Consider the following 50,692-nt stretch of genomic DNA (forward strand, 5'->3'; position numbering starts at 1 on the left):
CCCGTGGAGGGAGCTCCACGGGCGGCGGCGTCGGTCGTGCGGGGGCGTCAGGACTGCTGGGCGGTGGCCAGGCCGGCCGGGCGGAGGTCCGTCCAGTGCTGCTCGACGTACGCGAGGCACGCGTCGCGGGTGTCCTCGCCGAAGACGGTTCGCCAGCCGGCGGGGACCTCGGCGAACGAGGGCCAGATCGAGTGCTGGTTCTCGTCGTTGACCAGGACCAGGAAGCTGCCCTGCGGGTCCTCGAACGGGTTGGTGCTCATGCGGTCTCACTCCTTGTGGACATGGCGGTGAACAGCTCCGAGAGCGGCTGTTCCGGGTCGGCGGCCACGGTACGCAGCAGCCTCTGGAGTTCGTCGGCGAGCCGCCGCGCCTTGGCGGTGCCGAACAGGTCGGTGGCGTGGATCAGGCCGCAGTGGACCGGGCCGTCGCCCTGCGGCTCGTAGAAGCTGAGGCTCAGCTGTGCCCGGGTCGAGCCGGTCGGTACGGCGTCGAGGGAGCCGATGCCGCCCTCCAACTGCTCCAGGTCCGCCTGCTCATGGTGGATCACCATGACCTGCGGGCCTTCCTCGGGCAGCCCGGTCGCCCGGACGACCTCCTCGAACGGGACGTCCTGCCGGTCGAGGGCGCCGAGCGTGGTCTCCCGTACGCGGGCCAGGAGCTGCGCGAACGTCGGGTCGCCACCGGTGTCGGTGCGCAGCACGACCGTGTTGAAGAAGCAGCCCACCAGGTCGGCAAGTTGATCGTCGGTACGGCCCGCGACCATCGTTCCGATGGGCAGGTCCGTGCCCGCGCCGTGGGCGGTGAGCAGCGCCGCCAGGGCGGAGTGCAGCACCATGAACATGCTCGTGCCGGTCGCCCGGGCCAGCTCGTCCACGGCCGCGTGCAAGTCCTCGTCCAGGACGAAGCCCACGTGGTCCGCGCCGGGCGAGGACGAGCAGCTGCCGTCCGCCGGGAGGGCCAGCCGGTTCGGGGCGCCCTTCAGGGTCTCCTGCCAGTAGGCGAGTTGACGTCCGCCGGGGCTGTCCGGGTCGCTCAGGTCGCCCAGGACCTCGCGGGCCCACGTGGCGTAGTCCGCGTAACCGACCGGCAGCGGGGCCCAGCCGGGCTCGCCGCTCGCCTTCCGGGCCGCGTACGCCGTCGTCAGGTCGCGGAAGAGCGGGACGACCGACCATTCGTCCACCGCCAGGTAGTGCATGGCCAGGAGCAGTGCCTGCTCCCCCGAGGCCGCCGTCAGCAGGTGGGCGACGAGCGGGGCCTTGCGGTCCGGCTCCGGTGATCCGGCGGCCAGTTCGGTGAGGCGCGCCTCCAGGTCGTCGCACTCCTCCAGGGTGAGGACCGGGGGCTCGACGGCCCGGTGGTGCAGGGCGCCGTCGCGTTCCGAGAACGCCGTGCGCAGCGGCTCGTGGCGGTCGGCCACGTCGGCGAGGGCCGCGGACAGCGCGTCCGCGTCCAGGCCGCCGGGCGAGCGCAGGACGAGCGCGTGGTCGAAGCCCCCGTGCCGCTGGTGGGCGTCCCACTGCCAGCGCTGGACGGGTGCGGCCAGGAACGGTTCCTGACGGTCCTCCACCGGGCGCAGAGCCGGGCGGGCCGTGGCGGCGCCCTTGAGCTTGCCCTCGATGCCGGCGACGGTCAGCGCGTCGAAGACGTCGCGGATGGACAGCTCGACGCCGAACTCGGCGCGGATACGCCCGAGGAGCCGCATCGAGGCCATGGAGTGCCCGCCGAGCGCGAAGAAGTTGTCGTGGACGCCGACCTTCTCCAGCTTGAGGATCTCGCCGAACAGCGCGGCCAGCCGTTCCTGCGTCTCGTTGGCCGGCTGTGCGTCGCCGGTCATCGCCGCCCAGTCCGGTACGGGCAACGCCTTGCGGTCCAGCTTGCCGTTGGGGGTCAGCGGCAGCGGTCCGTCGAGGGCGACGACGAGCGCCGGGACCATGTACTCGGGCAGCAGCCCGGCCACATGGGCACGCAGCTCCTGCGGGTCGAGGTCCGCCTCCAGGGACTCCCCCGCCTCGGGGACGGCGTAGCCGACGAGGCGGACGATGTCGCCGTCGCGGTCGGGGACCACGGCGGCCTGGGCGACGGACGGGTGCCCGGCGAGCGCGGCCTCGATCTCGCCCAGTTCGATGCGGAAGCCGCGGACCTTCACCTGGGTGTCGACGCGCCCGAGGAAGTCCAGGTTGCCGTCGGCGCGCCAGCGGGCGCGGTCGCCGGTGCGGTACATCCGGCTGCCGGGCGCGCCGAACGGGTCGGCGACGAACCGCTCGGAGGTGAGCGGGGCCTTGCCGAGGTAGCCGCGGGCGAGGCCGCGGCCGGCCACGTACAGCTCGCCGACGACGCCGGGCGGGACGGGCCGCAGGTGGTCGTCCAGGACGTAGGCGCGGGTGTTGGGGTCGGGCCGGCCGATGGGCACCCGGCCGGAGGGGCGGCCTCCGTGCTCGCGCGAGGGCCAGAGCGTGGAGTTGACGGTGGCCTCGGTGAGTCCGTAGGCGCAGATCAGGTGGGCCGTGGCGCCGAACCTCTCGAAGACGTCCGGCGGCACCGTCTCCGTACCGACGAGGACGGTCGATCCCTCGGGCAGTGCGCAGCCGGGCGGCAGGGCGGAGACGAGCGACGGCGGCAGGATCATGTGCGTGATCCGCTGCTCGGCGAGGAAGTCGGTGAGTGCCGGGCCCGCGACCCGTGCCTCGTCGGTGATGAGAACGAGGCGGCCGCCGTGGCAGAGCGCCATGGACAGTTCGAACGCGAAGACGTCGAAGCCGATCGAGGCGAACTGCAGGACGTGACTGTCGTGTTCCAGCCCCATGCGGTCGACCGCCGTGGCGACGAGGCTGGAAATGCCCTCGTGCGGGACGACGACACCCTTGGGGCGGCCGGTCGAACCGGAGGTGTAGATGACGTACGCGGCCTGGTCCATCAGGACCGGCTGCGCCTCGATCGCGCTCTCGGGCAGGGCCGCCAGTTCGGCGGCGACCGTCGGCTCGTCGAGCAGCACCACCGGTACGCCCGCGACCTGCGGGATCTTGCCCGCGACCGGCTCGGTCCCGACGACGAGCGCCGCCCGCGAGTCCTCGATCATGTAGGCGAGCCGGTCGGCCGGGTGGACCAGGTCCAGCGGCAGGAACGCGGCGCCCAGCTTCAGCGTGGCGAGCACCGTGGCGACCATGTCGACCGAGCGGGGCACGGCCACGCCGACGACGCTCTCGGCACCGACGCCACGCGTCGCGAGCAGCCGGGCGAGGCGGTTGGCGCGGGCGTCGAGCTCCGCGTACGTGACGGCCCGGACGCGGTCGACCACGGCGACCGCGTCGGGGCGCTCGGCGAGCCGGGCCGCGAACAGGGCCGGGAAGGTTTCCTCGTCGACCTCGCGGGCGGTGCCGTTGAAGCCCTCCAGGACCAGGTGCCGTTCGTCGTCGGCGAGGATCTCCGCCCGCGACACGGGCTGTTCGGGCGCGGCGACGAGGGCCGCGACCAGTGCGCGCAGGCGCTCGCCGAGACGCTCGGCGGTCGCGTGGTCGAACAGCTCGGTGGCGAACTCCAGGCGGCAGGCCAGGGAGCCGGCGGAGCCGTCGGCCGGTGTGTGCTCGGTGAAACTGAACACCAGGTCGAACTTGGCGGAGCGGATGCGGAACGGCACGTAGTCGGCGCTCAGGCCGGGCAGTTCGAGGCTGTCGCCGGTACGGGCGTGGTAGCCGACCATCACCTGGAACAGGGGGTTCCGGGAGAGGGAGCGGGTCGGGTTGAGCTTCTCGACGACCGACTCGAAGGGCACGTCCGCGTGGGAGAAGGCGGCGAGGTCGGTCTCCCTGACCCGGGCGAGGAGCTCGGTGAAGGACGGGTCGCCGCTCAGGTCGGTGCGGAGCACGAGGGTGTTGACGAAGAAGCCGACCAGGTCGTCGAGGGCCTCGTCGCCGCGCCCCGCGATGGGCGAGCCGAGCGGGATGTCCGTCCCGGCGCCCATGCGGTGCAGCAGGGCCGCCACGGCCGCGTGGACGACCATGAACATGCTGGCGCCGGTCTCGCGGGCGATCCGCTTCAGCCCCTCGTGGACGTCGGCGTCGAAGGCGATGTCCAGTTCGGCGCCCGAGAACGCCGGGCGGGCGGGCCGGGGCCGGTCCGTGGGCAGTTCCAGCTCCTCGGGGGCGCCGTCCAGGGTCGTACGCCAGTACTCCAGCTGACGGGCGGCCAGGCTGTCGGCGTCCGCCGGGTCGCCGAGCAGGCGCTGCTGCCAGAGGGCGTAGTCGGCGTACTGGACGGGCAGCGGCTCCCAGCGCGGTGCCGTACCGGCGGTGCGGGCCGCGTAGGCGGCGGCCAGGTCGCGGAGGAAGGGGCGGTCCGACCACTCGTCGGTGGTGATGTGGTGGAGCAGCAGGACGACGACGTGGTCCTCGGGGGCCAGCTCCACGACCGTGGCCCGCAGCGGCAGTTCGGCGGCGAGGTCGAACGGCCGGTTGACGGTGGCCTCGATCAGGTCGGGCACCTGGTCCTCGGTGGCGGACAGGCGCTCGACGACGGGCCTGGCTTCGTGGGCGGGCAGCACCCGCTGGAGGGCCTGGCCGTCACGCTCCACGAAGACCGTGCGCAGCGCTTCGTGCCGTGCGGTGACGTCGGCGAGCGCCGCGCCCCAGGCGTCGACGTCGAGGGCCCCGCGCAACCGCATGACCAGCGGGAAGTTGTACGCGGCCGAGGTGCACTCGATCTGCTGGATCACCCAGAGCCGCTGCTGGGCGTGGGAGAGCGGCAGTTCGTCGGGCCGCTCGGCGGCCGTCAGCGCGGGCCGGGCGGCGCCGCCGGCACGGTCCGCCCTCTCGACGAGCTCCGCGACGGTGGGCGCCTCGAACAGGTCACGGATGGCGAGTTCGGTGTCGAGGGCGGTACGGGCGCGGCTGACGAGCCGGGTGGCGAGCAGCGAGTGGCCGCCGAGCTCGAAGAAGTCGCTGTCGATGCCGACGCTGCCCTCGGGCAGGCCGAGGACCTCCGCGAAGAGGCCGCAGAGCGTCTCCTCGCGCGGGGTGCGCGGGGCGCGGCTCGTGCCCGATCCGGCGAAGTCCGGCGCGGGCAGGGCCCGTACGTCCAGCTTGCCGTTGACGGTGAGCGGCAGGGTGTCCACGGGGACGAGCGCGGAGGGGACCATGTAGTCGGGCAGCCCGGCCTTGAGGTGTTCACGCAGCCGCTGGAGCAGCGCCTCCCCCGGTTGCGTGCCGTCCTCCGGGGCGAAGTAGCCGACGAGCCGCTTGGTGCCGGTGCTCTCGTTGACGACGACCGCCGCGTGGGCGACCTCGGGGTGCGAGGAGAGGGCCGTGGCGATCTCGCCCAGCTCGATCCGGTATCCGCGGATCTTCACCTGGTCGTCGGTGCGGCCCAGGAAGTCGAGCAGCCCGTCGGGCCGCTGCCGCACGAGGTCGCCGGTGCGGTACATCCGCTCCCCCGGCTCGCCGAAGGGGTCCGCGACGAAGCGTTCGGCGGTCAGGCCGGGGCGGTCGTGGTAGCCGCGGGCCAGGCCCGTGCCGGCGATGTACAGCTCGCCGGGGCAGCCCGGCGGGACCGGCCGGAGCATCGTGTCCAGGACGTAGGCGCGCGTGTTGCGGATGGGCATGCCGACCGTGGAGGTGGCGCTGTCCGTGGTCGAGCCGCCGAGGGTGTTGATCGTGTACTCGGTGGGCCCGTACAGGTTGTAGCCGTACGTGCCCTCGGTGCGGCGCAGCGTCGTCCACACCGTGTCGGAGACGGCTTCGCCGCCGAGCAGGACGAGCGCGGGGCGGTGCTTCCCGGCTCCGGAGGTGCCGGGCTCGTCCCGGTCGAGGAGGCCTTCCTCGATGAGGAGTTGGGCGTAGGTGGGGGTCACGTTGACCACGTCGACCCGGTGCAGGTCGCAGTAGGCGACCAGGGCCTCGGCGTCGCGGCGCAGCTCTTCGTCACAGACGTGGACCTCGTGGCCCTCGACGAGCCACAGGAGCTCTTCCCACGACATGTCGAAGGCGAAGGAGACGGTGTGCGCGATGCGCAGGCGCCGCCCGCCGGCCGAGGCGATGGCCGGGTCGAAGATCTCCTTCTGGTGGTTGAGCTGCATGTTCGTCAGGCCCCGGTAAGGGGTGACGACGCCCTTGGGGCGGCCGGTGGAGCCGGAGGTGTAGATGACGTAGGCCGGGTACTCCAGCCGGTCGGCCACGTCGTGGGCGAAGGCGGGCCGCTCGGCGTCCGTGATCTCCCCGCCGGGCAGGGCGGCCAGCTCGGCGGCCACGGTCTTGTCGTCCAGGAGGAGTTCGGGGGCGACGGCGCCGTCGGGTCCGCGCAGGGTCGGGGCGACGGCGGCGGTGGAGACGAGGCACAGGGGGCCGGTGTCCTCGACCATGAGGCGCAGCCGGTCGGCCGGGTGGTCCAGGTCGAGCGGCAGGTACGCGGCGCCGGTCCGCAGGACGGCGAAGAGGGCGGCGACCATGTCGATGGACCGGGGCAGCGCGAGCGCCACGACCTTCTCGGGTCCCGCGCCCCGGGCGAGGAGCAGGCGGGCGATGCGGTTGATGTGCGCGTCGAGTTCGGCGTACGTCAGGGCGCGCTCGCCGAAGACCAGGGCCACCGCGTCGGGGGTGCGGGCGACCTGGGCCGTCAGCATGTCGGCGATGGTCTCGTTCGGGACGGGCTCGCGGCTGCCGGACCACTCGGCGGCCAGTGCGGCGCGCTCCGCCGGCAGCAGCAGGTCCACTCCGACGGTACGGGCGGTGACCGCGTCCGAACCGGCGAGGAGGTCGCCGAGCCGCTCCAGAACGGTCGTGAAGCGGCCGAGGATGGTGGTGGCGGCCTCGGCGTCGAAGAGGTCGGGACGGGCGGCGAGGGTGACCCGCAGCCGCGTCTCGGGGGTGACGATCAGGGTGAGCGGGAAGTGGGTGCCGTCGACGTTCGTAACGTCGGTGATGCCGTGCCGCTGCCGAAGCGCGGCGGCGCGGTCCTCGCCGTCGGCGGAGCGGAGCACGAAGAGGGTGTCGAAGAGGCGGCGGTGGCCGGTCTCCTGCTGGAGCGTGCCGAGGCCCACGTACTCGTACGGCATGACGGCGGCGCGCTCGGACTGCATACGGCGCAACAGGTCGAGCAGCGGCTCGTCGGGGGCGAAGGCGACCCGGGCCGGGATGGTGTTGAGGAACATGCCGATGATGCCGGCGACGTTCGGGACGTCCGCGGGCCGTCCGGCGACCGCGGTGCCGAAGGCGACGTCGCCGCGCCCGGTCATCGCGGAGAGGACCAGGCCCCAGGCGGCGTTGAGGACGGTGTTGAGGGTGAGACCGTGCTGCCGGGCGAGGGTACGCAGCCGGTCGCTGGTCTCCCGGGTCAGGACCGCGTCGTGGTCGACGGGGATGACGGGGCCGGCGTCGCGGCCCGTCGGGGCGACGAGGGTCGGCTCGTCGAAGCCGGCGAGCGCGCCGCGCCAGGCGTCGACGGCCCGGTCGGTGTCCTGCTGGTCCAGCCAGGCCAGGTAGTCGCGGTACGAGCCGGGGGCGGGCAGTCCGGTGGTGTCGCCGGACCGCTCGTAGAGCGTGAACAGCTCCTCCAGGAAGAGCCAGGCGGACCAGCCGTCCCACAGGATGAGGTGGTGGGTGACGACCAGCCGGTCATGGCCGTCGCCGAGCCGGATGAGCTGGAGGCGGCAGAGCGGCGGCGCGGACAGGTCGAAGCGCTGCCGGCGGTCGGCGGCGAGCAGCGCGTCGAGGCGGGCGTTCCGCTCCTCGGCGGGCACCCCGCTGAGGTCGGTCACCGTCAGCGGGATCTCGGCGCCGTCGGCGATGAACTGCACGGGCCGGGGCAGGCCGTCGCTGGTGAACCCGGCGCGCAGGCTCGCGTTGCGCTCCAGGAGCGCCCGGCAGGCGGCGCGCAGCCGGTCGGCGTCCAGGGGGCGGTCGAAGTCCAGGTTCTCCTGCGACAGGTAGACGTCGAGGGCGTCACCGGTGTCGTAGGTGGCGTGGAAGTACATGCCCTCCTGGAGCGGGGAGAGCGGCCAGATGTCGGCGACCGGGAGCCCGGCCGCCGCCTCGACGCGGGCGGTCTCCTCGTCGGTCAGCGCGAGGCCGCCCAGCGGCGCGGGGGCCGTCGGCTCCGCCGGGGCGGCGGCGGTCAGCTGGTCGAGCAGCGCCTTCAGGGCCGGGTCGACGGCCGCGCCGGACTGCGCCTGCGCGGCGAGCATCGCCTGGAGGGCGGCGGCGGCCTGCCCGGCGTCGGTGGCGGACACGGTCACCGCGGCGGGCGCCTCGGGGGCCGGCTCGGTGGCGGGCTCGTCCGGCACCTGCGCGGCCGTCGCGGCGAGCGCGGCGGGGGTGCGGTGCTCGAACACATCGCGCGGGCTGATGGTCAGTCCCCTTTCACGGGCCCGGGTGGCGACGGAGATGGAGCTGAGGCTGTCGCCGCCGAGCATGAAGAAGTCGTCGTCGGCACCGATCCCGGGCAGGCCCAGGACGTCGGTGAAGATCTCGCACAGGGCGCGTTCCCGCTCGTCGCGGGGCGCGCGTCCGCCGGCGCGCGGCGCGACGGTCGGCGAGGGCAGGGCGTTCTGGTCGAGCTTGCCGCTGGGTGAGAGCGGCAGCTCCTTGAGGGTGGTGACGGCCGTCGGCACCATCGCCGCGGGCAGCGCCCCGGCGAGCGCCTCCAGGAGGGCCTCGCCGTCCGGGGCGGCGCCGGGCGCCGGGACCGCGTAGCCGAGGAGGGCTCCGTCGCGGACGATCACGGCGGCGCGGGCGACTCCGGGGAGGGCGGCCAACGCGGCCTCGATCTCGCCCAGTTCGATGCGGTTGCCGCGCACTTTGACCTGGCGGTCGGTCCGGCCGAGGTACTCGACGGCGCCGTCGGCGCGCCGGCTGACCAGGTCGCCGGTGCGGTACATCCGCTCGCCGGGCACGCCGAACGGGTCGGCGACGAACCGCTCGGCGGTCAGGCCGTGCCGGTCGTGGTAGCCACGGGCCAGTTGGACGCCGGCGAGGTACAGCTCGCCGGGCACGCCGTCCGGGACGGGGCGCAGGAAGGAGTCGAGGACGTACAGACGGGTGTTCCAGACGGGACGGCCGATCGGTACGGCGAGTTCGTCGCCGCCCTCGTACGGGAAGTACGTGACGTCGACGGCCGCCTCGGTGGGGCCGTACAGGTTGTGCAGCGGCACGGGGCCGTCGCCGCGCCGGGCGGTCAGCTCCGACCAGCGGCGGGCGTCCGGGCCGGTGAGGGCCTCGCCGCTGCAGAACACCCGGCGCAGGCTCGACGCCCACGCGGGGGTGCCGGGGGCGGCCTCCATGACCTGGACGTACGCGGCCAGCATCGACGGGACGAAGTGCAGCGTCGTGATCCGTTCGGTACGGATCAGCTCGGCCAGGTACGCAGGGTCGCGGTGGCCGTCGGGCCGGGCGAGGACGACGGTGGCGCCCTCGATCAGGGCCCAGAAGAACTCCCAGACGGAGACGTCGAAGCTGGACGGCGTCTTCTGGAGCACCCGGTCGTCCGCGTCGAGCCCGTAGGCGTCCTGCATCCAGGCCAGGCGGTTGACGATCGCCCGGTGGGTGACGGCGACGCCCTTGGGGCGCCCGGTGGAGCCGGAGGTGTAGATCAGGTACGCGGGGTGGTCGGGCCGGGCGGGGACGGCCGGGGTGTCCGGGGCGTCCTCGTCGCGGTCGACCAGGACGTGGGCGAGGTCCGGCACTCCGGGCAGCCGGCCGGCCGCGTCGGCGGTGGTGACGACCGTACGGGCACCGGAGTCGGCGAGCATGAACGCGACCCGGTCGGCGGGGTAGTCGAGGTCGACGGGCAGGTAGGCGGCGCCCGCCTTGTGGACGCCGAGCAGCGCGACCATCAGCTCCGCCGAGCGGGGCACGGCGACGGCGACGAACTCCTCCGGGCCCGCGCCGCGCGCCCGCAGCCGCCGGGCCAGGGACTCGGCACGCCGGTCGAGTTCGGCGTACGACAGGGTGTCGCCCTCGAAGACGAGGGCGGGGGCGTCGGGCGTCCGGGCCACCTGCGCGGCGAACAGGGAGGCGAGGGTGGCGTCGGCGTACGGCAGCGGGTGCGTGGTGTCGTTGAGCGCGGTGAGGCGCTCGGCCTCCCGTTCGGAGAGCAGCCCGACGCGGGCGACCGGGCGGCCGGGGTCGGCCACGAGGGTGCGCAGCAGCGCCTCGAAGCGGTGGGCGATCACGGCCACGGAGAGCTGGTCGAGCCGGGCCGCGTCGTACTTGAAGCGCAGCGCGAGTCCGCCGCCGCCCTGCTCGACGATGAGCGCGAGCGGGTAGTGCACGGCGTCGAAGACCTCGGCGCCGGTGAGGCGCAGCGCCTCCGGGTTGTCCTCGTCGGCGGTCAGGTCGCCGGACGGATAGTTCTCGAACACGACGAGGGTGTCGAAGAGTTCGCCGCCGCCCGCGATCCGCTGGATCTCTGCGAGGCCGAGGTGCTGGTGGTCCAGGAGGGCCGCGTGCTCGTCCTGGACGCGCCGCAGCAGCTCGGCGAGCGACTCGCCGCCGCGCAGGGTGACCCGGGCCGGGACGGTGTTGATGAACAGGCCGACGGCCGCGTCCAGGCCCTCGACCTCGGTGGTGCGGCCGGAGACGGTGGTGCCGAACACGACGTCCTGGCTGCCGGTCAGACCGCCGAGGAGCAGCGCCCAGGCGCCGTTGACGACGGTCGAGAGAGTCAGACCCTGGGTGCGGGCGCGGGCGGTGAGGTCGGCGGTGAGCGACTCGGGGAGGCGCACGTCCACGTGCTCGGGCCGGGCGACCGGTGTGCCGTGGTCGTCGCCGGTGGCGAGGGCGGGCAGCCGGGTCGGGCCGTCGAGGCCGGCCAGGGCGTGTCCCCACGCCTCGCGGGCGGCGTCGAGGTCCCGGCCCGCGAGCCAGGCCAGGTACGGCTGCGGCGCGGGCGGCTCGGGCAGAGCGCCCCCCTTGTAGGCGGCGGTGAGTTCACGGAGCAGGACGGAGACCGACCAGCCGTCGGCGATGATGTGGTGCAGGGTGAGCAGCAGGCGGTGGCGCTGTCCGTCCCGGATGAGGGTGGCCCGCATCAGCGGGGGCCGGGCGAGGTCGAAGCCCTCGGCACGGTCCTGGCGCAGCACCTCCTCCAACGCGGTGCCGGCAGTGTCGGCCTCGCGCCACGGAAGCTCGGCGCGGTCGGCGATGCGCTGGACGACCTCGCCGCCGGGCAGCTGGCGGAAGGCGGCGCGCAGCAACGGGTGCCGGTCGAGGAGCAGCTGGAGCGTGTGCCGGAGCCGCTCGGCGTCGACGGCGCCCGCGAGGTCAAGGAGCTCCTGGACGACGTAGAGGTCGCTCGCGTTCTGGTCGAACTCCGCGTGGAAGAAGAAACCTTCCTGGAGCGGGGAGACGGGCAGGGCGTCCTCGTCGAGCTCGACGGCCCGCACAGCGGCCGGGGAGGCGCCGGCCGTCTCGGCGGTCCGGGCGAGCGCGGCCACCGTCCGCCGGCGGAAGATGTCGCGCGGGGTGATCGCGAGCCCGGCCTCGCGGGCGCGGTTGACCAGCTGGATGGCGACGATGCTGTCGCCGCCCAGCTCGAAGAAGCTGTCGTGGATGCCGACCGACGGCAGGCGCAGCACGTCGGCGAAGAGCGCGGCGAGCGCGGTCTCGGCGGGCGTGGTGGGCGCGTCGCCGCCCGCGTTCGCGGTCCACCGGGGCTCGGGCAGGGCGCGGCTGTCGAGCTTGCCGTTGGGCGTCAGCGGCAGCGGCCCGTCGAGGCGTACGACGGCGGAGGGGACCATGTGGTCGGGCAGCGCCTCGGCGATCCGGGTCCGCGCGGCGGCGACGGCGGCCTCCGGGTCCGTACCGGCGTCGGCCACGAGGTAGGCGACGAGCCGCTTGGCGCTGCGGTGGTCCTCGCGGACGAGGACGGCGGCCTGGGCTATGCCCTCGCAGGCCATGAAGGCACTCTCGATCTCGCCGGGCTCGATGCGGTGGCCGCGGATCTTGATCTGGCCGTCGGAGCGGCCCAGGAACTCCAGGTTGCCGTCGGCGCCCCAGCGGACGCGGTCGCCCGTGCGGTACATCCGCGCGCCGGGCTCGTCGGCGTACGGGTCGGCGACGAAGCGCTCGGAGGTGAGGCCCGGCCGGCCGAGGTAGCCGCGGGCGAGGCCCCGCCCGGCGACGTACAGCTCGCCCTCGGCGCCGATCGGCACGAGGCGGAGCGCCGCGTCGAGGACGTAGGCGCGGGTGTTGGGGTCGGGTTCGCCGATGGGCGCGGGGCCCGGCCGGTCGGGGGTGGCGACCCAGAGTGTGGAGTTAACGGTGGCCTCGGTGAGTCCGTAGGCCACGACGACCTGGAGCCGTCCGTTCCAGCGGGCGATCAGCTCGCTGGGCACGGCTTCCGTGCCGACGATCAGGACGGCGCCGTCGGGCAGCTCGCAGTCCTGCGGCAGGGCCGAGACGAGGGACGGCGGGAGGATCATGTGGGTGGCGCGGTGCCGGACGATGTACTCGGTGAGGGCGGGTCCGGCGACGCGGCGCTCGGTGGGGACGACGATGATCCGGCCGCCCACGCAGAGCGACATGATGAGGTCCCAGACGGTCACGTCGAAGCCGACGGACGCGAACTGGACGACCCGGCTCTCGGCGGTGATGCCGATGCGGTCGGTGGCGGTGGCGACGAGGCTGCCGACGCCGTCGTGGGAGACGACGACGCCCTTGGGCCGGCCGGTGGAGCCCGAGGTGTAGATGACGTACGCGGCCCGGTCGAGGGCGATGGGCAGGTCCAGGTCCGAGGGGTCGAGGGCCGCCCGCTCGGAGGTCAGGCCCTGCGCGTCGAGCAGCAGCCGGGCGACGCCGGGGACGTCCGGCAGCGCGGCGGCCAGCTCGCCGGTGGTGAGGACGGTGCGCGCACCGGCGTCGGTGAGCATGTACGCGATCCGGTCCTGCGGGTGGTCGGCGTCCAGCGGCAGGTAGGCCGCACCCGCCTTCATCACCGCGAGCAGGGAGACGACGAGTTCGGGCGAGCGCGGGACGGCCACGGCGACGACGTCCTCGGCACCGACGCCGCCGCCTGCCAGCAGCCGGGCCAGCCGGTTGGCCTGCGCGTTCAGTTCGGCGTACGTCAGTTCCCGGTCCTCGCAGACGAGGGCGACGGCGTCCGGGGTGCGGCGGACCTGGCGCTCGAAGGTGGCGGGCCAGGAGAGGTCGGCCGTCTCGCGCGGGGCGACGCCGAACTCGTCGAGGAGCCGGGTCCGTTCGGCCGGCGTGGTCAGCTCGATGTGGCCGACCGGGCGGTCGAGGTCCTCGGTGAAGGCGTCGAGCACGGCGAGGAAGCGGTCCTCGTGCGCGCGCAGCGTCTCCTCGTCGCAGACGTCGGCGTCGGCATCGAGGTGGACGCGCAGACCGAGCCCGCCCGAGGTCTCGGAGAAGCTCACGGCCAGGTCGCTTACGGGGCCGAGCCAGACCGGTTCGAGCGCGGTGGCGTGGTCGCCGAAGCGCAGGTCCTCGGGGCGGGGCAGGATGTTGACGGTGGGGCCGACGAGTTCGTTCACGCCGTCGCCGAGGCCCAGCTCACGGGCCAGGTCCTCGGCGCGGTAGCGCCCGTGGGCGACCGCCTCGCCGACCGCGTGCCCGGCGGCGGTGAGGAGTTCGGCGCCGGTCGTGCCGGGGCGGACGGCGAGGCGTAGCGGCACGATGTTGGACACCATGCCGGGGACCGCGGCCGACACGGGGTCGAGGCGCGCGGCGACGGGCAGGCCGAGGACGAGGTCCTGTTCGCCGCTGACGCGGTGGAGGTAGGCGGCCACGGCCGCGACCAGCAGCCGGGACGGGCGGCTGCCGGCGCGCTCGGCGGCGGCGTGCAGGCGCCGGGTCAGCTCGGCGGTCAGCTCCGAGGTGCGGCGCAGCCGCCGCCTCATGGGCGCCTGGCCGCGCTCGACCAGGCGTACCGGTTCGGGCCGGTCGGCGAGGCGGTCGAGCCAGTAGGCGCGGTCGTCCTGGTGCGCGGCGGAGGCCCGGTAGGCAAGGTCGGCGTCGACCAGGCGCGAGAGCGCCCAGTTTCCGGGCGCGGGCGCATCGTCGCCGGTGGTGTAGAGCTCGCCGGCCCGGCGGGTGACGAGTGCGACGCCCATGCCGTCGGTGACGATGTGGTGGTAGCGCTGGTACCAGAGGACGTGGTCGTCGGCCAGGCGCAGCAGGGCCTGGGCGAACAGGGGGCCTTGGGCGAGGTCCACCGGACGCTCGCGGTCTTCGGCCGTCCAGTCGGCGGCGGCGCGCGCCGGGTCGGCGGCGCCGCGCAGGTCGACGACGGGGACGTCGAAGGGGGCGCGGGCGAAGGTCTGGCGCGGTACGCCGTCCTCGGCCGCGACCCGTACGTGGAGGTTCTCGGCCTCGCCGACGGCCCGGCGCACGGCGGCGGCGAGACGGTCGAGGTCGATGTCGCCTCGCAGGTCCAGGGCGAACACGATGTTGTAGGCGGAGTTGTCCGGGTCGATCTGCTGGGCCAGCCAGATCCCGGACTGCCCGCCCGTGACGGGTGTGCCGGAAGCGGACGTCCGGTCCGACTCGACGTCAAACATCGTTCGAATGGGCCTTTCCCTGGTGGTACGTCAGTGAGGCCCGCCCGTCCGCGGAAGTCCGCGGACGGGCGGGGTGCCGGTACGACCCGGCTCTTACTTGATGGCCGCGATCAGCGGCTCGACCTCGTCGATGGCGTACGGGATCGACAGGACGGTGTTGAAGGAGAACGCGGCGCCGATGTCGGGGTTCTGGTAGGGCACGAACAGGTCGCGCTTCTCCTGGGTGACCTTGAGCTTCTTGTAGAGCGGTTCGGCCTTGATGCGCTCGTTGGCCTCGGTGCTGGAGGTGACCCAGACGAGGCGGTCGACGTCGAGGACGTTCAGCTTCTCGGCGCTGAGTTCGGCGACGTTCCAGCCGGGCTTGGCCAGGGTGTCGATCTCGGGCTTCAGCTTGAAGCCGAGCTCGGAGAAGAAGATCGCCTTCGGGTCGGTCTTCGTGAAGGCCGAGTACTTGCCGGCCTCGAAGCTGTCGGCGACGGCGATGGTCTTCGTGGCGAACTCGGGGTGCTTGTCACGGACGGCCTTGAAGCGGGCGTCGATGTCGGTGATCAGCTTCTCGGTCTCGGCCGTCTTGCCGAGGGACTTGCCGATCTGCCGCGTCATGACCTGCCAGGAGGCTCCGTAGTCGGGGAGGCCCTTGGGCTGGGCGACGACCTTGGTGAACTTCGAGAGCGTGTCGTACTGCTCCTTCTTCATGCCCGAGTACTGGGCGATGACCAGGTCGGGCTTGAGCGCGGCGATCTTCTCGATGTTGTACTCGTCGCGCTCGCCGACGATCTCCGGCTTCGTGGAGCCCCACTTGTCCTTCGCCCAGGGCCACTTGCCGTACGGCGTCTCCTTGAACCAGTCCACGGCGCCGACCGGCTTGATCCCGAGCGCCAGAACCGCGTCCTGGTCCGACAGGCCCAGGGTGACGACCTTCTTCGGCTCCGCCTCGATGGTCGTGCTGCCGTACTTGTGCTCCACCGTCACGGGGAAGGCGGCGGCCGTGGAGGACTTCGCCTCGCCCGAGGGCTTGGACTCCGCCTTCTCACTGCCGCCCCCACAGGCGGACAGCGCGAGCGCGGCGACGGTGGCGACGGCCACCCGGGGGATGTACCTGACGAACCGCGTCAGATCGGGGCGCGTACCAGTGGACACGGAGGTTCCTTTCACGGGGATGACACTGTGCGTGCCACGCCCAGCGCGTACGACGGCGCGCGGCGGCGGGCGGGGCGAGTGGGGGCGTGGGGGCCGACGAGCGGGCGTCGGCGGACGCGGAGCGTCAGCGGGCCGAGCCGATGCCGTCGGCGACCTGGTGGGGAAGGCCCGGCGCGGGCTGCGGGCTCCGCTCCAGGATCGAGTCGAGGATCTCGCCGACGCGGATCGCGGTGTTGGAGAGCAGCGACGACGTGATGCCGTGGGTGTGCTCCGTGCCGCCCTGCAGGTAGATGCCGCAGCGCAGTTCGGGGTCGGTCGCGATGCGGTAGTCCCGCTCGACCCGGACCCGTCCCTCGTCGTCCAGGTGGCAACTCTTCGCGACGTCACCGAGGACGCCGATGGGGTCCGCCTGGCTGTAGCCGGTGGCGAGGACCACCACGTCGGCGTCCAGCACGTTCTCCTCGCCGGTGACGAGGGAGGTGACGGTGGCGCGGACGGTGTCCCCGGTCTCCTCGACGCCCGTCAGCCGCGAGATGTTGAGGAAGCGCAGCCGCTCGGTGCCGAGCACCTTCTCCTGGTACGCCTGCCGGTACAGGTCGTCGATCAGGTCGATGTCCACCACGGAGTAGTTGGTGTTCCCGTGATAGTCCATCAGCCGCTGCTTGATGTCGTCGGGGGCCGTGTAGTACTCGTCGACGGCGGCGGGGTCGAAGATGCGGTTGGCGAAGCTGCTGTCGTCCGCCGGGCTGTAGCCGTAGCGGGAGAAGACGGCGCAGATCTCGGCCTGGGGGAAGCGGCGGTGCAGGTAGGCCACGTTCTCGGCGGCGCTCTGGCCGGCGCCGACCACGATGAAGCGCTGGGGGTCGGTGCCTTCGAGGCCGTCGACCTTGGCGAGCAGGTCGGAGTTGTGCCAGACGCGGTCGGTCCGCTCGACGCCTTCGGGCATGAGGGGGCGAAGTCCCGTGCCGATGACGAGGTTTCGGGCCCGGTGGACCACCGTCTCCGCGCCGGAGCGGGCCGTGACGTCGAGGTACTCGACCACGCCGTCGCGGACCACGGGCTCGACGGAGATGACCTCGTGGCCGTAGGAGACCATGTCGTCGACCTTCGCCGCGGCCCACTCGAAGTAGTCGTGGAACTCCACGCGGAGCGGGAAGAGGTTCTTGTGGTTGACGAAGTCGATCAGCCGGCCCTTGCTCTGCAGATAGCGCAGGAAGGTGTACTCGCTCGACGGGTTACGGAGCGTCACCAGGTCCTTGAGAAAGGAGACTTGCATCGTGGCGTCGTCGATCAGCATGCCGCGGTGCCATCCGAAGCTCGCCTGGCGCTCGAAGAAGTGAGCGGTGACCGCCTCCTGCCTCCCGACGCGAGCGTTGTGCTCGCTGAGCGCGATCGCCATGGCCACGTTGGACGGCCCGAAGCCGATTCCGATGAGGTCATGGACCAGAGGGGTGTCGCCAGGAAGAACCTGTGACATGTCACTCCCATCGTGCGGGACAGCCGCCTTGTGAGGCGTGGATGAAAAACGGAGGCGCCGACCTCGCCGAGAGCACCGGCCAGCCGAACTTAGGTAAAGCTAACCTGACCTGGCTCGAACTGTCGACAGGGCAAAACGGACAAGCCAGAGATGGCGGCGCTGAACGGGCTTGAAAAGAGGGCCCGTTGCATCCTTAGGTAAGCCTTGCTTTACTGGCGCGGTCATTCGCTCTTCTGAGGAGGAACCCCATGCGGGTCGTCATGTTCGGTTACCAGACCTGGGGGCATCGCACCCTGCAAGCACTCCTGGACTCCGAGCACGACGTCGTGTTGGTCGTGACGCACCCCAAGAGCGAGCACGCCTACGAGAAGATCTGGAGCGACTCGGTCGCCGACCTGGCCGAGGAGCACGGCGTTCCGGTCGTCATCCGCAACAGGCCCGACGACGAGGAGCTGTTCCAGCGCCTCAAGGAGGCCGACGCCGACATCATCGTGGCCAACAACTGGCGCACGTGGATCCCGCCGCGGATCTACACGCTGCCCCGCCACGGCACGCTGAACATCCACGACTCGCTGCTGCCCAAGTACGCGGGCTTCTCCCCCATCATCTGGGCCATGATCAACGGCGAGTCGGAAGTCGGCGTCACCGCGCACATGATGGACGAGGTGCTCGACGCGGGCGACATCGTCGACCAGCGCGCCGTGCCGATCGGACCCACGGACACCGCCACCGACCTGTTCCACAAGACGGTCGACCTCATCGCCCCGGTCACGGTCGGCGCCCTGGCCCGGATCGCCGCCGGGGAGACCGAGTTCACCAAGCAGGACCGCTCGCAGGCAAGCTTCTTCCACAAGCGCGCCGAAGAGGACATCCGGATCAACTGGGACTGGCCCGCCGAGGTCCTGGAGCGTCTCGTCCGCGCCCAGTCCGCCCCGTACCCGGCCGCGTTCACCTTCCACAAGGGCAAGCGCCTCGAAGTCGTCTCGGCCGTGGTCTCCGAGGGCCGTTACGGCGGGACGCCCGGCCGGATCTTCTACCGCGAGGGCGAGGGCGTCGTGATCGTCGCCGGCGCGGACGCGCGCACCGGCCGCAACCACGGCCTGGCGATCACCCGCGTACGGACCGAGGACGGCCGGGAGCTGCCCGCGACGGAGTACTTCACCTCCATGGGCGGCTACCTCACCAGCCGCCCCTGACCACCCGAACTCCGGCGCCCCCAGACGGTCCTGGGGGCGCCGGCCTCATGGGCCGGTCCGCACTCCTCGCCGACCGGCCCTGAACGGGCCGTTCACTGCCAGTCGTCCCAGGGCGGCTCCGCCTCGTCCTCCGGGTCGAGGGGCGGCTCGTCGTCGAACTCCGGGCCGGACGCGCCGGGAGCAGGGACCCCGGGAGCAGGAGACCCGGCAGCGGGAGCCGCAGGGGCGGCCTCGGGGGCGCGGCACTCGGCCAGGGTGTCCAGGACGCCCTGGGCGTACTTGGCGAGCTTGGCCTCGCCCACGCCGCCGACGGTGCCCAACTCCTGGGCCGTCGTGGGGAACAGGGTCGCGATCTCCCGCAGCGTCGCGTCGTGGAAGACGACGTACGCCGGTACGCCCTGCTCGCGCGCAGTCGCGGCCCGCCAGGCGCGGAGCGCCTCGAAGACCGCGACGGCCTCCGCCGGAAGGTCGACCGGCACCCGGGCGCCCTTCCCGGAACGCGCCCCGGGCTCCTTGCGCGCGCTCGTGGCGGCGGCCTTCTCCTTCCGCAGCGGGACCTTGCGGTGGCCGCCCAGCACCTCGCCGCTCGCCTCCGTCAGCACGAGCGTCCCGTAGTCGCCCTCGACGGCGAGGAGCCCCTGCGCCAGCAGCTGGCGTACGACCCCGCGCCACTCCGCCGTGGACAGATCCGCCCCCACGCCGAAGACCGACAGACCGTCGTGGTCGAACTGGATGACCTTGGCCGTCTTCTTGCCCTGCAGGATGTCGATGATCTGGCCGGCGCCGAACTTCTGGCGCCGCTCCTTGGCCAGGCGCCACACCGTGGACAGCAGCTTCTGCGCCGCGACCGTGCCGTCCCAGGACTCGGCCGGGGTCAGGCAGGTGTCGCAGTTGCCGCACGGCTCGCCCTGCTGCCCGAAGTACGCGAGCAGCCGCGCCCGTCGGCAGTCGACCGTCTCGCACAGCGCGAGCATGGCGTCCAGGTGCGCGGCCAGGGACCGGCGGTGCGTCTCGTCGCCCTCCGAGCCCTCGATGAGCTTGCGCTGCTGGACCACGTCCTGCAGTCCGTACGCCAGCCATGCCGTGGCCGGCTCGCCGTCGCGGCCCGCCCGGCCGGTCTCCTGGTAGTAGCCCTCGACCGACTTCGGCAGGTCGAGGTGGGCCACGAACCGCACGTCCGGCTTGTCGATGCCCATGCCGAAGGCGATCGTCGCGACGATCACGACACCGTCCTCCCGCAGGAAGCGGGCCTGGTTCGCCGCGCGCGTGCGGGCGTCCATCCCCGCGTGGTACGGCAGGGCGTCGACGCCGTGCTCCACCAGGAAGGCGGCCGTCTTCTCCACCGAGGCGCGCGAGAGGCAGTAGACGACTCCCGCGTCCCCCTCGTGCTCGGTGCGGATCAGGTCGAGGACCTGCTTGGTCGGGTTGTTCTTGGGGACGATGCGGTACTGGATGTTCGGCCGGTCGAAGCTCGCGACGAAGTGCCGGGCGTCCTGGAGACCGAGCCGCGCGGCGATCTCGGCGTGCGTCGCCTCGGTGGCCGTCGCGGTCAGCGCGATCCTCGGCACCTTCGGCCAGCGCTCGTGCAGCATGGACAGCGCGAGATAGTCGGGCCGGAAGTCGTGACCCCACTGGGCCACGCAGTGCGCCTCGTCGATCGCGAAGAGCGACACCGTGCCCCGGTCGAGCAGCCGCTGCGTCCCCTCCGTACGCAGCCGCTCGGGAGCCAGGTAGAGCAGGTCCAGCTCACCGGCGACGAAGGCCTGCTCGACGGTCTGCCGTTCGTACGGGTCCTGCGTCGAGTTCAGGAATCCGGCCCGCACGCCGAGGGCGGTGAGCGCGTCCACCTGGTCCTGCATCAGCGCGATGAGCGGCGAGATCACGACGCCCGTGCCCTGTCTGACGAGTGCCGGGATCTGGTAGCAGAGCGACTTTCCGCCGCCGGTGGGCATCAGGACGAGGGCGTCGCCGCCCCCGACGACCTGCTCGACGATCTCCTGCTGCGCGCCTCGGAAGGAGCTGTAACCGAAGACGCGGTGCAGCACCTCCGACGCGTCGGAGGTGGTCGCGGGGGAAGCTTCCGGAAGGACCATTCCAGAAGCCTATCCGCGACCGCCGACACTCCTGACCGGTCTCCGTGAACCTGTGGACAACCGCCCGGGCGCACCCGTGGCCGGCCGTTCCCCTGGGGACGACCCGGGCCGGTTTCCCGCCCGAGGGTCAGCCCGCGACCCGGGCCATCCACGCCTCGACCTCGTCGGCGGTGCGCGGAAGTCCCGCCGACAGGTTCTCGTGGCCGTCCTCGGTGACGACGAGGTCGTCCTCGATCCGGACGCCGATGCCGCGCCATTCCTCGGGCACGGTGAGGTCGTCCGGCTGGAAATAGAGGCCGGGCTCGACGGTGAGCACCATGCCGGGCTCCAGGACCCCGTCGACGTACTCCGCGTTCCGGGCCTGCGCGCAGTCGTGGACGTCCAGGCCGAGCATGTGACCGGTGCCGGCCATGGTGAAGCGGCGCTGGAGGCCGAGTGCGTACGCGCGGTCGGCGGGCCCCTGGATGAAGCCCCACTCGACGAGCCGGGCCGCCAGGTGGCGCTGGCACGCCTCGTGGAAGTCGCGGTACGCGGCCCCCGGCTTCACGGCGGCGAAGCCCGCCTCCTGGGCCTCGTACACGGCGTCGTAGACCATGCGCTGCACGGGAGTGAAGGTGCCGCTGATCGGGAGGGTACGGGTGACGTCGGCGGTGTAGAGGGTGCGGGTCTCCACGCCGGCGTCGAACAGGAGCAGCTCCCCCGGGCGCACCGGACCGTCGTTGTCCGTCCAGTGCATGATCGTGGCATGCTCGCCGGCGGCACAGATCGAGCCGTAACCGACGGAGTTGCCCTCCAGCCGCGCGCGGCGGAAGAAGGTGCCCTCGATCCAGCGCTCCGAGGAGGCGACCGCGCGGGACAGCTCGCCGATCGCGTCGGTGAAGCCGCGCACGGTGGAGTCCACGGCCTTGCGCATCTCGGCCAGCTCCCACGCGTCCTTGACGAGCCGGAGGTCGCTGAGCGCCTCCTCCAGTTCCTCGTCACGCTCCTCGTCGGTGGTGACGGCCGCCTCCAGGGCCGGATCGACGCCCCGGACGATCCGGGTGGGCACGGTGGGGGCGACGGCCAGGTCGGAGGCCGCCGTGCGGACGTCACGGCAGGCCAGGCCGAGGACCCGCTCCGACTCGGCCAGGGAGCGGCGCCGCCCCATCCACAGCTCGGCGGTGGCGCCGATCCAGAACTCGTCGTTGTCCCTGCTGTCCCGGGGCAGCTGGTAGCAGTACGCGTCGTGGCCGCCGTCCGCGCGGGGTTCGAGGACGAGCGCGCCGTCCCGTGCCTGGTCCCCGGTCATGTGCACGTAGCCCGAGTACGGGCGGAAGGGGTAGGTGTCGTCGTTCGAGCGGACCTTGAGGTTGCCCGAGGGGATCACGAGGCGCTCGCCGGGGAAGCGCGCGGAGAGCGCGTCGCGTCGGCGGGCCGCGTACGGGGCCTGCTCGTCGAGCTCCAGGTCGTGCCGCTCGGTGTCCGCCCAGCCCGCGCGCATGAGTGCGGAGAGCTCGTCGGAGATCCCCGCGTACAGACCGTTCTTCCGCCCCTTGGCCACGTCGTGTCCCTTCGTCCGCGTCCTCGCCGCCTCGTTCTCGGGCGGCTCCGGTGCAGCGGACAGTAGCCCTTGTCACACGCGTCGGGGGCCGAGGAGTGCCACTGGCACGGATCGGCCACACCGCGGGTCGGCGACGCGTCGATAATGCGGTCCATGACGCACGAGAAACTCGGCGAGGCCCTCCGGCTGCTGGGCGTCGGCGAGGCCGCCGTCCGGGTCTATCTGGCGCTCCTGGACCTGGCGCCGGTCCCCCTGGACGCGATCGGGACGGCGGCCGGTCTGGGCCGCGCGGAGCTCGCGGCCGCCTACGGTGAGCTGGCCGACGCCGGTCTGGCCGGCGCGGCGGACGAGGGCGCGGAGGTGGTGGCTCCGGTGCCGCCGGCCGCCGGTCTGGAGATCCTGGCCCGGCACCGGGCGGCCGAGCTGGAGGAGTCGCGCCTCGCGGTCGGCGGGGCGTTCGAGTCCTTCCGGCGCCGGCGGCTCGCCGCGTACGACGACCGTCTCGTGGAGGTCGTCACGGGGGACGCCGTCGGTCCCCGGATGCGCCAGGCGTGGGCGAGCGCCCGCGAGCAGATCCGGCAGTTCGAGTCCCCTCCCTACTTCCCGCTGCCGGGTGCCACGGACGACGCGCTGGCCACTCTGGCGCGCGGGGTGACGCAACGTGTCGTCTACTCGCGGGAGTCCCTGGAGCATCCGGGCCATCTGCAGGAGGCGATCGAGCCGTGCATCGAGGCGGGCGAGCAGGCCCGGGTGCTGCCGTCGGTGCCGGTCAAGCTCGTGATCATCGACGAGGCGTACGCGCTGGTGTCGCTGTCGATCCAGGAGGCCGACGTGCACCACTCGATGCTGGTGGTGCAGCCGTGCGGGCTCCTCTCGGCGCTCGTGGCCCTGTTCGAGCAGTCCTGGCAGGCCGCCCTGCCGTTCCACGGCCGCACCACCCGCCCGGGCGGCCTGCCGCCCGCCGACCGTCGCCTGCTGCGGCTCCTCGCGGGCGGCGCGAGCGACGAGGTCGTCGCCCGCGAGCTGGGGATCAGCCGCCGCACGCTCTTCCGGCGGCTCCAGATCCTGATGGCCCGCCTCGGCGCGGCGAACCGTTTTCAGCTCGCCCTGCAGGCGCAGCGGTCGGGATGGCTGTGACCGGTGGAGGCGGGTCCCGCGACACGCCGCGTGGCGCGGAGCGCCGCGCCGGGCGGCCCGGTCAAGGACCGGCCGCCCGACGTGGCGCGTCCGTGGGTCAGCGGTTCTCTGCGAGGTCCTGCTCGGCAGGGAGGCCGGTCGCCGCTGCGTCGAGTGCCGCGCGGGAGGACGGCGCCGCGGCCGGCTTCTTGCCGCAGAACGCGGCCTCCAGCGTGCCACCGAGCGCGGTGTTGGCCTCGCCCCGGTTGGACGTGTTCGCCATCGCGGCGAGGCTGCGGCGGCCGTCACGGGTCGCGAAGGCGTACGTGTAGAAGCCCTGCACGGTGCCGGTGTGGCCGTACACCTGTGCCCCGCAGGACAGGTCGTAGCGGCGCAGGCCGAGTCCGTAGAAGCGGGTGTTGGTGGCGTCCGTCGGGGTGACCGTCGTCATCGCGTCGAGCATGCGCGGCGACAGCAGCCGGCCCCGCATCAGCGCGGTGGTGAAGGTGTTCAGGTCCTCCGTGGTGGAGATGACCGCACCGGCCGACTGCGCCCAGGACACGGTCTGTTCGGTCGAGTCCACGAGCGGCGCGCCGGCCTCGTCCGGGTGCAGGTAGCCGCGTACCTGAAGCCCGGCGATGCGGGTGTCGGGGTGGACGTACGAGGTGTTCCGCAGCCCGAGCGGCGTGAAGATGCGGCGCTGGTACTCCTGGGCCACCGGCTGGCCGGTGATCTTCTCGATGAGCATGCCGACGACCACGAAGTTGGCGTTGGAGTACTTGTACGCGACGCCGGGCTGCGTGGTGCGCGGCTCGGCCAGGGAGAGGTTCACCAGCTCCTGGTAGCTGAAGACGCGGTTCCGTACGGCCTCGAAACCGGGCACCGTCTGGTTGAACATGGCGTCGGTGTAGTCCGCCAAGCCGCTGCGGTGCGTGAGCAGATGACGCACCGTGATCTTGTCGTCGGGCAGCAGACCGGGCAGGTAGCGGTTGACCGGCGCGTCGAGCTCCACCTTGCCCTCGTCCACCAGCTGCAGCAGCACGACGGAGGAGAAGGTCTTGCTGACGCTGCCGATCCGGAACCGCGCCTGGGTGTCCATGGGCGCGCCCGAGACGCGGTCGCGGACCCCGAGGGTGCGCGTCTTGACGCCGGTGGGTCCGGTGAAGCGGGCCATGGCGCCCGGCGCGCCCTTGGCCATGGCTGCGTTCAGCGCCCCGGTGACGCCCTCCATGTCGGGGAGTTTGACGCCGGGGCGCACCGCGGTTTCGACCGCCGTGACGGGGTCGGTGGCGGCGGGCGCGGCGAAGGCGCTGGTGGCGGGCGCGACGCCGGCGGCGAGCGCGGCGACCAGGGTGGCGCTGACGGCAAGGCGTCGATGTTGCGACAGGGGCACGTGGATTCCTCGACTCGTTCGACGCGGCACACGACCAGCGGTGTGCCGCGAGGCTCCGGCCGACCCGCGCGGTGCGCGCCGTCTCCGGAACCCATGGGTCATGAGTGCCAACGTCCGCGAACGGTTCCTGACACGGGCCACGGGTTCCGGAGCCTGCCCTTCCGTCCCGCCTGCCGGCGGAGGCCGTCAGGCGCGGCAGCGCAGCATCTCGAGCGGCGGGCTCGCGAAGAGGTCCGCCCAGAAGTCCTCGCCGAACTCACGGATGCCGGCTTCGGAGACCTGGAGCGGAACCCACTCGAGCTCGCTGAACCCGGCCGCCCGCAGACACTTCTCGTACACCTCGCGGCGCGGGGCCGCACCGACGATGCTGATCGGTTGCGGGTCGAGGAGAGCCGTGACCCGCACCCGGGGTCCCGTCTCGGTCTCCCCGCCGGTCGGCTCGCAGCGGAACCCGTACGCCTCCAGGGACGCGCAGTCGAACTGGTAGTCCGGCTTCTGGGCGAACACGAAGAACTCCCCGCCCGGCACCAGGTTCCGGTGGATGTTGCGGCACATCCGCTCCATCGCCGCGATGTCCTCGGCGTAGTTGAGGCACTGCACCGCGAGCGCGATGTCGAAGCGCCGGTCGAGCTGCCCCAGTTCGGCCACGTCACCGACCTCGTAGCGGACACCCAGCGGCTCACGCTGCTCGAACTCCCGGGCGGCGGCGATCATTTCGGTGGAGATGTCGACACCGAAGACGTCCGAGGCGCCGCGCCGCTTGAACTCCCGGCTGTAGAAACCGGTGCCGCACGCCAGGTCGAGCACCGACCTGCCGCTCACGTCGCCGACCATGCCCAGGAAGCTCGGCACCTCCCCGTACCGGATCAACGGCAGGGACTTGAACCCCTCGAACGCCTCGCCGATCTGGTCGTACTGTTGCACGCTCACGTGCTCCCCCTTCTGCGCTTCGTCCTGTACGCGGCCACACCGCTCCTCCGCCCACGAAGGCAGCCCGGCCGTGACCGTGCCGACGAGTCTCCTCCGCCCCCGCCCGGCCGCCGTACTGGCAGATGCCACGAAAAGCGCCCCGCACGACGCACCCATCACCCAACAGGGCGGGCCGGCCCCGGCGGCCCGCGGACACGGCCAGGGCATCGTCGCCGATGAGTTTCGGAGGCGGGCGGAGTCCACCCTTCATCGCCGGCCACCGCCCGTCATGCGCGACCCGCGGGGCGGTGCCAGGCTGGCGGCAAAGGACCTCCGGAAGGAAAAGATCATGATCACCACCGACCCCGTACCCGGCGTCCCGTGCTGGATCGACCTCGGGGCACCCGACGTGCCGGCCGCGGCGGCCTTCTACGGCGCCGTGCTCGGCTGGGACTACGAGCCCATGGAAGGCGGTGAGGACATGGAGGGCGGGATGTTCCGCAAGAACGGCAAGATCGTCGCCGGGCTCGGCAAGCTCACCGAGGCGGGCGCCCGCTCGGCCTGGATGATCTACTACGGCGTCACCGACGCGGACGCCACGACCCGGGCGGTCGAACAGGCCGGCGGCACGGTCCGGGTCGCCCCCATGGACCTCGACGAGTGGGGCCGGATGGCGCAGTACAGCGACCCGCTGGGCGGCCAGTTCGCCGTCTGGCAGCCGGGCACGAACAGCGGGGTGGAGCTCGTGGACGCGCCCGGCTCGCTCTCCTGGACGGAGCTGTACACGAGCGACGCGGAGGCCGCGAAGCGGTTCTACGGCGATGTCTTCGGCTGGTGGTACAGCGACATGGAGCTGCCGGGCGGCGGCGGTACGTACTCGCTGGTCACCCCGGCCGGCCTGCCCGAGGAGCGGATGCAGGGCGGCATCATGGGCATGCCCAAGGAGCACCTCACCCTGACGAACGGACGGCCGTACTGGCACCCCGTCTTCGACGTCGAGGACTGCGACGCGGCGGTCGCCCGCGTGACGGCCAACGGAGGCACCGTGCAGATGGGCCCGGACGACGCGGAGGGAGTGGGCCGGCTCGCGGTCTGCGTCGACGCGTCGAACGCGGACTTCGTCGTGCTCACCCCCGAGAAGTCCTGACGCGCCGACACGGCGGACCGCACGACCGCCCTTTCCCTATGATCAACACGAAGGCAGGCGACACCACCAAGCAGCGGACAGAGGCCCGACGACCATGGCGAACCAGCGCGTGTACCTCGTGACCGGCGGCGGAACGGGCATCGGGGCGGCGACGGCCCGGCTGCTGAGCGGGGCGGGCCACCACGTGGTGATCTCGGGGCGCCGCCCCGAGCCGCTGCGGCTGGTCGCGGAGGAGACCGGGGCGCTGGCCGTCCCGTCCGACATCGGCGACCCCGACGCCGTACGCGCACTCGTCGACGCGGCCGTCACCGCCCACGGTCGCCTCGACGGGGTCGTCCTCAACGCCGGTATCGGGCGGGGCGGTGGCGTGGGCGAGGTGACGCTCGACGACTGGGACGCGGTGATGCGGACGAACCTCACCGGCCCGTTCCACCTTCTGCGCGCCGCGCTCCCGCATCTGCTCGACGCGCGGGGCGCGGTGGTCGCCGTGGCCTCGGTCTCCGCCCTGCGCAACGGCGTGGGCAACGCGGCGTACGCGACCTCCAAGGCCGCGCTCCTGCAGCTCTGCCGCTCGCTCGCGGTGGACTACGGGGGCGCCGGGCTGCGCGCCAACACCGTGTGCCCGAGCTGGGTGCGCACGGACATGGCGGACCGCCGGATGAGCCGGTTCGCCGACGAGGCCGGGCTCGACGGTGTGGACGCGGCGTACGAGGAGGTGACCCGCGTCCTGCCCGCCGGGCGTCCGGGCGAGCCCCGCGAGGTCGCGGAGGCCGTCGCGTGGCTGCTCTCCCCGGCCTCCTCGTTCGTCAACGGAGCGGTCCTGACGGTCGACGGCGGCGCGACGGCCCTCGACCCCGGCACCCTCGGCTTCGGCTTCCACCTCGACCCGCGCGCTCCCCGCGGCTGACGGTACGGACCGGGAAACTTTTTGCTGTCCCCGCAAAACAACTAGGCTCTCGCCGCGCCCTGTTCCGACCATGGATCCGCTCGAACGATCCCGGACGGAAGGCGGCCTCGTGTCCTCGACCTCGCCCCAGCAGAGACCCACGCACCCGGCCCCGGCTGCGGCACCCGCGCTGACGGCACGCCGGCGGTGGACGGTGCTGGCCGTCTGCGCGCTGAGCATGTTCCTCGTCGGCCTGGACACCACCATCGTCAACGTCGGCCTTCCCGAGATCGGGCGCGGCCTGGACGTGGGCACACACGGGCTGGAGTGGGTCGTGGACGCGTACACCGTGGTCCTCGCCAGCCTCCTCATCGCCTCCGGAGCGCTCGCGGACCGCTTCGGACGGCGTCGCGTCTTCCAGTACGGGCTGGTGGTCTTCGGTGCCGCCTCGCTCGCGTGCGCGCTCGCCCCCTCCGTCGAACTCCTCGTCGTGGCACGGGCCGTTCAGGGTGTCGGGGCCTCGATGCTGAGTCCGGTGGCGCTCGCCATCGTGGTGAACGCGATGCCCGACGCGAAGGAGCGGGCCCGCGCGATCGGCGTCTGGGCGGCGGTCTTCGGGCTCAGCATGGCGGCGGGGCCTCTGACCGGCGGGGCGCTCATCGCGGCGTTCGGCTGGCGATCGGTGTTCTGGATCAACGCGCCGGTCATCGTCACCGCCCTCGTCCTGGTGGCGGTGTTCGTGCCGGAGTCGCGCGGAGAGCGCGTCCGGCGGCTCGATCTGCCCGGCCAGGTCCTGCTCGCCCTGGTGCTGTGCGTCTCGGTCGGCGTCCTGATCGAAGGGCCCCGTATCGGCTGGGCCTCCCCCTCGGCCATAACCCTCTACGCCGTGGTCGTGTTGGCGACGGCCGGGTTCGTCCGGGTCGAGCGTCACCGACGTGACCCGCTGATGGACCTCGCGCTCTTCCGGCGACCGCCCTTCGCCACGGCGGTGCTGGGCGCCGTGGCGGTGTTCGCGGCGCTGAACGTGAGCCTGCTGCTCACCACGTTCTCGCTCCAGCACGCCCGGGGATGGACGCCGTTGGCGGCCGGCCTGACAACCTTGCCCATGGCGCTGGGCGCCACCCTGTGCGCGCCGTGGTCCGGCACCTTGGTCGGGCGCATCGGACCTCGGCGTCCCCTTCTCGTCGCGGGCGGGTTCACCGCCGCCGGTGGCCTGTGGATGGTGGGCCTTGGCCAGGACGCGGGCCTCCTGCCGCTCCTGACGGCGTACCTGCTCATCGGCGTCGGCTTCGGCTTCGCCAACGCCCCGCTCACCAACACGGCCGTCGGCGGCCTGCCGCCCTCGCGCGCCGGGGTGGCCGGGGCGATCACGTCCACGGCCCGCCAGGTCGGCGCGGCGGTCGGCATCGCGATCGCGGGCGGGCTGCTCGCGGGCGTCTCCCCCGCCGGCCTCGCCCAGGCGTCCCGCCCCGGCTGGCTACTCGTCACGGCCTGCGGCCTGTTCCTCATCACCGCGGCCCAAGCCTCCCAACCGAAGCCCCCCACCACCTGACCGACCCGCCACCCCCGCGCTCGAGGCAGGGGCACGCCGGGTGACGCGAGGGCCGGGCGCGGGCGGCGGGTTACAGGAAACCCACCGTGCTGGGGGGTGCGTAGATGTGGCGGGCGAGGTGTTCGTTGCCGAAGCGGACCGCGGTCGCTCGGCGGTGGTCGGGTTCCTGCTCGCGGGCGATGCGGCTCTGGTGGTCGGTGCAGGTGTCGCAGTCGTCCTCCCAGTCGGGCAGGAGGTCTGAGTGGTCTTCGGCGAGGTGCTCGCCGAGGGCCATCTGGGTCGTGAGGGTGCTGTCGAAGGGGTCCCAGTCGACGCCTCGCTCACCGGTCAGGCGCAGTTCGGCGATCTCTTCGCCGACCTGGCGCATCGTCCGGTAGAGGGTGACGCATCGCGCGCAGGCCCACATCCACGCAGGCGGAAGCGGCCACTGGTGCTCGGGGTTCGTCTCGTCCGGGCTCATGAACGGCACGGTAGTTCGCCGGACGGGCCCCGTGGGGGCCGGTCGGGTGCATTCACCCGCCCGTGGGCATGTGCGGAACCTGAGGGAGCGTCACCCGACGCGGCGCAGCGCCTCGGGAGTCAGGTCCGCGAGGGTCGGGTACCCGTCGACCGCCATGAGCAGATCCGCCTCCGCGAGCAGGGAACGCAGCACGTGGACCAGTCCGTCGAGGCCTCCGAGGGCGAGGCCGTACGCGTACGGGCGTCCCACGGCCACCGCGGTCGCGCCGAGGGCGAGCGCCTTGACGACGTCCGTACCGCTGCGTACTCCCGAGTCGAAGATCACGGGGAGTCCGCCCGCCGCCTCGACGACCTCCGGCAGCGCGTCGAGTGCGGCGAGGCCGCCGTTGGCCTGTCGGCCGCCGTGGTTGGAGCAGTAGATGCCGTCCACGCCCCCGTCCTTGGCACGGCGTACGTCCTCGGGGTGGCAGAGGCCCTTCACCATCAGCGGGAGCGAGGTCAGTGAACGCAGCCAGGGAAGGTCGTCCCACGTCAACGGGTTGCCGAAGACGCCGGCCCAATGCAGCACCGCCGCGCCCGCGTTCTGCTCCGGGGGCTGGGCGAGGGCCGCGCGGAAGACCGGGTCGCTGGTGTAGTTCGCCAGGCAGTGACCCCTCAGCTGGGGGAAGTTGCTCGTCGACAGGTCCCTCGGGCGCCACCCGGTCACCCAGGTGTCGAGCGTGACGACGATGCCACGGAACCCGGCCTTCTCGGCGCGCCCCACGAGACTCGCGGCCAGGTCCCGGTCCGTGGGCGTGTAGAGCTGGAAGAACCCAGGAGTCGAGCCGAACTCCGCGGCGACCTCCTCCAGCGGGTCCACCGACAGCGTCGAGGCGATCATCGGCACTCCGGTGGCAGCGGCGGCGCGCGCGGCGGCGAGGTCACCGTGCCCGTCCTGCGCGCACATGCCCAGCACGCCTATCGGCGCCATCATCAGCGGCGAGGGCAGGGACAACCCGAACATCGACACCGACAGGTCCCGCTCCTTGGCCCCCACGAACATCCGGGGGATCAGCCCGTGGCGGGCGAACGCGGCCACGTTCGCGCGCTGCGTGTGCTCGTCCCCCGCCCCGCCGGCCACGTACGACCACACCGACGGGGACATCGCCGCGCGCGCCCGCTCCTCCCACCCCTCGAACGTCATCGGAAAACGGGGCATGACCCCGCCCAGCCCGTCGAGGTAGATCTCGTTCTGGTACTCGCCGAACGCGCCCACTCCGCCACTCCCCACTTCCTGAACGTCCTCCCGCTCGAACACGCCGGGCCAGCTTGGCGTGTTTCTCGCCGCAGGTGTAGAGCACGGCGCCGACCGGGGAGGCTCAGCACCAGCGGGTGTGGCGGCAGATGCCGCCGCCGGAACCACCGCTCCCGCCGGAACCGCCCGAGCCGCCCAGGTCGCTCGGGCGCCCGTCCGGGAAGAGCCGGGTGCGGTTGCGGTCGCCCGGGTACGGGTCGAGGTGGTCCGGGTCCCCGTCGCCGTCCCGGTCCGGCAGGTAGGCGTCCCTGCCCCGGTCGGGCGCCGGGCAGCCGATGTCGGGCGAGGACAGTGACAGCGTCACCAACAGGTCCTCGTCCGTGACCGGTTCGCCCTCCGCCGGGTCCTGCACGCAGACGCGCCAGTCGTCGTACTCGCCCTCGGCGGGCAGCGTGTCGTTGAGGTACGCCGCCTCGGCGTGCAGCCGCTTCTCGGGCACGCCCGCCGCCACCACCTTCGGGACGGCCGTACGCCAGGTCATCCACACGACCTCGGGCATCACGGGCCAGGGCACCGCCTCGCCCTCGGTCCGGGGGCACGGTTCCGCCCGCCGTACGACGCCGAATTCGACCGTCGGCTCCTGCGGGGTCCCGCCCGCCTCCTGGAAGCACACCTTCCACAGCGAACGCGCCGTCACCTCCCGCTTCTCGGACGAGGCGTCGTGGTAAGCGACCGTGAAACCCTTCTTCCGTGAGCGGGGGAAGGCCACGTCCAGGGAGTCGCCGGTGAAGTCGGGCAGCGCCGGCATCGTCGCCTCGGGCGTGGTGCGCGCGGCGCGCGGAAAGAGAGTCGGTCGGGTGGTCGACTTGGCGTCCGCCGAGCCCGCCGCCCGCGCCGGAGCGGTGTCCGGCTGTGCCGGGTTGACCGTCCCGAAGAGCGCCATGGCCACGATCGTTGCCACGACCCGGCCGGCCTTGGGCCAGGGACTGCGCCACCACAACAGCACCAGGGCACACAGCAGCATCACGGCGCCCAGCCGGACGTTCAGCAGCCCGAGCAGGGGTACCGCGACGACCGCCCCGACGCGAGCGCGGCCCGTCTGCCACCAGCGGCGCGGCGGTGCGGAGGATGCGGGCGTTGCATGGTTCTGAGGGCCTGACATGGTGGCGCGGGCGCCCTTCCGTTCCTGCGTACGAAGATCGTTCGCGCGCATCGTACGCGGACCCGGACGCCGCCGGCGGCGAGGTCGTCAGGCCGCGCGGCAGAGCGCCGAGGGGTCGCCCGGGGCCGGGCGACAGGGGACGTTCGTCGGCACGGCCGCGGGCACGGACACCGGACAAGCGGTGGCCGCGGACTGCGAGCGGTTCCGTGCGAAGACGACGAGGCGCAGCACGGCGAACCGGGCGACACCGGCGAGGGCGGAGGCGGACAGGTAGACGACCTGTTCGAGCACCGCGCTGGGCGCCGCGACGACCTGCTGCAGCATGACCATCGCCACGCAGGTCACCGCGTACGCGGCCGCCGCGGACCCGGCCGACTGCCCGTGCTGGCGCCATGTCGCGCGCCCGCCCGCGCCGAAGGTGAAGCGGGCGTGCAGTTCGGTGGCGAGCAGGGTGGACACCACGGTGATCAGGGCGTTGGCCAGGACCCAGGGAACCCAGGAGGCGAGCGCCGCCACGGCGAAGCTGGACGCGATCCCCACCCCGCCGCCGCAGAGCACGAAGCGCGCGAAGGCGCTGACGGCGCCGGGTGCCTCCCGCCGCCCACTTCGCACTGCCGCCATGACCCGACCCCCTGAAGGACACCCGCCCCGTGGAGCGCGACCCAGGCCACGAGACCAAGGGGCGCTCCGCCCGTGATGCCATCATGGCACACCTATGGCGCCATCGCGAGCCACCAGTGGCGCCACCCTCTGGAGGGATCGGTAAATATGCTGGTCAAGAGGGTGGCGCCGTGGCGTCACGACCACCAGCCGCAGCTCGAAGTGGCGCCCGCGTCGGCGGACTCCTCCGCGGCTCGGGCGATCCTGCGCGCCATGCCGCCGAACACGACGGCGTGGAAGGGCGCCACGCTCCACCAGTAGAGGTGCCCGGCCAGTCCCCGGGGGTGGAACAGGGCCCGCTGGTGGTACCGCGAGCGCCCGTTCCCGTCGCTCTCCACGCGCATCTCCAGCCAGGCGAGCCCGGGCAGCCGCATCTCCGCCCGGAGCCTGAGCATGCTCCCCCGCTCGATCTCCTCCACGCGCCAGAAGTCCAGGGCGTCGCCGACCCGCAGACGGGCCGCGTCACGGCGGCCTCGACGCAGTCCGACTCCGCCGACGAGGCGGTCGAGCCAGCCGCGCAGGGCCCAGGCAAGCGGGAAGGAGTACCAGCCGTTCTCCCCGCCGATCCCCTCGACGACCCGCCACAGCTCCTGGGTTCCGGCGTCGACGGCCCGTTCCCTCTCGTCGGTGTAGAGGCTGCCGCCCGCCCAGGCCGGGTCCGTGGGCAGCGGGTCGCTCGGCGCTCCCGGCACCGCGGCGGACGACCACCGGGTGACGACCTGGGCGTCCCGGACGCGCCGCAGGGCGAGAGCGAGGGCCTCGTCGAACGGCACGGGCGAACCGGGCGGGTCGGGCACATGGCGGACGATGTCGTGCTCGGTGCACACGACCTCGTACCGCAGGGACTCGGCGAGGGGCCGCGCCAGGGCGGCGGGGACCGGCGTGACCAGTCCGATCCACTGGCTGGAGAGGCCCGGGGTGAGCATGGGGACGGGCAGGATCAGTCTGCGGCGCAGCTGTGCCACCGTGGCGTAGCGCTCCATCATCTGTCGGTACGTCAGGATGTCCGGGCCGCCGATGTCGAAGGTCCGGTTGACGTCCTCGGGCATCCCGGCGCTGCCGACGAGGTAGCGCAGGACGTCCCGGACGGCGACGGGCTGGACGCGGGTGCCGACCCAGCTCGGCGTCACCATGACCGGGAGGCGCTCGGTGAGGTAGCGGAGCATCTCGAACGACGCCGAGCCGGAGCCGATCACGACGGCGGCGCGCAGCACCGTGGTGGGCACGCCGGAGTCGAGCAGGATCCTGCCGACCTCGGCGCGGGAACGCAGGTGCGGGGAGAGGTCCTCGTCGCGCAGGTTGGCGGGGGTGAGCCCCCCGAGGTACACGATGCGGCGGATCCCGGCCGCCCGGGCTTCCGCGGCGAAGGTGCGGGCGGCGCGGCGGTCCTGCTCCTCGAAGTCCCTCCCCGAGGTCATCGAGTGCACCAGGTAGTACGCGACCTGGACGCCGCGCAGTGCGGGGCGCAGGCTTTCGGCGTCGGTGACGTCGCCGCGGACCACCTCGACGCGACCGGCCCACGGATGGTCGCGGAGATGGGCGGGGGTGCGGGCGAGGCAGCGAACCGCGTATCCGGCGTCGAGGAGTTCGGGCACGAGGCGGCCGCCGATGTAGCCACCGGGTCCGGTGACCAGACACAGCTCCCCGGTGGACTCGGTCCGTGCGTGCGTCGTCTCCATGAACGCTCACTCCTCTTCCGGTTCCGGCCGGAGGCCCCGTCGTATCGGATGTGGCGCGCCCCGAAGGGGATCGCGGCCTTCCCGAGGTGGTTCCCACTCGTACGGAGTCACCTCGCAGGGCCGACCGGACGTCCTGCGGGGTGCCGACGTTGCGCGGTGCGCGCAGGGGGAAGGGACCCCTCCATGCGTATCGATCTGACGGGACGTACCGCGCTGGTCACCGGCTCCACCCAGGGCATCGGGGCCGCCATTGCCGGCGGGCTCGCCCGGGCCGGGGCGCGGGTGGGGTCAACGGGCGGACGGAGGAGCGGGTGGACCGGGCCGTCGCGGGGATGCGGCACGAGGTGCCGGACGCGGACCTGGTTCCCGTCGTCGCCGACGTCTCCACAGAGGAGGGGGCGCTCCGGGCCGCCGAGGTGCTGCCGGAGGTGGACGTGCTCGTCAACAACCTCGGCATCTTCGAGTCCGCGGAGCCCCTGGAGATCGACGACGAGGAATGGCGCCGCTACTTCGACGTGAACGTGCTCGCCGGCGTGCGGCTGATCCGCCAGTACCTGCCGGGGATGATGGAGCGCGGCTGGGGGCGGATCCAGAACATCGCCAGCGACTCGGCGGTGGTGACCCCCGCCGAGATGATCCACTACGGCATGTCCAAGACGGCGCTCCTCGCCGTCACGCGCGGTTTCGCCAAGCGGGCCGCCGGCACCGGAGTCACCGTCAACTCGGTGATCGCGGGGCCCACGCACACCGGCGGCGTCGAGGACTTCGTCTACGAGCTGGTCGACCGCTCGCTTCCGTGGGACGAGGCGCAGCGGGCCTTCATGCGGGAGCACCGTCCGCAGTCGTTGCTGCAGCGGCTGATCGAACCGGAGGAGATCGCCGCCATGGTCGTCTACCTCGCCTCCGACCATGCCTCCGCGACCACGGGCGGGGCGCTGCGGGTGGACGGCGGGTACGTGGATTCGATCCTGCCGTAGGCCGGGGCGGGGCGGGGGCACCCTGTAGGTGCCCCCCACCGCCCGCTCGGGCCCCGCCGTCAGCGGGCGCCGAAGACCTGGGTCCAGTAGGGGCCGCCCTGGTCGTGGATGCCGATCCCGATCTCCTTGAAGGCGCAGTTGAGGATGTTCGCGCGGTGGCCGGGGCTGTTCATCCAGGCCTCCATCACCTGCTCCGCGCTGCTCTGCCCCATGGCGATGTTCTCGCCGTACGTCGACCACGGATATCCGGTGGCCGTGACGCGCTCGCCCGGGCCCTTGCCGTCGGGGCTGGTGTGGTCGAAGTAGTCCCGCGCGGCCATGTCGTCGGAGTGTGCCTGTGCCGCCCTGGTCAGTTGCCCGTTCGCCGTCAGGGGGCCGCATCCGGCCTTGGCCCGCTCGGCGTTGACCAGACTGATCACCTGGTCGGCGGTGGAGGAGTCCGCGCCGGATCCCCCCTGCGCGCCCGAGTTCGACCCGGACCCGGACCCGGATCCGGATCCCGAGGTCTCGGTGGGCCTCGGCTTCGTCTTCGGCTTGGCCGCGGGCGAGGAGGTACGGGGGGCGGCCGTCTTCGACGGCGTGGCCTTCGCGGTGCTGCTCGGACGGGTGGACGGGGTCGCCGTGGCACCGGCCGATGCCGACGCCGACGGCGAGGTGCCCTCCAGGAGAGCGGTCGGCTCCTGCGCGAGGGGCAGGTCCGGACCGGGAGCCGCGGCGCGGTTCGCATCCAGCGCCTCTCCGTCCCCGTCCGGTGCGGTGTTCAGGTAGAACGCCCCGCCCGTGACCGCCACGACCGCCATACCGGCGGCGACGACGGCCCTCCGACGACCACGCCGCTGCTCCTGCTCCCGCCGCCGCCGGGCACTGCGCGAACCGCGGCCACCCGCGGGGGCGGGGGTGACGGTGCTCCGGGGTTCGTCCGGCGCGAGGGGTTGTTCGTAGGACGTGAGGGGCTCGTACGGTGCGTACGACGGTTCCTCCGGCTCGTACCCGGCCATCGGCTCGAAGGGCTCGTGGGGCGCGTCCGTCCCGTACGGTGCGGACTCGGGTATGCCGTACGTCCCGGGTATCTCGTACGCACCGTAGGTCTCGTACGCCCCCGGCGTCTCGTACACGCCGTAGGTCTCGTACGTCCCGGGCGTCTCGTACATCCCCTGCGTCTCGTACATCCCCTGCGTCTCGTACGGCGCTCCCGCCCCGTAGGCGGTGTCGGCGCCGTACTGCTGCGCCGGGTACGTCGCCGTCGCCATGCCCGTCCCGGTGAGTCCGTACACCGCTCCGTCCCGCACAGCGGTGAAGAGCAGCGCCGACGGCGGGACCAGGAGGAGTCCGGCCAGCAGGCCCTCCGCGGGGACGAGGTTGCTCCACAGGCCGGCGCAGTGGGCGCAGCCGCGGGCGTGCCGGGCGATGCGCTTGCGCCACAGGGCGGAGGGGCGGCCGTCCCAGGTGCCGAGTTCCGACCGGAGGGTGGGGCACGGCGGGTTCTCCGCCAGCGCCCGGACGACGACGCGGGCGGTGTCGAGCTGCGCCTTCATCCGCTGGACCCGGACCGCGGTGTGCTCCGGGGACAGTTCGAGGGCCGCCGCCACCTCGTAGCGGGTCAGCTCACCGGCGCACTCCAGCCACCACAGGGAAAGCAGCGCGCTGTCGTCCGGCTCCATCCAGCGGGTGGCCTCGGCGGTCTCGCGCCGCTGCCCGGAGAGGTGCAGCCTGACCACGGTCAGATCCACGAAGTCCGCGCCGGGGTGGGCGAGGTGGCGGGCCTCGTCGAGGGCGCCCGTGTGGAGGCCGGTCTGCTGCCTGTGCCAGTGGCTGCGGATCCCGTTCATGGTGATGGCGACGAGCCAGGACCGGAAACTGTCCGGGGCGCGCAGTCCTCCGAGACCGTCGAGCGCCCGCAGCATCGTCTCCTGGACGACGTCGTCGACGTCGTGGTGGCCGTTCAGGGCCCGGCCGACGATGTTGTACACCAGGGGCAGGTAGGCGGCGATGAGCTGGTCCCGCGCCCAGGCGTCCCCGCTCTGCGCCGCCCTCACGAGATCCGTTCCGTGCTGCGTGCCCATGCCCTGATTCACTCTGCTCATCCCGCCTGTTGTCGATGCCCAGCAGTTGGGAGACCGCAGGGCATCGCCCGGATAACAGGAAACGCCGAAACTTTTTCCGTGCGAGGGGTCAGACGCGCAGCCACACCGCCGTGTCCTGGGGCAGCCGCCCCTCGGCGTCGAGCGGTCCGCTGGTGAGAAGGGCCCGCTCGTACGGTGGCAGAGCGGCCGGCGTGGGCGCCAGGTTGACGACGCAGACAAGGCCCTGGGTGCGGGCGAACGCGAGCACTCCTTCCTCGGCGGGCAGCCAGGTCATCGGACCGTCGCCGAAGCCCGGTTCGGTCCGGCGCAGTGCCAGGGCCGTCCGGTACAGCGCGAGCATCGACTCCGGGTCGGCGTCCTGGCGGTCCACCGCGAAGCGCGCCCAGTCCCCGGGCTGGGGCAGCCACGGCTCGGACACCGAACCGAAGCCGTACCAGGGCGCATCGGCGGCCCAGGGCAGCGGGACGCGGCAGCCGTCACGGCCGGGGTCGACGCCCTCGGAACGCGCGTGCATGGGGTCCTGGATGCGGCTCAGCGGGATGTCGGCCTCGGGCAGCCCGAGTTCCTCGCCCTGGTACACGTAGACCGATCCGGGCAGCGCGAGGGTGAGCAGTGCGGCGGCGCGGGCGCGCCGGGTGCCGAGGTCGAGGTCGGTGGGGATGCAGAAGCTCTTCTTCGCGAAGTCGAAGCCGGTGTCCGCGCGGCCGTAACGGGTGGCGGTCCGGGTGACGTCGTGGTTGCAGAGGACCCAGGTCGCGGGGGCGCCGACCGGGGCGTGTTCGGCCAGGGTGTCGTCGATGGTGCGGCGCAGCCGGTCCGCCTCCCAGGGGCAGGAGAGGAAGGTGAAGTTGAAGGCGGTGTGCAGCTCGTCGGGGCGCAGGTAACGGGCGAAGCGCTCGGAGTCCGGCAGCCACACCTCGCCGACGAAGACGCCCTGGTAGGTGTCGGCGATGGCGCGCCAGGACCGGTAGATGTCGTGGAGCTCGTCCTGGTCGATGTACGGGTGGGGGTCGACGCCCTCGACGAAGTCGGCGAGCGCCGGGTCCTTGGCGAGCAGCGCTGCGGAGTCGATCCGTACGCCTGCAACTCCACGTTCGAACCAGAAGCGCAGGATGTCCTCGTGTTCGCGGCGGACCGCCGGGTGGGCCCAGTTGAGGTCCGGCTGCTCGGGGGTGAAGAGGTGGAGGTACCACTCGCCGTCCTCGACGCGGGTCCAGGTGCGTCCGGAGAACTGCGAGGGCCAGTTGTTGGGCGGGAGTTCGCCCTTCTCGCCCCGGCCGGGCCGGAAGTGGAACAGCTCCCGCTCGGGGCTGCCGGGGCCGGCCGCCAGGGCCGCGCGGAACCAGGCGTGCTGGTCGGAGACGTGGTTGGGGACGATGTCGACGATCACGCGGATGCCGAGTTCGCCGGCTTCGGCGATCAGTTTCTCGGCCTCGGCGAGGGTGCCGAAGGCGGGGTCGATGGTGCGGTAGTCGGCGACGTCGTACCCGCCGTCCACCAGCGGGGAGAGGTACCAGGGGGTGAACCAGACGGCGTCGACGCCCAGTTCGGCGAGGTAGGGCAGTCTCGCCCGGACGCCCGCGAGGTCCCCGGTGCCGTCGCCGTCGCCGTCGGCGAAGCTGCGTGGGTACACCTGGTAGATGACGGCGTCGCGCCACCAGTCGTCGGTGCGGTGCGCGTGAGGGGCTGCCACGTGACGGTCCTTTCGGGCAGGTCGGAGTTCTTCGCCGCCGGCCCGGTTGCTGCGGGGCGTGTGGACGGGCCGGCGGCGAAGGTCTTGGGGGCGGAGGTGAGGCGGGCGCGGTCAGCCCTTGAGTCCGCCGGCGGTGAGACCGCTCATGATGTTGCGCTGGAAGAACAGGAAGATGAGCAGAGTCGGCACGGAGGCGATGGTGAGCGCGGCGATCAGCACGTTCACGGGGACGCCGTTGGAGAGCGAGTAGATACCGACGTTGAGCGTCTGCTTCGCGGGGTCGGGGAGGGTGAGCATCGGCCAGAGGAAGTCCTTCCAGACCCCCACGACGGCGAAGATCGACACCACGCCCAGGATCGGCCGCGAGATGGGCAGCACGATCGACCACAGGATCCGGGTCGGGGACGCCCCGTCCATGGAGGCGGCGTCGAGGAGCTCCCTGGGGATCGAGTCGAAGAACCGCTTCAGCAGGAAGATGTTGAAGGCGTTGGTGACGGACGGGAGCCAGATCGCCCAGGGCGTGTTCAGCAGGTTGCGCTCCACGACCGGCACGTCCAGGACCGTGAGGTACTGCGGTACGACGAGGACGGTGGCCGGGATCATCAGGGTCGCCAGCATCAGGCCGAGGATGGCCTTGCCGAGGACGGGCCGCAGCTTGGAGAGCGAGTAGGCGGCCGCCACGTCGAGGACGAGCTGGAAGGCGAGCGCGCCGAAGGCGTAGTAGAGGGTGTTGAAGAGCAGGGTCGCGAGGTCCATGACCTCCCAGGCCCGCGCGTGGTTCTCCGGCGCGAACGATCCGGGCACGAGGGTCGGCGGCGTCCGGATCACCTCCTGGGCGTCCTTGAAGCCGCTCGTCACCAGCCAGTACAGGGGTCCGAGGAACGCCAGGGTGAAGCCGCCGACGACCACCGCGAAGACCGTCCAGTAGAGGACCTTGCCGCGGGGGCGGGCGAGCTGCGCCGGCGAGATGAGTGTGCGTGTCGACATGGTGGTCTCCCCGGTCCTACTCGTCCTCGGCGCGGCTGAGCTTCACGTACGCGGCCGAGAATCCGGCCAGGAGTACGAGCAGGAGCAGGCCGAGCGCGGCCGCGGCACCGTAGTTGTTGAAGTTGAAGGCGTACTGGTAGATGAGGTGGACGACGGTCGTGGTGGAGCCCTCCGGGCCGGCGCCGCCCGTGAGCAGGAAGGGTTCGACGAAGACCTGCATGGTCGCGATGATCTGCATGAGCAGCATCAGCGAGAGGATGAGGCGTGTCTGCGGGATGGTGACGTGCCAGATCTTGCGGAGCAGACCGGCGCCGTCCAGCTCGGCCGCCTCGTACAGCTCGCCGGGGATGGACTGGAGCGCGGCGAGGTAGATGAGGGCCGCGCCGCCCATGTTCATCCAGGTCGAGGCGATGACGACGGAGAGCATCGACAGGTCGGGGTCCTGGAGCCACTGCTGCTCGGGCAGTCCGATCGAGGTGAACAGCTCGTTGAGGAGGCCGTAGCCGGGGTCGTACAGGTACTTGAAGAGCAGGACGGAGGCGACCGGCGGCAGCATCACGGGCAGGTAGACGAGCAGCCGGAGGTAGCCCTGTCCGTGGTGGAACTCGTTGATGACGAGGGCGACGACGAACGGGACGGCGAAGCCGAGGACCAGCGCGAGGACGGTGAACAGAAGCGTGTTGCGCCACGCCTGCCAGAACGCCGGGTCGTTGAAGACGGTGACGAGGTTGTCGAGACCGACCCACGTGGTCCGGCCGCCCTCGGTCTGCTGGAAGGCGAGGAAGAACTCCCTGACCATCGGGTACCAGGAGAAGACCGCGAAGCAGAGGACCGCGCCGACGAGGAAGCCGTGGGCGGTGAGGTTGCGCCGCAGGCTCTTCGCGAACCGCCCGCCGGGGGGTGCGTGGTCCGCCTCGTACGGCGGGGAGGGGCGGGGCGAGCCCGCCTTGCTCGGGGTCAGGCTGGGGGCCGACATCGTCGCTCCTTGATGCTGGTCTGCCGGGGTTGTCGGGGTGTGCGGCGGCCCGGGCGGGGCGGCGGTACGGTCCGCCCCTGCCCGGGATCCGGTCACCCGGTGGCGAGGACCTGGTTGACCTGCGACTCGGCGGTGGCGAGCAGCTTGTCGATGTCGGCGTCCTTGTTGGTGAGGATGCCGGACATCACGGTGTCGAGGACCTTGTAGACCTCCTGGGCCTTGGGCGGCTCCGCCTTGCCCGCGACCGGGTTGTCCATGAAGGTCTTGAAGTTGGCGACCGGCATGGTGGCGTGCTCCACGCGGGCCGCGTCGTCCTTGGTCTTGGCGTCGTTCAGCCAGAAGTTGGGCTGCGGGACGCCGACGGGCAGGCCGTCCTGCTTGGCGCGCGCCCAGTCGAACTGGCCCTTGCCGACGGTGAGGTTCTTGAAGTTCAGCCAGGCGACGGCGGCCTTGATCTTGTCGGAGGAGATCCCCTTCTTGATCATGTAGTTGTTGCCGCCGGCCAGGGTGGCCTTCTCGCCGGGGATCGGCCCCATGCCGAAGTTCTCGTACTTCGCGCCGAGTTGCTGGACCATGTACGCGATGTCGTCGGGCGCGGCGAGGAACATGCCGAGCTTGTCGGTGGCTATCTGCTTCTGCAGGTCGCCCCACTGGAGCAGCTGGGTCTTGCCCATGCTGTTGTCCTCCCAGCGCATGGCGTGGAGGTTCTTCGCGACCTGCTTGCCGAGCTCGTTGTTGAAGGCGGCCTTCTTGCCGCTCGCGTCGACGACGTCGCCGCCCAGGCTGTACATCTGCGCGGTGAAGTGCCAGCCGCCGGTGTTGCCCGCGCTGTACTCGCCGAAGCCCGCGATCCCGTTGCCGAGTCCGGCGATCTTCTTCGCGGCGGCGCGGACCTCGTCCCAGGTGCGCGGCGGGGCGTCGGGGTCGAGGCCGGCCTGCTGGAAGAGCTTGCGGTTGATGAGCAGGCCCATCGTGTAGTTGCTGGTGGGCAGGCCGTACAGCTTGCCGTCCTGCTTGAGGGAGCCGAGGACGTTCGGGTCGATGTCCTTCAGGAGCGGGACGGTCTTGTCGTTGACGTACGCGGTGATGTCGGCGGCGCCGTCGTTGTCGAGGACCTGCGGCAGGTCGGTGAAGTACGTGTAGAAGACGTCCGGTTGCGACTTGGCCTTGAGCATCGCGGTGAAGCGGGGCGGTTCGAGGCACTGGCCGGCGGTGGAGCGGCCCTCGATCGTGACGTTGGGGTAGGTCTTGTTGAAGGCGGCGACGTCCTCCTTCCACTCCTTCAGCTCGGCCGCCTTCGCCGTCGGGGGCATGCAGTCGATGGTGAGGGTCACCTTGGTCTTCGGGTCCAGCGGAGCGGCGGGGTCGGACGAACCGCCGCCCCCGGAACCGCCGTCGGCGCTGTTGTTGCTGCTGCTCGTGCCGCAGGCGGCGAGCGCGGTCAGCGTGAGCGCGGAGACGAGGGTGACCGCGCTGGCGCGGCGCGTACGGCGGAACCGGGCACTTCTCATGGGTGGTCCCCTTCGGGCATGAACGTGGAGGTCACCCCACCGCCGGTGCGTTTGTGGGGTGCGCCACACTCAACCACCATCAACAAGTGAACGCAAGATATCGCGCTGATTTTGTAATTGCCTGACAGGATAGAGAAGGAGCCCGAAGAATCGGGCTCCAGGCGGACTCATCGGCCTCTACGCATGCAAGGTCGACGCAAGCAGCCGCAAGCCGCCTGCGCCGACCTCGCCGGGCCTCACGCCCGCCGTACCCCGTGCCTGCTAAGGGTTGATGTTGATCTTGAAGGTGGACGTGGTGTTACGAATGTCCACCGCGTTGTTGCTCAGTTGCAGGCCGTTGAAGGTCACCTCCCCCACGGCCGGCCCCTGTCCGGACTCGGGCATCTCGTTGGCCCACAGGCCGAAGCCCGACTTGGCGTCGTACGCGTCCCCGCTCTTACGCGCGCCGGTGATGGAGATGTCGGTGAAGACGGTGTCCTTGATGGGGAACTGCGGCTGTCCGCCGACGTAGTTCGTCTGGAACATCACGCCGCTGTACGTCGGGTCCACGATGTCGACATGGTTGACCCTGATTCCTTGGAAGACCTTGGACGCGGAGAACACCCAGATGCCCGGGAAGGTCTGCGAGCCCCAGAAGTGCCCGCCGGCCCGGACGATCGAGATGTTCTCGAAGGTCGTGGGATCGGTGCCGAAGCCGTTCATCGGGTAGCCGAAGTCGAGCGACGAGATGGTGATCCCGGAGTAGACGAGCGTGTCGGCGATGTGGATGTTGCGGAAGGTGTTGTGGTAGCCGCCGTAGACGGCGACACCCGCGGCCCGCCAGGTCAGCGTCGACGTGAGGTTCTCGTAGACGTTGTTCTTCATGTCCGCGCCGCCCGCGTCGATCGCGGAGAAGAGCGCGAAGCTGTCGTCACCGGTGGCCCTCGCGTCGTTGTTGGTCACGAGGTTGTCCGTCGACCCGTTGGTCATGTTGATGCCGTCGGCGAACATGTTCCGGATCCGGGAGTTCTTGATGGTGATCCGGTCGGTGTTGGCGCCCCAGTACAGGCACACCATGTGCTCGTTCCAGATGTCGTCGATCACGATGTCGGTCACACCCGCGAAGTCGAACACCTTGCCCGGGCCGTCGATCCGCGAGGTGTAGTTGCCGAAGTAGGCGAAGCCCTTGAAGAGCGAGCCCTTCGCCGCCGCCTCGGCCCGGAAGCCGACGTCGGTGTTGTCCTGCGTGGAGGGCGCGTGGAACTTCGTGTACCAGGGCCCGGCGCCGACGACCTTCACGGGCTTGCCGTACACCTGGAACTTGCTCGACGTCTGGTAGTCGCCCGGCGGGAGATAGACGCCGACGAGGGTGCCCGTGGTGTCCATCCGTACCTTGTCGAGCGCGTTCTGGACGTCCTGGTGGCCGAAGCCCGCGGGGACGGTGTACGTCGCCGGGTCCGGGTTGGCGACCGGCGCGACCTGCTCCAGGTTGATGAAGTCGACGGCGTACGGCCGGCTGTTCGCCGCGTCCTTCTGCAGCCGGATCCTGCTGCCCGCCCGCACGGTCTCGCCGAGCATCATGTGCGCCTCGTCGTAGATGTGACGCGGTGCGCCGGCCCCCGGGGAGTTGCCGGGCGCGGTCTCGGCGCCGTACAGCCAGGCGTACTTCGACGTCACCGGGAGCGCCTTCTTGAACACCCCGTCGACGTAGACGTTGATCGTGGAGTCGATGCCGCCGCCGCCCGGGGCGTCGGGCAGCGAGACGCGGGCCACCAGGGTGTTCGTGTCGGCGCGGGTGGTGAACTCGACGTACTCGCCCGTCGCGTCCAGGTGCACCGCCTTGCGGCCCGAGGCCTCGCCCGCGATGTCGCCGACGGTCCGGTTCGGGCCGACGACCTGCGCCCCTCCCCCGGCGGTGCCGTCCTCCGCCTCGTACATGTCGTACGGCATGTTGGCGCCGCGGCCGACGAAGAGCGGTTGGGTGGAGGTGTTGTTGGCCCGCTTGACCGGGAGCTCGTTGGCGTCGTCGGCGAGGACGACCTTCACGGTGTACGAGCCGTTGGCGGCGGTCCAGGGACCGAGGCTCACCTCGGCGGTGGCTCCGGCCGCGAGGGCTCCGGTGTGCGCCCCGGTCAGTGTTCTGACGGTGGCGCCGGTGGAGTCGAGCAGGGTGAGCGTGACGCCGTGGCTGCCCGTGGCGCTCGCCACCGTGCCCTGGTTCTTCACGGCCACCTTGAAGGTGACGGGGTCACCTGCCGCCGGGCTTGACGGCGACGTCGTGACGGAGGCCGTGACCAGGTCGGAGCTGGAGACCGGCCTGACGACGAGGGAGGTCGTGCTGGTGAAGGTGTTGTTGGACTCGTTCTGCTCGGTGACCGCGTTCGCCTCGTCGACGACCGCGCTCAGCTGGTACGAACCGGCGTCCCGCGCGCCGATGGAGGCGCCGACCGTCGTCTGGGCGCCGGCGGCCAGGGCGCCGACCTGGGCGGTGGCGACCTTGGTGCCGCCCAGCCGCAGCGCCACGGCGCTCGCCGGTGCGGCGGCCGGACCGCTGTTGCGGACGGTCGCGCTCACCGTGATCGGGTCCGACTCGACCGGGGAGGCGGGCAAGGCGGTCAGGCCGGTGACCTCCAGGTCCGGGTTGGGCGCCGGGACGCCGAGGACCTGGAACTCGGCGAGCTGGCCCGCGGAGGAGCCGGAGTTGGCGGTGAACTTCAGCTGGACGTCGGCGACTCGGGCGGAGAGCGGGATCGTGACGGTGTTGCCGGTCGCCGGATCGAAGGTGTAGCTCTTGGCCGCGACGAGGCCGCCGAAGCCGGACGCGCTCTGCTCGCGGCCGAGGACCTCGATCGTCTGGCCGCGGGTGGCCCAGGCCGCGTCCGGGTTGAGCCTGAGGACCAGCCGGTCGAGGTCGGCGTTGGAGCCGAGCTTCACGGTGAGGGTCTGCGGGTAGCTGCCGCCGGCGCCCTCCCAGTACGTCGCGACGTTGTTGTCGTTGGCGTTCGCGGCCGCGTAGGTGTGCACCGTGGAGGAGGCGGCGATCTCCTTGCCGACCGCCAGGTTGGAGCCCGTGCCGCCGGTACCGTCGCGGGTCACGGCGTTGCTGTTCGCCGACCGGTTGCCCGCCGCGTCCTTGGCGCGGACGTGGTACGTGACGGTTGCGGAGGCCGGCTGGGTGTCGGTGTACGTGGTGACGTTGCCGGCCACGCTGCCCCGGAGGGTGTTGTTGGCGTAGACGTCGTAACCGGTGACGCCCACGTTGTCCGAGGAGGCGTTCCAGGTCAGCTTGATCTGGCCGGCGGCAGGCTCGGTGAGCGCCAGGTCGGCGGGCGCGGTCGGCGCCTGGGTGTCCCCGGTGTCGCCGGTGCGCGTCACGCTGTTGCTGTCGGCCGACTGGTTGCCCGCCGCGTCCCTTGCGCGGACGAGGTAGGTGACCGTCTGGTTCGCGGGCCGGGTGTCGGTGAAGGTGGTGACGCCCGCGCCGACGCCGGTGAGCAGGGAGCCGTTGGCGTAGACGTCGTAGCCCGTCACTCCGACGTTGTCGGTGGCGGCGTTCCAGGTGAGCCTGATCTGGTCGGTGGCGGGCTGGGTGAAGGCGAGGTTCGCGGGCGCGGACGGGGCCTGGGTGTCGCCCGTCTGCGGGCCGTAGACCTCCAGCTCGGAGAGCTGCCCGGCGGGCTGGACGCTGTTCGCCGTGACCAGGACGCGGACGTACCGGGTGGTGGTGGCGTCGAAGGTGAGGGTCGCCGAATGTCCGCCGGCCGCGTCGAAGGTGTAGGCCTGGGAGGCGGTCAGGTCGGTGAAGGCGGTGCCGGTGGTGCTGCCCTGGATCTTCAGGGTCTGGCTGCGGGTCTCCCAGGTGGAGGGCAGGCGCAGGACGACCCGGTCGACGCGGACGGCGGAGCCGAGGTCGGCCTGGATCCACTGCGGGAGGGCGTTGTTGGCGCTCTCCCAGTACGTGGCCCGGTTGCCGTCGTTGGCGTTGCCCGCCGCGTACACCTGGGTGTGGCTGCTCGCGGTGAGGGTGCGGCCGCTCGCGAGATTGGCGGAGGAGCCGTCGGCGGCGTGCACCTCCAGCTCGGAGAGCTGGGCGGCCTGCCAGCCGGTGTTGGCGGTGATGTCGATCCGGACGAACCGGGTCTGGGTGGCGGGGAAGGTCACCGTGACGGTGTTGGCCGCGCCGGGGCTGAAGGTGTAGGTGGCGGAGTTCTTGAGGGTGGCGAAGCTCGTGCCGTCGGCGCTGCCTTGCACGGAGAGCGTCTGTTGACGGCTCTCCCAGCCTGCGGGCAGCTTCAGGACCACCTCGTCCACCCGCGTCGTGCTGCCGAGATCGGCCTGGACCCATTGGGGCATGCCGCTGCCCGCGCTCTGCCAGTACGAGCCCTGGTTGCCGTCGGTGATGTTCCCGGCGCCGTACTCGGCCACCGCGCTGCTGGCCGCCGCCGCGTCGCCGAGGGCGACGTTGGGTCCGCCCGCCGCCTGTGCGGTCATCAGTGGACCGCCCAGTGCCAGGAGGCTGGTCGCGACCACGGCGCTCAGGAACCGTGGTCTCCAGTCGGAGATGCTCATCTGTCCTCTCAGTCCTCGATCTCGGCCCCGCGCCCGACCGGCGACGAGGCACGGCTCAGTGGCGGCGGCCCCGTCGGGACGGGGCCGCCGCATGGGGGTGTGGCGGTGTGGGTCAGTTCCGGTTGACGACGAACTGCGAGCCGGGCTCGATGAGGACGTCACCCTCGGCGGAGTTGGTGATGGTCACGTTCGTCAGCGTCGCGCTGCCGCGCGCCCCGCTCATCGCGAGGACGCCGGAGCCGTTGTTGGACTTGTCGATCCGGACGTTGGTGATCTTCACGTCCGGCATCTCGCCGCCACCCGTCTTGAACTGGATGCCGTCGTACGTCGAGTCGAGGATCTCGGAGTCCCGGATGGTGACGCCCGGGATGGGCTGCCCCTGCGCGAAGAGCGTGATGGCGCCGAACTCCTGGTCCTCGTTCCAGAACGCGCCGCCGGTGCGGTGCAGGGCGTTGTTGGCGATCAGCGTCTGCCCGGAGAAGGGCAGGGGGTCGTGGTCGGTCGCCAACATGATGCCCGGGTAGTTCATCGTGTCCGAGATGATGTTGTTCTCGATGGTGTTCCCGAAGCCGCCGTAGACCGCGATGCCGTTGGCGCGCCAGGGAAGTTGGATGGTGTTGTTGCGGAAGTGGTTGTTGGATCCGATGTCCACCGAGGTGTCCTTGACGTACTTGCTGGCCCAGACGGCCAGCGCGTCGTCACCGGTGTTGCGGAACGACGAGTCGAAGACGGTGGAGTTACGGGTGCCGTTGGCGAAGTTGATGCCGTCGGCGTACGTGTTGCGGATCCGCATACCGGTGAACTCCAGGCCGTCGCCGGGGCCCCAGAGCTCGGGGATGTTGGAGTAGTCGCGGCCCGCCCACACGCCGACGTTGGCGTGTTCGATCCAGACGTTGCTGATCTTGGTGCCCTTGCCGAAGCGCCCGTTGAGGCCGACTCCGCCCTCGGCGTTGCCGTCACCGCCGCGGATCTGGCCCGAGCCGAAGATGGCGATGTCGGAGATCTGCGTGTTGTGGTCGATGTCGAAGCCGAAGTTGCCCTCGTGCGGGTGGTTGATGCCGCCCGCCTGGTGCGGCGGGGTCAGCGTGTAGAGCTGGGAGTGCCACATGCCCGCGCCGCGGATCGTGACGTCGCGGATGCCGACCTGGTTGAACTGGCCGCGGTTGAGCGGGTCGTCGGTCAGGATCTTCTGCTCCTGGCGCCACTGTCCGGCGGGGATCCAGACGCAGGGGATCTGGCCGTTCTGGTCGGCGGTCACGGCCCGCTGGAGGGCGTCGGTGTCGTCGATGCCGTCGTTGGGGACGGCGCCGTACTCGGTGATCGAGGCGCAGTTCGCCGGCTTGGCGGCCGGGGGCGCGACCTGCTCCAGGTCGATCAGGTCGATGACGTAGAAGGCCGCCGAGTCGCCCGCGTCGCGCTGGAGCCGGAACTTGGTGCCCACGGGGTACGTGTGCGTCAGCAGCGCGTGGGACTCGTCGAAGAGCCGTCGCGCGTCACCGCCCGGGCGGTTGGTGAGGCCCTCGGGGTCGTCGGTGGTGCCGTAGAGCCAGCTGTGCTTGGAGGACAGGGGCAGCTTGCGGACGAAGACGCCGTCCGCGTACAGGCTGATCGTGGCCTCGGCCCCGCCACCGGCGGTGGAGTCGGGGACGGAGTTGCGCACCACGATCGAGTTGGAGGGGTTGGTCGAGGTGAACTCGACGTACTGGCCCTGGGAGTTGAGGCGCACCGACTTCCGGCCTGAGGACTCGGTGGCGAAGTTGGTGTGGCCGAAGGTCCGATTCTGGTCGGCGGTGAGCAGGGTGCCCTCGTAGCGGGCGTCCTCCGCCTCGTACTCGGTGTACGGCACGGCCGCGCCGCGTCCGACGACGAGGGAGCGGGTGAAGACGTTGTTGTTCTCGTCGGTCTCGGCGACGGTCCCGGTGGCGTCGGCGGTCGCGGTGAGCGTGGCTCCGCCGCTGGTGGCGGTCCAGGTGCCGGAGATCGCGACGGTCGCCGTCCGACCGGCGGCGATGGCGCCCGTGGTGCCGTTCAGGGTGGTGGATCCGGCTGTCAGCCGGGTGACGGTGCCGGCCGGGGCCCCTGTGGTGCCACGGTTGTCGACCGCGACGGTGAAGGTGACCGAGGAGCCGACGGCGGGGCTTGCCGGGTTGGTGGTGATCCCCGTGACCCGCAGGTCGGGGCCGGGGCTCTGGCCGACGAGGAGTTTCGTCGCCGCCGTACGGCTGTTGTTGGTGTTGTCCTGCTCCGCGACGGTGTCGGTCGGGTCGACAACGGCCGAGACGGTGTACGAGCCCACGGCGCGCTTGCCGACGGTGACCGGGACGGTCGTCGAGGCGCCAGCGGCGAGCGCGCCGACCGGGGCGGAACCCGCCACGGCGCCCTCCAGGCTGACCTGGACGGTGGTGGCGGGCGCGGCGGCCGTACCGGCGTTGCGCACCGTCGCGGCGACCGTCACGGAGTCCGTCTCGGAGGGGGAGGACGGGGTCCAGCTCAGGTCGGTGACGGTGAGGTCGGGGTTGGGCGCGGCCGTGCCCACGACCTGGAACTCCGCGACCTGGCCGCCGGGGGCGCCGGTGTTGGAGGAGAAGGTCAGGCGCAGGTCCGCGTACCGGCCGGTGACGGGGATGGTGACGGTGTTCTGGCCGGAGGAGGGGCTGAAGGCGTAGGCGGCCCGGGCCTTGAGCGAGGTGAAGCCGGAGGCTCCCTGCTCACGTCCGAGTACCTCGATCGACTGGGTCCTGGGGCCCCAGGCCTGGTCGGGGTTGAGCTTGACGACCACCGCCGACACGTCGGCGTCGGCGCCGAGCTTCACCGTCAGGCTGGCGGGGAAGCCGGCGGACTCCCAGTAGGTGGTGGTGCTGTCGTCGTTGGCGTGGGCGGCGACGTACGTCTGTGTGGTCGAGGTCGCCTCGATCGGCTTGTTGCGCGCCAGGTTGGTCCCCTGCGGCGGCGGGTCGACCGGGCCGCCGTCGCCGTAGACCTCCAGCTCGGAGAGCTGGGCGGCGTTCCAGCCGGAGTTCGACGTCACCTGGATCCGGAGGTATCGGGTGGTGACGGAGGTGAGGCCGATCGTCACGGTGTTCGCCTGGGAGGGGCCGAACGCGCGGGGCTGGGCGGCCGCGAGGGTGGTGAACGCGCTGCCGTCGGTGCTGCCGAGCACGGCGAGGGTCTGTGAGCGGGCCTCCCAGGTGGTGGGGAGTTTCAGGACGACGCTGTCGACGCGTGTTCCGGCGCCGAGGTCGACCTGCACCCACTGGGGGAACGACCCGGCCGGGCCCTCCCAGTAGGACTGCTGGCTTCCGTCGGTGACGTTGCCGGCGGGGTACGCGCCGTGGGCGCCGCCGGCCGTGGCCGCTGCGCCGAGGGCCAGGTTTAGCCCGGCGGCTGCTGCCGCGTGGGCGTGGACCGGCAGGAGACCGACGGCGACCAGTGCGGCTATCAGCATGCCGACCGTCAACCGCCAGCTCAGGATTTTGCCTCTCATATGGGCCTCTCCGCCTGCTGGGCCCCGGCGGCCGCGCCGAAACAGTGCCTCTCGCCAGGAACCCAGCGGAACTCTGACAATGAATGACGGCGAGCTACAGACTTATTGAGCTTTTTCGTTAATCTTTTGCACCGTCGGGGTGTCAGGTTTCTATCAGGTCACTGCTTTGTCAACAGCCGTGACAGGACCACCGGTTGGGCCGCCGCATCGACGCAGGTCAGCGTCGAGGCCCCGGCAGTCCCTGGACGACAGAACGGCTCCGGCGCCGGGGAGGCGGGGTGCCTCC

General features: G+C 71.9%; 25 protein-coding genes and 1 pseudogene. 6 read left to right on the forward strand and 20 right to left on the reverse strand.

Annotated features, from left to right (window positions below; translation table 11 throughout):
* Positions 1-47: 47 nt before the first annotated feature.
* From ACWF79_RS27885 to ACWF79_RS27900, 4 genes are all read right to left on the reverse strand, one after another.
* Positions 48-260 (reverse strand): MbtH family protein, encoded by a 213-nt coding sequence (locus tag ACWF79_RS27885; protein ID WP_453730915.1) that lies wholly within the window; start codon positions 258-260, stop codon positions 48-50.
* Entirely contained in the window at positions 257-14,503 is a 14,247-nt protein-coding gene (locus tag ACWF79_RS27890) for an amino acid adenylation domain-containing protein (RefSeq protein WP_453730916.1), read from the reverse strand. Before ACWF79_RS27890 ends, ACWF79_RS27885 begins: the two co-directional genes overlap by 4 nt.
* A 93-nt stretch (positions 14,504-14,596) precedes the next feature.
* Positions 14,597-15,643 (reverse strand): iron-siderophore ABC transporter substrate-binding protein, encoded by a 1,047-nt coding sequence (locus tag ACWF79_RS27895; protein WP_453730917.1) that lies wholly within the window; start codon positions 15,641-15,643, stop codon positions 14,597-14,599.
* 124 nt (positions 15,644-15,767) lie between these two features.
* Complete coding sequence (locus ACWF79_RS27900; protein WP_453730918.1) at positions 15,768-17,120, reverse strand: lysine N(6)-hydroxylase/L-ornithine N(5)-oxygenase family protein; 1,353 nt, start codon at positions 17,118-17,120, stop codon at positions 15,768-15,770.
* Positions 17,121-17,368: 248 nt separating this feature from the next.
* On the opposite strand from ACWF79_RS27900, the gene ACWF79_RS27905 reads away from it, so the two are divergent.
* Positions 17,369-18,316, forward strand: a complete 948-nt coding sequence (locus tag ACWF79_RS27905; RefSeq protein ID WP_453730919.1) for a methionyl-tRNA formyltransferase — start codon at positions 17,369-17,371, stop codon at positions 18,314-18,316.
* A 92-nt stretch (positions 18,317-18,408) separates the two neighbouring features.
* Here ACWF79_RS27905 and recQ read toward each other — a convergent pair whose 3' ends face one another.
* On the reverse strand, positions 18,409-20,409 hold the full coding sequence (gene recQ / locus ACWF79_RS27910) for a DNA helicase RecQ (RefSeq protein WP_453730920.1): 2,001 nt from the start codon (positions 20,407-20,409) through the stop codon (positions 18,409-18,411).
* Positions 20,410-20,536: 127 nt separating this feature from the next.
* Positions 20,537-21,949, reverse strand: a complete 1,413-nt coding sequence (locus tag ACWF79_RS27915) for an aminopeptidase P family protein (RefSeq protein ID WP_453730921.1) — start codon at positions 21,947-21,949, stop codon at positions 20,537-20,539.
* A gap of 153 nt (positions 21,950-22,102) precedes the next feature.
* On the opposite strand from ACWF79_RS27915, the gene ACWF79_RS27920 reads away from it, so the two are divergent.
* Positions 22,103-23,086 (forward strand): LuxR family transcriptional regulator, encoded by a 984-nt coding sequence (locus ACWF79_RS27920; RefSeq protein WP_453730922.1) that lies wholly within the window; start codon positions 22,103-22,105, stop codon positions 23,084-23,086.
* Between the two features lie 97 nt (positions 23,087-23,183).
* Here ACWF79_RS27920 and ACWF79_RS27925 read toward each other — a convergent pair whose 3' ends face one another.
* Positions 23,184-24,458, reverse strand: coding sequence for a serine hydrolase domain-containing protein (locus tag ACWF79_RS27925; RefSeq protein WP_453730923.1), 1,275 nt, complete (start codon positions 24,456-24,458; stop codon positions 23,184-23,186).
* Positions 24,459-24,644: 186 nt separating this feature from the next.
* A complete protein-coding gene (locus tag ACWF79_RS27930) occupies positions 24,645-25,388 on the reverse strand; it encodes a class I SAM-dependent methyltransferase (protein WP_453730924.1) in 744 nt (247 codons plus the stop codon).
* Between the two features lie 328 nt (positions 25,389-25,716).
* On the opposite strand from ACWF79_RS27930, the gene ACWF79_RS27935 reads away from it, so the two are divergent.
* The 3 genes from ACWF79_RS27935 to ACWF79_RS27945 all read left to right on the forward strand — a co-directional run bounded on the left by ACWF79_RS27935 (position 25,717) and on the right by ACWF79_RS27945 (position 28,952).
* Positions 25,717-26,514: a VOC family protein gene (locus tag ACWF79_RS27935; RefSeq protein WP_453730925.1), complete on the forward strand. Its 798-nt coding sequence runs from the start codon at positions 25,717-25,719 to the stop codon at positions 26,512-26,514.
* A gap of 94 nt (positions 26,515-26,608) precedes the next feature.
* A complete protein-coding gene (locus ACWF79_RS27940; RefSeq protein WP_453730926.1) occupies positions 26,609-27,421 on the forward strand; it encodes an SDR family NAD(P)-dependent oxidoreductase in 813 nt (270 codons plus the stop codon).
* 109 nt (positions 27,422-27,530) lie between these two features.
* Positions 27,531-28,952, forward strand: a complete 1,422-nt coding sequence (locus ACWF79_RS27945; RefSeq protein ID WP_453730927.1) for an MFS transporter — start codon at positions 27,531-27,533, stop codon at positions 28,950-28,952.
* A gap of 70 nt (positions 28,953-29,022) precedes the next feature.
* Here the strand turns inward: ACWF79_RS27945 and ACWF79_RS27950 are convergent, their stop codons facing one another.
* The 5 genes from ACWF79_RS27950 to ACWF79_RS27970 form a co-directional block, all read right to left on the reverse strand.
* Positions 29,023-29,412, reverse strand: coding sequence for a hypothetical protein (locus ACWF79_RS27950; protein WP_453730928.1), 390 nt, complete (start codon positions 29,410-29,412; stop codon positions 29,023-29,025).
* A gap of 90 nt (positions 29,413-29,502) precedes the next feature.
* A complete protein-coding gene (locus tag ACWF79_RS27955; protein WP_453730938.1) occupies positions 29,503-30,609 on the reverse strand; it encodes an alpha-hydroxy-acid oxidizing protein in 1,107 nt (368 codons plus the stop codon).
* A 160-nt stretch (positions 30,610-30,769) separates the two neighbouring features.
* Complete coding sequence (locus ACWF79_RS27960; RefSeq protein ID WP_453730929.1) at positions 30,770-31,807, reverse strand: hypothetical protein; 1,038 nt, start codon at positions 31,805-31,807, stop codon at positions 30,770-30,772.
* An 87-nt stretch (positions 31,808-31,894) separates the two neighbouring features.
* Positions 31,895-32,428: a hypothetical protein gene (locus ACWF79_RS27965; protein WP_453730930.1), complete on the reverse strand. Its 534-nt coding sequence runs from the start codon at positions 32,426-32,428 to the stop codon at positions 31,895-31,897.
* Positions 32,429-32,604: 176 nt separating this feature from the next.
* Positions 32,605-34,146 carry an SDR family oxidoreductase gene (locus tag ACWF79_RS27970; protein ID WP_453730931.1) on the reverse strand — a complete coding sequence of 514 codons (1,542 nt, stop codon included), beginning with the start codon at positions 34,144-34,146 and terminating at the stop codon, positions 32,605-32,607.
* A 183-nt stretch (positions 34,147-34,329) separates the two neighbouring features.
* Here ACWF79_RS27970 and ACWF79_RS27975 point away from each other — a divergent pair.
* A pseudogene (locus ACWF79_RS27975) lies at positions 34,330-35,123 on the forward strand (SDR family NAD(P)-dependent oxidoreductase).
* A gap of 59 nt (positions 35,124-35,182) precedes the next feature.
* Here ACWF79_RS27975 and ACWF79_RS27980 read toward each other — a convergent pair.
* The 7 genes from ACWF79_RS27980 to ACWF79_RS28010 form a co-directional block, all read right to left on the reverse strand.
* Complete coding sequence (locus tag ACWF79_RS27980; RefSeq protein WP_453730939.1) at positions 35,183-37,186, reverse strand: sigma-70 family RNA polymerase sigma factor; 2,004 nt, start codon at positions 37,184-37,186, stop codon at positions 35,183-35,185.
* Between the two features lie 109 nt (positions 37,187-37,295).
* A complete protein-coding gene (locus ACWF79_RS27985) occupies positions 37,296-38,900 on the reverse strand; it encodes a glycoside hydrolase family 13 protein (protein ID WP_453730932.1) in 1,605 nt (534 codons plus the stop codon).
* Between the two features lie 111 nt (positions 38,901-39,011).
* Positions 39,012-39,887: a carbohydrate ABC transporter permease gene (locus ACWF79_RS27990; protein ID WP_453730933.1), complete on the reverse strand. Its 876-nt coding sequence runs from the start codon at positions 39,885-39,887 to the stop codon at positions 39,012-39,014.
* Between the two features lie 16 nt (positions 39,888-39,903).
* Positions 39,904-40,863: a carbohydrate ABC transporter permease gene (locus tag ACWF79_RS27995; protein WP_453730934.1), complete on the reverse strand. Its 960-nt coding sequence runs from the start codon at positions 40,861-40,863 to the stop codon at positions 39,904-39,906.
* Positions 40,864-40,955: 92 nt separating this feature from the next.
* Positions 40,956-42,374 carry an extracellular solute-binding protein gene (locus ACWF79_RS28000; RefSeq protein WP_453730935.1) on the reverse strand — a complete coding sequence of 473 codons (1,419 nt, stop codon included), beginning with the start codon at positions 42,372-42,374 and terminating at the stop codon, positions 40,956-40,958.
* Between the two features lie 261 nt (positions 42,375-42,635).
* Positions 42,636-46,922, reverse strand: coding sequence for a discoidin domain-containing protein (locus ACWF79_RS28005; protein ID WP_453730936.1), 4,287 nt, complete (start codon positions 46,920-46,922; stop codon positions 42,636-42,638).
* 112 nt (positions 46,923-47,034) lie between these two features.
* A complete protein-coding gene (locus ACWF79_RS28010) occupies positions 47,035-50,406 on the reverse strand; it encodes a CARDB domain-containing protein (protein ID WP_453730937.1) in 3,372 nt (1,123 codons plus the stop codon).
* Positions 50,407-50,692: the final 286 nt, after the last annotated feature.

Source organism: Streptomyces sp. NPDC054975 (assembly GCF_053609105.1).

Coding starts and splice junctions, on each gene's coding strand:
- ACWF79_RS27995 (WP_453730934.1), bottom strand. CDS start 40,863: ATGTCGGCCCCCAGCCTGACCCCGAGCAAGGCGGGCTCGCCCCGCCCC.
- recQ (WP_453730920.1), bottom strand. CDS start 20,409: ATGGTCCTTCCGGAAGCTTCCCCCGCGACCACCTCCGACGCGTCGGAG.
- ACWF79_RS27900 (WP_453730918.1), bottom strand. CDS start 17,120: ATGTCACAGGTTCTTCCTGGCGACACCCCTCTGGTCCATGACCTCATC.
- ACWF79_RS27890 (WP_453730916.1), bottom strand. CDS start 14,503: ATGTTTGACGTCGAGTCGGACCGGACGTCCGCTTCCGGCACACCCGTC.
- ACWF79_RS27940 (WP_453730926.1), top strand. CDS start 26,609: ATGGCGAACCAGCGCGTGTACCTCGTGACCGGCGGCGGAACGGGCATC.
- ACWF79_RS28010 (WP_453730937.1), bottom strand. CDS start 50,406: ATGAGAGGCAAAATCCTGAGCTGGCGGTTGACGGTCGGCATGCTGATA.
- ACWF79_RS27970 (WP_453730931.1), bottom strand. CDS start 34,146: ATGGAGACGACGCACGCACGGACCGAGTCCACCGGGGAGCTGTGTCTG.
- ACWF79_RS27960 (WP_453730929.1), bottom strand. CDS start 31,807: ATGTCAGGCCCTCAGAACCATGCAACGCCCGCATCCTCCGCACCGCCG.
- ACWF79_RS27935 (WP_453730925.1), top strand. CDS start 25,717: ATGATCACCACCGACCCCGTACCCGGCGTCCCGTGCTGGATCGACCTC.
- ACWF79_RS27990 (WP_453730933.1), bottom strand. CDS start 39,887: ATGTCGACACGCACACTCATCTCGCCGGCGCAGCTCGCCCGCCCCCGC.
- ACWF79_RS27905 (WP_453730919.1), top strand. CDS start 17,369: ATGCGGGTCGTCATGTTCGGTTACCAGACCTGGGGGCATCGCACCCTG.
- ACWF79_RS27885 (WP_453730915.1), bottom strand. CDS start 260: ATGAGCACCAACCCGTTCGAGGACCCGCAGGGCAGCTTCCTGGTCCTG.
- ACWF79_RS28005 (WP_453730936.1), bottom strand. CDS start 46,922: ATGAGCATCTCCGACTGGAGACCACGGTTCCTGAGCGCCGTGGTCGCG.
- ACWF79_RS27955 (WP_453730938.1), bottom strand. CDS start 30,609: ATGCCCCGTTTTCCGATGACGTTCGAGGGGTGGGAGGAGCGGGCGCGC.
- ACWF79_RS27965 (WP_453730930.1), bottom strand. CDS start 32,428: ATGGCGGCAGTGCGAAGTGGGCGGCGGGAGGCACCCGGCGCCGTCAGC.
- ACWF79_RS28000 (WP_453730935.1), bottom strand. CDS start 42,374: ATGAGAAGTGCCCGGTTCCGCCGTACGCGCCGCGCCAGCGCGGTCACC.
- ACWF79_RS27920 (WP_453730922.1), top strand. CDS start 22,103: ATGACGCACGAGAAACTCGGCGAGGCCCTCCGGCTGCTGGGCGTCGGC.
- ACWF79_RS27980 (WP_453730939.1), bottom strand. CDS start 37,186: ATGGGCACGCAGCACGGAACGGATCTCGTGAGGGCGGCGCAGAGCGGG.
- ACWF79_RS27950 (WP_453730928.1), bottom strand. CDS start 29,412: ATGAGCCCGGACGAGACGAACCCCGAGCACCAGTGGCCGCTTCCGCCT.